Annotated in this window: 56 protein-coding genes and 1 pseudogene (2 of these 57 cut by a window edge); 22 read left to right on the forward strand and 35 right to left on the reverse strand. The window is 64.5% G+C overall.

What is annotated here, in order from left to right:
- The 11 genes from AB0305_RS02455 to AB0305_RS02505 all read right to left on the reverse strand — a co-directional run.
- Nucleotides 1-162 carry the 5' portion of a type II secretion system F family protein gene (locus tag AB0305_RS02455; protein ID WP_366171165.1) on the reverse strand. It extends 828 nt beyond the left edge of the window, so the window shows 162 of its 990 coding nt (coding positions 1-162); the start codon lies at nt 160-162; the stop codon falls past the left edge of the window.
- 8 nt (nt 163-170) lie between these two features.
- Nucleotides 171-1,097 (reverse strand): type II secretion system F family protein, encoded by a 927-nt coding sequence (locus AB0305_RS02460; RefSeq protein ID WP_366171167.1) that lies wholly within the window; start codon nt 1,095-1,097, stop codon nt 171-173.
- Nucleotides 1,090-2,454 (reverse strand): CpaF family protein, encoded by a 1,365-nt coding sequence (locus AB0305_RS02465; RefSeq protein ID WP_366171169.1) that lies wholly within the window; start codon nt 2,452-2,454, stop codon nt 1,090-1,092. The genes AB0305_RS02460 and AB0305_RS02465 overlap by 8 nt, the downstream gene beginning before the upstream one ends.
- Nucleotides 2,451-3,797 carry a CpaE family protein gene (locus AB0305_RS02470; protein ID WP_366171171.1) on the reverse strand — a complete coding sequence of 449 codons (1,347 nt, stop codon included), beginning with the start codon at nt 3,795-3,797 and terminating at the stop codon, nt 2,451-2,453. Before AB0305_RS02470 ends, AB0305_RS02465 begins: the two co-directional genes overlap by 4 nt.
- A 9-nt stretch (nt 3,798-3,806) precedes the next feature.
- Complete coding sequence (locus AB0305_RS02475) at nt 3,807-5,192, reverse strand: type II and III secretion system protein family protein (protein ID WP_366171173.1); 1,386 nt, start codon at nt 5,190-5,192, stop codon at nt 3,807-3,809.
- Nucleotides 5,185-6,120: a Flp pilus assembly protein CpaB gene (gene cpaB, locus AB0305_RS02480; protein ID WP_366171175.1), complete on the reverse strand. Its 936-nt coding sequence runs from the start codon at nt 6,118-6,120 to the stop codon at nt 5,185-5,187. Before cpaB ends, AB0305_RS02475 begins: the two co-directional genes overlap by 8 nt.
- Nucleotides 6,121-6,180: 60 nt before the next feature.
- The gene (locus AB0305_RS02485) at nt 6,181-6,648 is read right to left on the reverse strand and encodes a TadE/TadG family type IV pilus assembly protein (protein WP_366171177.1); all 468 of its coding nucleotides are present in this window, start codon (nt 6,646-6,648) and stop codon (nt 6,181-6,183) included.
- A 131-nt stretch (nt 6,649-6,779) separates the two neighbouring features.
- Nucleotides 6,780-7,298: a prepilin peptidase gene (locus tag AB0305_RS02490; protein WP_366171179.1), complete on the reverse strand. Its 519-nt coding sequence runs from the start codon at nt 7,296-7,298 to the stop codon at nt 6,780-6,782.
- A gap of 4 nt (nt 7,299-7,302) precedes the next feature.
- The gene (locus AB0305_RS02495) at nt 7,303-7,482 is read right to left on the reverse strand and encodes a Flp family type IVb pilin (protein WP_366171181.1); all 180 of its coding nucleotides are present in this window, start codon (nt 7,480-7,482) and stop codon (nt 7,303-7,305) included.
- Nucleotides 7,483-7,541: 59 nt separating this feature from the next.
- Complete coding sequence (locus AB0305_RS02500) at nt 7,542-7,721, reverse strand: Flp family type IVb pilin (RefSeq protein ID WP_366171183.1); 180 nt, start codon at nt 7,719-7,721, stop codon at nt 7,542-7,544.
- A 359-nt stretch (nt 7,722-8,080) separates the two neighbouring features.
- On the reverse strand, nt 8,081-9,172 hold the full coding sequence (locus AB0305_RS02505) for a collagen-like triple helix repeat-containing protein (RefSeq protein WP_366171185.1): 1,092 nt from the start codon (nt 9,170-9,172) through the stop codon (nt 8,081-8,083).
- A 491-nt stretch (nt 9,173-9,663) separates the two neighbouring features.
- On the opposite strand from AB0305_RS02505, the gene AB0305_RS02510 reads away from it, so the two are divergent.
- The 5 genes from AB0305_RS02510 (at nt 9,664) to AB0305_RS02530 (ending at nt 17,407) form a co-directional block, all read left to right on the forward strand.
- Complete coding sequence (locus tag AB0305_RS02510) at nt 9,664-11,004, forward strand: collagen-like triple helix repeat-containing protein (protein WP_366171187.1); 1,341 nt, start codon at nt 9,664-9,666, stop codon at nt 11,002-11,004.
- 182 nt (nt 11,005-11,186) lie between these two features.
- Nucleotides 11,187-12,953: a ShlB/FhaC/HecB family hemolysin secretion/activation protein gene (locus tag AB0305_RS02515; RefSeq protein ID WP_366171189.1), complete on the forward strand. Its 1,767-nt coding sequence runs from the start codon at nt 11,187-11,189 to the stop codon at nt 12,951-12,953.
- 125 nt (nt 12,954-13,078) lie between these two features.
- Nucleotides 13,079-14,338, forward strand: a complete 1,260-nt coding sequence (locus AB0305_RS02520; RefSeq protein WP_366171191.1) for a helix-turn-helix transcriptional regulator — start codon at nt 13,079-13,081, stop codon at nt 14,336-14,338.
- A 272-nt stretch (nt 14,339-14,610) separates the two neighbouring features.
- Nucleotides 14,611-16,698, forward strand: a complete 2,088-nt coding sequence (locus AB0305_RS02525) for an EAL domain-containing protein (protein ID WP_366171193.1) — start codon at nt 14,611-14,613, stop codon at nt 16,696-16,698.
- Nucleotides 16,699-17,098: 400 nt separating this feature from the next.
- Entirely contained in the window at nt 17,099-17,407 is a 309-nt protein-coding gene (locus tag AB0305_RS02530) for an H-NS histone family protein (RefSeq protein WP_366171195.1), read from the forward strand.
- 107 nt (nt 17,408-17,514) lie between these two features.
- Here AB0305_RS02530 and AB0305_RS02535 read toward each other — a convergent pair whose 3' ends face one another.
- The 4 genes from AB0305_RS02535 to AB0305_RS02550 form a co-directional block, all read right to left on the reverse strand.
- Nucleotides 17,515-19,056: a methyl-accepting chemotaxis protein gene (locus AB0305_RS02535; protein ID WP_366171197.1), complete on the reverse strand. Its 1,542-nt coding sequence runs from the start codon at nt 19,054-19,056 to the stop codon at nt 17,515-17,517.
- A 155-nt stretch (nt 19,057-19,211) separates the two neighbouring features.
- Complete coding sequence (locus AB0305_RS02540) at nt 19,212-20,624, reverse strand: PAS domain-containing protein (RefSeq protein WP_366171199.1); 1,413 nt, start codon at nt 20,622-20,624, stop codon at nt 19,212-19,214.
- Nucleotides 20,625-20,667: 43 nt separating this feature from the next.
- A complete protein-coding gene (gene galE / locus AB0305_RS02545; RefSeq protein WP_366171201.1) occupies nt 20,668-21,693 on the reverse strand; it encodes a UDP-glucose 4-epimerase GalE in 1,026 nt (341 codons plus the stop codon).
- Nucleotides 21,694-21,912: 219 nt separating this feature from the next.
- Nucleotides 21,913-22,872, reverse strand: coding sequence for a tyrosine-type recombinase/integrase (locus AB0305_RS02550; RefSeq protein ID WP_366171203.1), 960 nt, complete (start codon nt 22,870-22,872; stop codon nt 21,913-21,915).
- A 115-nt stretch (nt 22,873-22,987) separates the two neighbouring features.
- Here AB0305_RS02550 and AB0305_RS02555 point away from each other — a divergent pair, with 115 nt between their 5' ends.
- The 4 genes from AB0305_RS02555 to otsA all read left to right on the forward strand — a co-directional run bounded on the left by AB0305_RS02555 (nt 22,988) and on the right by otsA (nt 27,726).
- Nucleotides 22,988-23,164 carry a hypothetical protein gene (locus tag AB0305_RS02555; protein WP_366171205.1) on the forward strand — a complete coding sequence of 59 codons (177 nt, stop codon included), beginning with the start codon at nt 22,988-22,990 and terminating at the stop codon, nt 23,162-23,164.
- 135 nt (nt 23,165-23,299) lie between these two features.
- Nucleotides 23,300-25,336 carry an NADPH-dependent 2,4-dienoyl-CoA reductase gene (locus AB0305_RS02560; protein WP_366171207.1) on the forward strand — a complete coding sequence of 679 codons (2,037 nt, stop codon included), beginning with the start codon at nt 23,300-23,302 and terminating at the stop codon, nt 25,334-25,336.
- Between the two features lie 183 nt (nt 25,337-25,519).
- Complete coding sequence (gene otsB, locus AB0305_RS02565) at nt 25,520-26,326, forward strand: trehalose-phosphatase (RefSeq protein ID WP_366171209.1); 807 nt, start codon at nt 25,520-25,522, stop codon at nt 26,324-26,326.
- Nucleotides 26,323-27,726 carry an alpha,alpha-trehalose-phosphate synthase (UDP-forming) gene (gene otsA / locus AB0305_RS02570; RefSeq protein WP_366171211.1) on the forward strand — a complete coding sequence of 468 codons (1,404 nt, stop codon included), beginning with the start codon at nt 26,323-26,325 and terminating at the stop codon, nt 27,724-27,726. Before otsB ends, otsA begins: the two co-directional genes overlap by 4 nt.
- On the opposite strand, the gene AB0305_RS02575 is transcribed toward otsA, so the two are convergent.
- The 3 genes from AB0305_RS02575 to AB0305_RS02585 form a co-directional block, all read right to left on the reverse strand.
- Nucleotides 27,727-28,494: a Mut7-C RNAse domain-containing protein gene (locus AB0305_RS02575; RefSeq protein ID WP_366171213.1), complete on the reverse strand. Its 768-nt coding sequence runs from the start codon at nt 28,492-28,494 to the stop codon at nt 27,727-27,729. It abuts the gene before it with no gap.
- A gap of 70 nt (nt 28,495-28,564) precedes the next feature.
- Nucleotides 28,565-30,850 carry an ATP-binding protein gene (locus AB0305_RS02580; protein WP_366171215.1) on the reverse strand — a complete coding sequence of 762 codons (2,286 nt, stop codon included), beginning with the start codon at nt 30,848-30,850 and terminating at the stop codon, nt 28,565-28,567.
- A 26-nt stretch (nt 30,851-30,876) separates the two neighbouring features.
- A complete protein-coding gene (locus AB0305_RS02585; RefSeq protein WP_366171217.1) occupies nt 30,877-31,620 on the reverse strand; it encodes a response regulator transcription factor in 744 nt (247 codons plus the stop codon).
- 224 nt (nt 31,621-31,844) lie between these two features.
- On the opposite strand from AB0305_RS02585, the gene AB0305_RS02590 reads away from it, so the two are divergent.
- From AB0305_RS02590 to AB0305_RS02630, 9 genes are all read left to right on the forward strand, one after another.
- On the forward strand, nt 31,845-32,696 hold the full coding sequence (locus AB0305_RS02590) for a flagellin (RefSeq protein ID WP_366171219.1): 852 nt from the start codon (nt 31,845-31,847) through the stop codon (nt 32,694-32,696).
- 193 nt (nt 32,697-32,889) lie between these two features.
- On the forward strand, nt 32,890-33,750 hold the full coding sequence (locus AB0305_RS02595) for a flagellin (RefSeq protein WP_366171221.1): 861 nt from the start codon (nt 32,890-32,892) through the stop codon (nt 33,748-33,750).
- A 73-nt stretch (nt 33,751-33,823) separates the two neighbouring features.
- Nucleotides 33,824-34,741, forward strand: a complete 918-nt coding sequence (locus AB0305_RS02600) for a FliM/FliN family flagellar motor C-terminal domain-containing protein (protein WP_366171223.1) — start codon at nt 33,824-33,826, stop codon at nt 34,739-34,741.
- Between the two features lie 6 nt (nt 34,742-34,747).
- Complete coding sequence (gene fliN / locus AB0305_RS02605; RefSeq protein WP_366171225.1) at nt 34,748-35,089, forward strand: flagellar motor switch protein FliN; 342 nt, start codon at nt 34,748-34,750, stop codon at nt 35,087-35,089.
- Nucleotides 35,086-35,856 carry a flagellar type III secretion system pore protein FliP gene (gene fliP / locus AB0305_RS02610; protein WP_366171227.1) on the forward strand — a complete coding sequence of 257 codons (771 nt, stop codon included), beginning with the start codon at nt 35,086-35,088 and terminating at the stop codon, nt 35,854-35,856. The genes fliN and fliP overlap by 4 nt, the downstream gene beginning before the upstream one ends.
- Nucleotides 35,856-36,128, forward strand: a complete 273-nt coding sequence (locus tag AB0305_RS02615) for a flagellar biosynthetic protein FliQ (RefSeq protein ID WP_104654340.1) — start codon at nt 35,856-35,858, stop codon at nt 36,126-36,128. The genes fliP and AB0305_RS02615 overlap by 1 nt, the downstream gene beginning before the upstream one ends.
- A gap of 10 nt (nt 36,129-36,138) precedes the next feature.
- Entirely contained in the window at nt 36,139-36,930 is a 792-nt protein-coding gene (gene fliR, locus AB0305_RS02620; RefSeq protein WP_366171229.1) for a flagellar biosynthetic protein FliR, read from the forward strand.
- 515 nt (nt 36,931-37,445) lie between these two features.
- On the forward strand, nt 37,446-38,588 hold the full coding sequence (locus AB0305_RS02625; RefSeq protein WP_366171231.1) for a flagellar type III secretion system protein FlhB: 1,143 nt from the start codon (nt 37,446-37,448) through the stop codon (nt 38,586-38,588).
- On the forward strand, nt 38,585-40,675 hold the full coding sequence (locus AB0305_RS02630) for a flagellar biosynthesis protein FlhA (protein WP_366171233.1): 2,091 nt from the start codon (nt 38,585-38,587) through the stop codon (nt 40,673-40,675). The genes AB0305_RS02625 and AB0305_RS02630 overlap by 4 nt, the downstream gene beginning before the upstream one ends.
- 383 nt (nt 40,676-41,058) lie before the next feature.
- On the opposite strand, the pseudogene AB0305_RS02635 reads toward AB0305_RS02630, so the two are convergent.
- Together AB0305_RS02635 and AB0305_RS02640 are read right to left on the reverse strand one after the other, a co-directional pair.
- A pseudogene (locus AB0305_RS02635) lies at nt 41,059-41,174 on the reverse strand (IS5/IS1182 family transposase); the annotation flags it as partial.
- Nucleotides 41,168-41,800, reverse strand: coding sequence for a TetR/AcrR family transcriptional regulator (locus AB0305_RS02640; RefSeq protein ID WP_366171235.1), 633 nt, complete (start codon nt 41,798-41,800; stop codon nt 41,168-41,170). The gene AB0305_RS02640 and the pseudogene AB0305_RS02635, both read right to left, overlap by 7 nt.
- A gap of 146 nt (nt 41,801-41,946) precedes the next feature.
- On the opposite strand from AB0305_RS02640, the gene AB0305_RS02645 reads away from it, so the two are divergent.
- The 3 genes from AB0305_RS02645 (at nt 41,947) to AB0305_RS02655 (ending at nt 43,284) form a co-directional block, all read left to right on the forward strand.
- Nucleotides 41,947-42,840 carry an NAD(P)/FAD-dependent oxidoreductase gene (locus AB0305_RS02645; RefSeq protein ID WP_366171237.1) on the forward strand — a complete coding sequence of 298 codons (894 nt, stop codon included), beginning with the start codon at nt 41,947-41,949 and terminating at the stop codon, nt 42,838-42,840.
- 95 nt (nt 42,841-42,935) lie between these two features.
- A complete protein-coding gene (locus AB0305_RS02650; protein ID WP_366171239.1) occupies nt 42,936-43,100 on the forward strand; it encodes a hypothetical protein in 165 nt (54 codons plus the stop codon).
- Nucleotides 43,101-43,140: 40 nt separating this feature from the next.
- Nucleotides 43,141-43,284: a hypothetical protein gene (locus tag AB0305_RS02655; RefSeq protein WP_366171318.1), complete on the forward strand. Its 144-nt coding sequence runs from the start codon at nt 43,141-43,143 to the stop codon at nt 43,282-43,284.
- A 68-nt stretch (nt 43,285-43,352) separates the two neighbouring features.
- On the opposite strand, the gene AB0305_RS02660 is transcribed toward AB0305_RS02655, so the two are convergent.
- From AB0305_RS02660 to flgB, 13 genes are all read right to left on the reverse strand, one after another.
- A complete protein-coding gene (locus AB0305_RS02660; protein WP_366171241.1) occupies nt 43,353-44,588 on the reverse strand; it encodes a dicarboxylate/amino acid:cation symporter in 1,236 nt (411 codons plus the stop codon).
- Nucleotides 44,589-44,708: 120 nt separating this feature from the next.
- Nucleotides 44,709-45,797 carry a hypothetical protein gene (locus tag AB0305_RS02665; protein ID WP_366171243.1) on the reverse strand — a complete coding sequence of 363 codons (1,089 nt, stop codon included), beginning with the start codon at nt 45,795-45,797 and terminating at the stop codon, nt 44,709-44,711.
- A gap of 10 nt (nt 45,798-45,807) precedes the next feature.
- Nucleotides 45,808-46,722, reverse strand: coding sequence for a flagellar hook-associated protein FlgL (flgL, locus tag AB0305_RS02670; protein WP_366171245.1), 915 nt, complete (start codon nt 46,720-46,722; stop codon nt 45,808-45,810).
- A 10-nt stretch (nt 46,723-46,732) separates the two neighbouring features.
- The gene (flgK, locus tag AB0305_RS02675) at nt 46,733-48,073 is read right to left on the reverse strand and encodes a flagellar hook-associated protein FlgK (RefSeq protein WP_366171247.1); all 1,341 of its coding nucleotides are present in this window, start codon (nt 48,071-48,073) and stop codon (nt 46,733-46,735) included.
- A 41-nt stretch (nt 48,074-48,114) separates the two neighbouring features.
- On the reverse strand, nt 48,115-48,474 hold the full coding sequence (locus AB0305_RS02680; RefSeq protein ID WP_366171249.1) for a hypothetical protein: 360 nt from the start codon (nt 48,472-48,474) through the stop codon (nt 48,115-48,117).
- Nucleotides 48,475-48,488: 14 nt separating this feature from the next.
- Nucleotides 48,489-49,616, reverse strand: coding sequence for a flagellar basal body P-ring protein FlgI (locus AB0305_RS02685; protein ID WP_366171251.1), 1,128 nt, complete (start codon nt 49,614-49,616; stop codon nt 48,489-48,491).
- A gap of 31 nt (nt 49,617-49,647) precedes the next feature.
- Complete coding sequence (gene flgH / locus AB0305_RS02690) at nt 49,648-50,316, reverse strand: flagellar basal body L-ring protein FlgH (RefSeq protein WP_366171253.1); 669 nt, start codon at nt 50,314-50,316, stop codon at nt 49,648-49,650.
- Complete coding sequence (gene flgG, locus AB0305_RS02695) at nt 50,316-51,101, reverse strand: flagellar basal-body rod protein FlgG (protein ID WP_366171255.1); 786 nt, start codon at nt 51,099-51,101, stop codon at nt 50,316-50,318. The genes flgH and flgG overlap by 1 nt, the downstream gene beginning before the upstream one ends.
- A gap of 36 nt (nt 51,102-51,137) precedes the next feature.
- Nucleotides 51,138-51,863 (reverse strand): flagellar basal body rod protein FlgF, encoded by a 726-nt coding sequence (locus AB0305_RS02700; protein WP_366171257.1) that lies wholly within the window; start codon nt 51,861-51,863, stop codon nt 51,138-51,140.
- A gap of 4 nt (nt 51,864-51,867) precedes the next feature.
- A complete protein-coding gene (locus AB0305_RS02705; RefSeq protein WP_366171259.1) occupies nt 51,868-53,037 on the reverse strand; it encodes a flagellar hook-basal body complex protein in 1,170 nt (389 codons plus the stop codon).
- Nucleotides 53,034-53,774, reverse strand: a complete 741-nt coding sequence (locus AB0305_RS02710) for a flagellar hook capping FlgD N-terminal domain-containing protein (RefSeq protein ID WP_366171261.1) — start codon at nt 53,772-53,774, stop codon at nt 53,034-53,036. The genes AB0305_RS02705 and AB0305_RS02710 overlap by 4 nt, the downstream gene beginning before the upstream one ends.
- A 5-nt stretch (nt 53,775-53,779) precedes the next feature.
- On the reverse strand, nt 53,780-54,178 hold the full coding sequence (gene flgC / locus AB0305_RS02715) for a flagellar basal body rod protein FlgC (RefSeq protein WP_366171263.1): 399 nt from the start codon (nt 54,176-54,178) through the stop codon (nt 53,780-53,782).
- Entirely contained in the window at nt 54,178-54,546 is a 369-nt protein-coding gene (flgB, locus tag AB0305_RS02720) for a flagellar basal body rod protein FlgB (RefSeq protein ID WP_366171265.1), read from the reverse strand. The genes flgC and flgB overlap by 1 nt, the downstream gene beginning before the upstream one ends.
- A 219-nt stretch (nt 54,547-54,765) precedes the next feature.
- Here flgB and flgA point away from each other — a divergent pair, with 219 nt between their 5' ends.
- The gene (flgA, locus tag AB0305_RS02725) at nt 54,766-55,506 is read left to right on the forward strand and encodes a flagellar basal body P-ring formation chaperone FlgA (protein WP_366171267.1); all 741 of its coding nucleotides are present in this window, start codon (nt 54,766-54,768) and stop codon (nt 55,504-55,506) included.
- 20 nt (nt 55,507-55,526) lie between these two features.
- Here flgA and flgJ read toward each other — a convergent pair whose 3' ends face one another.
- Nucleotides 55,527-56,273: a flagellar assembly peptidoglycan hydrolase FlgJ gene (gene flgJ, locus AB0305_RS02730; protein WP_366171269.1), complete on the reverse strand. Its 747-nt coding sequence runs from the start codon at nt 56,271-56,273 to the stop codon at nt 55,527-55,529.
- Nucleotides 56,260-56,384: the 3' end of a flagellar export chaperone FlgN gene (gene flgN, locus AB0305_RS02735; RefSeq protein ID WP_366171272.1), read on the reverse strand. 313 nt of this gene lie beyond the right edge of the window; only the last 125 of its 438 coding nucleotides appear in the window; the start codon falls outside the window, past its right edge; it ends in the stop codon at nt 56,260-56,262. The genes flgJ and flgN overlap by 14 nt, the downstream gene beginning before the upstream one ends.

Consider the following 56,384-nt stretch of genomic DNA (forward strand, 5'->3'; position numbering starts at 1 on the left):
GGGCACCACGCCGGCTGCGGTGGCGCGCACGTTGGACAACGCCGTATCGAGCTTGCGCACGCTGCGGTGGCGCATCAACACCGCGCGCACCGCCATGCCGCCAAACAGCAGCAAGCCAGCGGTGGCGGCGGTCAGGCTGAGTGTGAGAAAGACGTCGTCCATATGCGCCCCTACACCGACTTCGCCAACTTGGCCAACGCCAGCGCACCGATCACTTCCAGCCCAAACGCGGCCATGATCAGTGTGCGCCCGAACGGGTCATGCCACATCGACAGCACATACGCCGCGTTAGACATGATGATCAGCCCGCCCACCACCAGCGGCAGCAGCCCTAGCACCCAGGCGGACAGGCGCGTCTCAGCCGACAGTGCCATCAGCTCGCGCTGCGCTTGCTGGCGATCGCGCATGAAGGCGGCGGTACGCTCCATCACGATGTCGGCGCGTCCGCCATAGCGCAGCGACAGCCGCAATACCGAGGCCAACATCACCAGCTCGTTCACGCGGTACTGCTGCCCGACGGCCAGCACCGCGGCATCAAGATCCTTGCCGGCGCGCTGCATCTGCGTGGTGGAGGCCAGGCAATTGCGCAGCGGCGGCTCGGTGTTGGCGCTGGCCGCCTGGAATGCCGCCGGCACCGCACTGCCGATGCTCATCAGTCGCACCACGCCGTCCAGAAAACCAGGCAATTGCATCAGCAAGCGCTCGTTGATGCGGCGGGTGCGGTTCCAAAACAGGAAGCCTGCGATGACCGCATACAGCGCCAGCGCCGTCACGGCCGACAGCAACCCCGCCACCGCCCACGCCACCAGCGCCAGCAGCGCGGCGGGCACAAACAACAACGTATAGAAGCGGCGATTGGGCTCGATATCGGCGCGGCGCAGGGCATCGTTCCACACGCGGTGCAGCGTGTCAGGCACGCCCGTCGGCACGGGCTCTGCGTTGGCCTGGTAGCGCGCGTTGATCTGGTCGGTCTGCGCGCGCACGAACGCACGCGATGCCTCACGCTCGCGGCGGCGCACGGCTTCGGCCCAGAGCATCAGCCCACCGCCCAACAGCAGTAATGCAAGGCAACCGAGCCAGAGCGCCTGGTTAGACATGGAACCGGCCTCCGCCGCCGAATCCTCCGCCCAGGCCTCCCCCGCCCATGCCGCCATCCATCCCCGCATTACGCATGCGTGCCAGCTTGGGCGAGTGTGGCTGCAAGCCAAGCGCTGTCCAACGATCCACCTCCTCGCCATCGGGGCCGACATACGGCTCGTAGCGATACAGCTCTTGCGTGGAGATGATGTTGTCCCCCAGCCCGGTAATTTCCGTGACCGACAGGATGCGCCGCTTGCCGTTGGACAACCGCCCGATCTGCACGATGAAATCGATGGCGTTGGTGATCTGCCGGCGCAAGCTCACCTCGCTGCCCTGGAAGCCCGCAAAGCCCGCCAGCATTTCCAGCCGATACAGGCATTCACGCGGGCTGCTGGCGTGGATGGTGCCCATCGATCCATCGTGGCCGGTGCTCATGGCCTGCAGCATTTCCAGCACTTCGCCGCCGCGCACTTCGCCCACGATGATGCGGTCTGGTCGCATGCGCAGGCTGTTGCGCAGCAGGTCGCGGATCGTCACCACGCCGGTGCCCTCAAATCCACCGGGCCGGCTTTCCAGGCGCACCACATGCGGATGATTGAGCGACAGTTCGGCCGTGTCCTCAATGGTGATCACGCGTTCGGTGACGGGAACGTGGTACGCCATCGCATTGAGCAGCGAGGTCTTGCCCGAGCTGGTGCCGCCGCTCACCAGGATGTTGCAGCGCGCGCGCACCGCCGCCTCGATCAACGCGCCGATCTCCTCGTTCATGGTGCCGAGGCTGAGCAGGTCTTCGGGCTTGAGCGGGTCTTTGCGAAACTTGCGGATCGACACCACCGGCCCTTCCAGCGCCAGCGGCGGAATCACCACATTGATGCGCCCGCCATCGGGCAAACGCGCATCCACCATCGGGTTGGATTCATCCAGCCGCCGGCCGATGGGCGCCAGGATGCGGCGCACGATGCGCAGCAGGTGGTTGCCGTCGGAAAAGCGCACCGGAATCCGCTCCAGCACGCCATGCCGCGACACATACACATCCATGTGGCCGTTGACGAGGATGTCTTCCACCGCCGGGTCGCTCAGCAGATCTTCCAGCGGCCCAAAGCCCGCCAGCTCCTTGGTCAAGGCCTCCGCAATCTGCCGCACCTCCGTCTCGTTGACGGGGATGCGGCGCATGCGCGTAAAGCCTTCAACTTCCAGATCGACAAAGCGCTGAATGGCCGTGCGCGACCAGCGTCCGAACTCCGCGCCCAGCTCTTCAATGCGCGTGAGCAGGTGCTCGTGGGCGGCTTCCTTGATGTCATGAAAAGTCTGCGAAACGGCAAACACGCCGTTGCCCGCATCTTTCTGATTGGAGAACTCGATGGGCTGTGTCATGTCGCGTTCCGTTCAGGTGTGCCGCCGCCGACATCCAACTCAGCAGCGTCGGCAGATTTGCGTTTGAGGCGTCCTCCCAGGCGATTACTCAAACGGACGCGGGCCTGGGCCATCCAGTTCGATACGCCTGCTGCGCGCTCGCTCTGCTGGGCGTAGCCCATCGTTTGGGCGATCTGCGCCAGCGCGCGCACGTAGGCGTCGGTGGGGTGGGTTTCCGCCAACACAGCGCCCTGGTTGGACGCCACCACCAGCGACTGGCGGCGGCTGGGTACCGTCAGCACAGACGGGATCTCCAACCGCTCGGCAATCTGCGCCGCGTCCAGCGACAAGCGCGTGTCGAACTTCGAGATCAGCAGGTGCAGATGGTCGCGGTCGATCTCGCGTTTTTTGAGTTCCTGCATCAGCTCCGCCGCCGACACGATGGCGCCCACGCTCTGTTCGGTCACCAGCATCACGTCGTCGGCGGCCTTGACCAACTGCGCGATGAAGTCGATGTTGTTGAAGCCGCCGAGGTCCACAACCTGCAAGTCGAAGAACGTGCGCAGACGGTTGAGCAACCCCAGCGCTTCGGAGAACGAGATGTCGCGCATTTCCGCCAGCGAAATCGGTAGCGGCAGCACGGCCAGCCCATTCGGATGGCGCGACAGTGCGGTCTGCACGAACACCTGGTCGAAACGGCGCAGGTTGCGCACGGCCTCCACAAAGTGGAAGTTCGCTTGCACGTTCATATAGAGCGCGCCGTCGCGCAGCGGCTGGCCCAGGTCGAGCAGCATCACGTCGCTGGCAGAGGTGCGGCGCACCAAGGTGGCCAGGTTGGTGGCCAGCGTGGTGGCGCCCACGCCGGGGCGCGCACCGAGAATCGCCACCACGCGACCACGGCGCGTTGGCTCGGCGGAGGCGCGCTCGGCCAGCAGCCGCCGCACCACGCGCACAGCCTCGGCAGGCGCACCTTCCACATCAACGAAATCCTTCACCCCGGCGCGCAGCGCAGCCAACATGGCGCGGCCATCGGAAGCCGCCCCCACCGCCACCAGCGGCAAGCCGGGAAACAAGCGGGCCAACTCGGCCACCAGTTGCGTGGCCTCGCCAATGGCGTCGGCGCCTTCGCCCAGTTTCTGGTCTCGCTCGGCCACATCAATGTGCACGGGGGACGAGGCAAAGCGCACGAACACCACTTCGGGGTTCACCGCGCCAATCTGCTCGATAAAGGCATCATGGCCCGCGCTCTCGGCCACCAGCACACCCAGCTCGCGGATGGCGCCGGCCAGCCAGCGGTGCGCGGCCACCGCCGGTGCATCGCCCTGCTCACCATGCGCGCCACCGTGCAGGAGGAAGTAGTCCATGCCGGCCCCTTAGCGCGAGAAGCCCGGCATGGTGGCCGGATCCGCAATGCCCAGGGCGAACGGACGCCACACCGGCGCGCCCGCACGGTCGCGGTCCCGCCCCTCGGTCTGGCCCGGCAGCATCTTGTCGATGGGGGCGTTGCGCGCCATCGGCTTGACCAGATGCGGCGTCACGATGATCACCAGTTCGCGCTCTTCCTGGTTGTAGTTCACGCGCTTGAAGAACGTCCCGATGATCGGCACGTCGCCCAGAAACGGCACCTTGTCGAGGTTCGACAACGTGGAGCGGCTCACCAGCCCGCCGATGACGAAGCTCTCGCCGTCGCCCAGCTCCACCATCGTGTCTGCACGGCGCGTGACGATGGCCGGCACAGTGGCACCGTTGAGGGTGATACCCCGGCTGAAGTCAAGGTCACTCGCCTCCGGTGCGACTTTCAGCGCAATGCGGTTTTCCGACAGGATGGTGGGCGACACCGTCAGCCCGATCCCGAACGGCTTGTACTCGATGGTGGTGGTGCCAAGCGCCTGCGGCACGGGAATCGGGATCTCGCCGCCGGCCAGAAAGTTGGCACTCTGCCCCGACAGCGCCACCAGGCTTGGCTCGGCCAGCACGCGCGCCATGCCGTTCGATTCGATCAGGCTCAGATCGGCAAAGATGCCCTTGCTGAACGACGAGATCAGCAGGTTGAACGCCGAGCTGACAGGCATGGTCGACTGCGTCGTCAGGCTGTTGTTGGTCACGCTGAACTGCGTGAGCGATGACGGCGCAAAGCTGCCGAACGTGAAGCCCCCGCGCGTGCGCGTGAAGGAAAAGCCGGCCTGCTTGAGCACGGTCTTGCTGAACTCCACCACGCGCACATCCACCTGCACGGTGCCGGGCACGTTCAGCGTCGTGTTGTCGATGATGTTGCCGTCCTTCGGCTTTTCCGCACCGCTGGCCGCTGCCGCCGCGCGCCGCGCGCGGGCCAGTGCATACACATCCTTTGGTCGACCGGACACGACGGCGGCATCGCCCTGCGCGTTGACATCCGGGTCCCCAGGCTGGGGCGCCGCCGCATCCACCTGCACGTTGTACGTGATAGCCGTACCACCCTGCGTCCACACCATCACGCTGGCCGCGCCGGGCTTTTTGGCGATGATCAGCAAGCTGCTGGCCGCACCTCGGCCCTTGAGCAGCAACGCGTCGGCCACGTCCGGGTTGCCGATGGCGATGCGCTCCAGCGGTTTGCCCAGGCGAATCTCCCGCTGGCTGCCTGTCAGCAGGTGCAACGCCTGTCCACTGGGCGCACTCGGCGCCGTCTCGGCAAACGCCGTCGACACGAATGCCGCGCAGCCAAACGCAAGCGCGCCCATCCAACCGCCCGCCCAACCACGATTTACGGCGGCTTCAGTCATGTTGCTCCTCACGTTTTCCTGCGCGGATGATTTCAACGCCGCCGGCAGACGGGCTGCGCACGGTGCTGCGCGCGGCGGTCGCCACCGGAAGCGGCGGAATTTGCACGGGCTGCACGGATTGGAGTCGGCGCGGCTCGCCCGTGACGCTCGTGATCGACACGCCGGCTTGCGCCACATCCAGCGGGTTGCGGTTGGCCGTGGCCAGCAGGGCGGCGTCCTGCGGCTTGACGGTCGGCTCGGCATCATCGGCCGGGTTGCGCAGCGCCAGCAGCAAGCGGCCCGATTGATGCGCCATCGCCAGCCGGCTCACGGCCTCCACCGGCACCGAGAGCACGGCCGTCTTGGCCGGTTCCACCTTGCGCGTCATGGCGCCGCCTTCCTGCGGTTTTTGCGGGCCCTCGTTCAGGGCCACGGCACCAAACGCCAGCACACGCAGATGCGGCAGCAGCAGTTTGGCCACGCTACCGTCGATCTCCTGCCCATCGCGACGCGTGACGAAGAACACGTCAACGTAGTCGCCAGGCTCCACGCGGTTGCCCACGCCGATGACTTCATCCACCGTGATCGCCACCGCGCGCTGGCCGGGCGTCACCTGCAGCGCCAACCCCGACGACAGTTGCGAGCCAATGAGCGGTACGCCGCCACCCAGCGCGACAATCGGCTCACGGCCAATCACCTGTGCAACGCCAGAGAAAGAATCGGTCGGGTTGATCGGCAGCAACGCTACCTCCACCGCATCGCCGGTGATGGGCTTGCCGGCCTCCAATGGCTTGGTGGTGACGACGACCGGGTACAGCGTCTTGCCGTCTTCCCGCACAGTCACCGGTGCAGGCGGCGGCTTGTGGGCGCTGCGCCAGGCCACTGCACCCAGGATGGCAGCAAGCAGCAGCAGCGCAGCGGCAAAGATCTGGAGGTGTTTGCTGGTCATCGGGGCGGTGTGTCGATGCAGTCGATGGAAGAGATGGGCGGGCGGCAGCGCATCGGCGCACTACGTGCTGGGCACGAGTTGCACCACCGCAGACCCCGTCAGCGCTGACGGCACCGGCAGCAGCGGAATGGAGGGCAAGAGCGGGTTCGTGCCCGTGGTGACCGGCAGGGTGAGCACCACGCTCAGGCATTGCATGCTGGTGATGGTCGGACACGTCACCAGTGGTGCACCGCTCTGGTTGGTGGTGACCTGCGAACTGATGAATGACGGCAGCGCGGCAGTCGCGGCCGTATAGGCGGCGGCAACGCGTTGCGTGTTGGAAGGCTGGTAGCGCAAGGCGGCACGGGCGCCTTCTTCGGCGGCCAGCGTCAGCACCTGCTGCATGGCAAAGATCAGGCCGTAGTACGTGATGCCCAACATCAGCGTGAGCAAGACCGGTAGCACCACCGCAAACTCGATGGAGACAGCGCCCGAGCTACCGCGCCGGCACGCCTGGTGGCGCGCCCGTTCCCGTTGTCCTGTCGGCATGGCCGATCCCCTCTCTTAGCGTACGGCCGCTTGTGCGGCTCTGATTCAACCTGTCTGCATGGGCGGGCGGCGTCTCCAGTGCCGTCTCAACCACCGTTGTCTTGGTGGGCGGTCCAGGCCCCTTCAGGCGCCTAGCGCAGCCATGGCAGGGCCAACAGTCCAATCGCCATATAAGCCGCATAGGGAATACCGCGCTGGCCCGCCTGCGCCGCGTCCCACCGAACCACGGCCGGGCACGCACGCATCAGCAACCACGCCGCCGGGCTTGCCGCATCCATGCGCCGCGCCACCACAATGAGCAGCCCGTGCAGCCCAGCCAGCAGGCTACCGACCACCCACACCGGCAACAGCCCGTGCCAGCCGCACAGCAGGCCCGCGACGGCAAAGAACTTGACGTCGCCCGCCCCCATCCACCGCAGCGCATACAACGGCAGATACACGGCAAACCCGATTGCGCCACCCAGCAGCGCGTCACGCCAATCCGGCGCCAAAGCCCGAACCGGGCCCAGCCCCATCAGCGCAACCGCCAGCACCAGGCCCGCCAGGACGAGCCAGTTCGGCACCCGCCGGGCGCGCAAATCAAACCAGATGGCAAGAACCGCGAAGGTTGCGACCGCCGCCCAGCCTGCGATGTCCGCAAGCTGAATCACGCCTTTACGACGTTTTGGCGGTCAGCAACTGCGTCTGGATGTACGAGAAGATCTTTCCGAGCTGCGTACCGATGTTGCCGACGGTAGCGATGATGCCGGCCGCGATCAGCCCAGCAATCAGTCCGTACTCGATAGCGGTAGCGCCCCGTTCGTCACGAACAAACTTCAGAATGGCTTGTTTCATGATGCTCTCCTGTATGCACTCACCCCCGGAGGGTGTTGTTGGTATAGGTCTTCGCTCGCTCACGACGTTTTGGCCGTGGCAAGTTGGGTATTGACGTAATTGAAGATGGCCTGCAGCTGTGTCCCGATGCTGCCAATGTTGACAATGATCGCCGCCGCGATCAGCCCCGCAATCAGGCCGTATTCAATGGCGGTCGCCCCATCCTCTTCGCGCAAAAAACGCGTGATGATCGTTTTCATGCCCGCTCCCTCACCCAAACTGCTTTGCTTTATGGCGTTACCCGGGGTGTCACGCATGTCACGTAACATCCCGTAACGCTTTTATAGGTGTGCAGCCCGCAACGGGAAATAACTCAAGTGAGGTACTTATGTTGAATTAGAATAACCCCTCTATTCATTTTTATTAGAAACCCTGCCAACCCCCTGAAATCTCATGGAAATCCCTTAATGATTAGCAGATTAGACCCATTATATGGGCGGGTAATCCATGAATGCCGGGGTTAGTCTGAACGCTCCCCACTCTCTGTCCAGGTCGAAAAAAGGATGCGCGAGCGACGGGAACGCGCCCGCGCACCTTCAAGAGCACAGACAGGTACTGCTCAGTGCGCCAGGTTGCCTACGCCGCCCAGCAAGTTCGTTACAGGGGCCAAGGGGTTGCTGCCCGACGTTCCACCCGTTGCGCTGGTCACGCCGCCGAGCGCGCTGGTGACAGGCGCCAGCGGGTTGGAACCGCCCGTCGCCCCACCCAAGCCACCCAGGCCGCCCAGCAGGCCCGTCAGGGGTGCCAACGGATTGCTGCCCCCGCCCGCGCCACCCACGCCGCCCAGCAAACCGCTCAGCGGGTTGCTGCCGCCGGAGCCGCCGGCCGTGCCAACGCCGCCGGCCAGCGCCACGGTGGTCCCCACCGAAGTCACGATGGGGCCCAGGCTGGACACTACCGGCGCGCCCGTCCCGGTAATGGTGGCACCAACGCCCGCCACGCCGTTGCCCACCGCGCCCAGCAGTGTGTTTGCCCCGCCGCCCAGACCGGTGGAATCGCCGGCCATTTGCGTGCCGCTGGTGACCTGCGTGGTGACCGGCACGATGGCCGAGCTGGCCTGTTGCGTGACCTGTTGCACCGCGCCGGAGGACAGCGCGCTACCCAGCAGCGTGCCGCCACCGATCAGCGCTTGGCCAACCTGCTGCACACCACCGCCCACCGGTTGCGTAATCGGGGCCAGCGGTGCGCCGGAACCTTGCCCCAGGCCCTGAACGAGCGAACCGGCGCTCACTGTGGCCCGCCCCACGTCGGTCACGACATTGCCAGTACTGGCGACGGTGGTGCCGATCGGATTCGGGTTCTGTCCCGTCTTGCCCAGGCCGTTTTGCACGCCCAGCCCCAGGTCGCTAATGGCCTGGCCGGTGTTAGAGACCGTGCCACCCAGCCCAGCCTTAGCCTGGTCGGACAGGCCAGGAATATTGGCGTTTTGCAGCGTGGTCCCCAGGCTGCTGACTGCCTGGCCCGTCGCCACCACCGTATTGCCGGTGCCGTTCGCGACCTTGCCGACCGGCGTCACGCCAGTCAGATCGTTCGGGCTCGGGTCTGGCGAGCTGCCGGAGCCGGAGCCCCCCGAAGAACAAGCCACAAGCAACAGTGCGGCAACAGCGCAAGCCAACGGCGCAACGCGGATGGCGTGTCGAGTGTGAGTCATGGTCCGTCCCCTTCTTGGAATGGTTGTGTTCCTGATGTCTGAGCTCGGTACTGCGGACAGCGGGCCCATTTCTGCAATTGCCATGCCAATCACGTTAGAACCCTTACTCAATTTTTAGGAAACCGCATTCTGATGAGGGTTTGCAGGCGCCTCTACGGGATAACCCCGCCCAGGAACGCGTCCGTTAGGACCCGAAAATCCGTGTTCGGGACGTTACGTTGTAACGTGACACGGAACACATTCCGTGCGACATAACCTCGAATACGCAAACGTTTCACTCCGACTTTGGTGGGGCAAGAAAATCCAATCTTTATGAAATCTTCATAATTCAGGGCGAGTTTCCGCATGAAAGTATCAAAACAACATAACCCATTACGCATGGCGAAATAATCTTGCCATGGCACACCGTTTGCAGAGTCCGCTGACCCAAATCGACATTGGGACCATTTTCCAGCTTCGAAAAAGCGGACTTTTAAAACGGGAGAACAACCATGAACAAGAACATCAAATGCTTGGCAGCCACCATGGCAAGCTTGCTGGTGCTGGGCGGTTGCGCCAGCTCGGGCTCGGGCGATCTGGGTAGCTCGCTGGGCGGTTCAAACGGTGGAGGCGGCTCGAACAACAACGCGGGCGGCGGCTCCACACCGAGCCCTTCTCCGTCCCCCTCGCCTTCTCCCTCACCGTCGCCGTCGCCCTCTCCGGCACCTTCACCTGCAGCGCTGACGCCGACCGGCGCTGTATTGAATAGCGCTGGCAATGTGGTCACCACCACCGGTTCGACCATCAGTGGTCTGGGCTCCGCCATCAAGAGCGCCCCGCTGCCGTCGCAACTCAGCGGCGTGCAAAGCGGTCTGGGCGGTGTGGTCGACAACCTCGGCACGACTGTGTCCGCGCTGGGCACCGGCGTGCAGAGCGGTCTGGGCAACATCCCCAACAGTTCCAATCCGGTCGGCACGACGGTATCGAGCCTCGGTAACGTCGTGACGGGCGCAGGCAACACCGTCACCAGTGCGGGCACGCTGGTCAACAACCTCGGGACTGGCCCGCTGGCGCCGCTGTCCCCGGTGACGACGCCTCTGGCCGGTGTGGTCACGCAGGTTGGCCAGGCGGTGGCGAATGGTGGCGGCACGCTCGGCACGGCGCTGTCGACTGGCCCGGTGGAACAACTCACGCAACAACTGAGCACGGCCATCGTTCCGCTCACATCGCAGCTCACCAATGCCACGCAAACCGCAGGTGCCACTACCAGCCTGGGCTCGCCGGGCAATACGCTGCTGGGCACCGTGGGCGGCGCCGTGGCCAATGGCGGCACCACCCTCACCAACACGCACGCGCCGGTGGTCAGCGGCCTGGGCGGCGTTGTCACCGCGGTCGGCAATACCGTTGGCGCGCTGGGCGGCGTGGCATATTCGCCCACGTCATCGCCGAGCAATCCGCTTGCGCCCATCACTGGCCTGTTGGGTGGCTTGGGTGGCGCGACGGGCGGCTCCAACCCGCTGGCGCCCGTCACCAGCGCGCTCGGGGGGCTGGGTGGCGCAACTGGTGGCGCCAGTCCGCTGGCGCCGATTACCAGCGTATTGGGTGGCCTGGGCGGCGCGGCCGGCAGCGGTAACCCCTTGGCACCGATCACCGGTGCGCTCGGCGGTCTTGGCGGCGCCACGGGCGGCAGCAGTCCGATCAGCGCAGTCACCGCGCCGGTCGGCTCTGTCGTCAGCACAGTCGGTTCGAGCGTGACGTCGACTGGCAGCACCACACCGCTGGCTCCGGTGACTGGGGTGGTCGGCGGGGTGCTCGGCACGGTGGGCGGCGTACTCGGCGGCACGCACCACTGATCGACAGACGGCGGACCCGCTTCAAGCCAAGCCGGTCCGCCGCTTGTTTTAAACACGCACGGACGCCGCGCAAAGCGACGTCTGTACTGGGCAAAGCCGCGCGGGACTACGTGCCATCGGTATCAACCATGGCCCGTTGCGCTGCGTGAACGTTGCTTCCATGTGATTTGTTGTAAAGCACCATGTCTCGCGGTTATCGTTTGATGCAGCGCGCGGCGATCGATGCGCGGCTTCGCTTCACGACAAACGAACACCCCATCACGGAGGAGACAGGCGTGCGGACCACCACCCTGCGGTTGGCCCTGGCCACGGGCGTTGCCCTGGCCCACCCGGCGTTGAGCTGGGCGCAAAGCAGCCCTACCCAAGGCAACCCGATCGATACACTGCCCAAGGTCGATACGTCTCGTCCGCCCCAGCAGAAAATTCAGGTGGAAGTTCAGCGGCCGAACCCGGCACTGGAAAATCTGCTCGCCACGCACCTCACGCCCACCAAATTCCAGATCGAAGGCGTGAAGACGCTGCCGTTTCCCGAGATCGCCGCGTACTTTGCGCCGCTCGCGGGGCATGACATCACCGTCGCGCAACTGCTGCAGGCAGCCAACGATGTGACCAAGCTGTATGCGGATCGCGGGTATCCGCTGTCGTTCGCCTTCGTGCCCGCACAGACGTTTGAAGGCGGCGTGGTGCGCGTGACCGTGGTGGAAGGTTATGTTGCGCGTATGCGCGTCGAAGGCACGCCCGGGCCGCTGGAGGGCCGCCTGCGCGAAATCGCGCAGCGCTTGATGGATGAAAAGCCCTTGCGCCGCGAGACCTTCGAGCGTGTGACCGGCGTGCTCGCGCAACAGCCCGGTGTGCAGATCACCGCGACCGTGCAGCCGCCCACCACCACCGATGGCGCGAGCGAACTGGTGCTCAACGTCAAGCGCCAGCCGTACACCATCGGCACGGGCATCGAATACCGCAAGCCTGGCGTGCGCGTCGTCATCACTGGCACGCTCAACAGCGTGACGCCGTTTGGCGAGCAGATCACCGTGTCCACGCTACAGCCGCGCGGGTCTGACCACGAAACGTTCTACTCCGCCACGTGGGCGCAACCGATCGGCACCGACGGGCTGCTGGCCAAGCTCTCCTGGTCGCACTATCGCGGCATGCCCGAAAACCTGCCGCTCGAGCAGCTCGGCTACCAGTCGCGCTATCTGACGGATACGCAGCGGCTGGGCCTGTCGCTCAGCTACCCCGTGCTGCTGTCGAACACGCGCAGCCTCACGCTCACCGGCACGTTCTACGGCAACGACGACAAGCAGCGCTATTCGCCGCAGAACACCGCCATCCCGCAAACCGAGCTTGACGCCAAGGTGCGCGTGGCCGGCGCCGAGGCGCTGTATACCGAAGTGAAACCCGGTGAGACGCGCCGCGCGTCTCTGGGCCTGTATCAAGGCATCAGCGGTCTGGGGGCGAGCAAGTCGCCCAACAACAATGTCGATCTGGGCTTTCTGCGTACACGCATGACCGCCAGCGAAGCGCACGACCTGCCCTTCGGTTTTGGCGTGGTGGTATCGGGTGCCGCGCAATACAGCGGCGCGGTGCTGCCGTCGTCGGAGCAGATCAGCTTTGGTGGGCGCTTCTTCGGCCTCGCCTATCCGGCTGGGGAGGTGGCGGGCGATCGTGGCTGGGGCGTGTCGGTCGAAATCAACCGCGCGTTTACGGTATCGATGGATTATCTGAAGACCGTGCAGCCCTACGTGCTGTATGACACGGCCAAGGTGTATTCGAATGCGGGCACACTGGTGCACGACCAGCTCGGTTCAATTGCACTTGGCGTGCGCTTTTCAGACCGGAAGTACTACACGCTGGACTTGGCCATCGCGCGCCCGGTGGGCGACAAGCCAATCAACAGCAGTTCGCGTGCGCTGCGCTTCAACGCCGCCTACACCTACCAGTTCAACTGAGGCAAGCGCTGAACACGTTAAGCTATTTTGTATATTTTTTATATTTTCAGCGCTGAAAGTCGGCCATACTCCCCTCTCGAGGGGGGGATACAGCACCGCCGGAATTTGGGAGCATCGCAAGCGGAATGTTAAGTTTCTCCAAAGATTTGCCGATTACTACAGAAGTCGCGCAGAACAACAACAATCAATACAGCGACAGCGGCGTCACGCCGCTACACAACGACGGCGAGGGGCCAAGCCCCCAGCCATCGCAATACGCACCGGGGGCCATCATGCTGCAACGTCTATCAGATGACGCAGAGTTCCACCGCCTCGTCGATACCATCTACGAAGCGGTGCTCGAACCTGCGCAGATGCCGATCGCTCTGGCCCTGCTTTCGATCTACGCCGGGGCCGAAAGCGCACATTATTTTGTTTGGGACAAACACACCGAGACGCCACGCCAGGGCGTGTCGTCGGGCTGGTGCGCGCAATGCCCGCAACCGGGCCAGTGCAATGCTTTCTGCCAGGATCCACAAATCCTAGGGGCACAGCCGGCTGACGATGCAGACGACGCCCCCGCCGATGCCATGACGCTGGTCGACACACCCGACCTGCGCGTCACGATGCGCCTGCGCACGCGCGACGGCGCGTCCGAAGTCAGCGCCATCGAGCGCGAACAGCGCCTGCAGCGCGTGCTGCCGCATCTGCAGCGGGCCGCGCGCATGCAACAGCGCAATCAGGAACTGAACGAACTCGCCGCGCTCGGCATGGCGGGGCTGGATACGCTGGACTTTGGCGTCATGGTCATCGAACGCACCATGCGCGTGAAATACGCCAACGCCTGGGCACGCACAATGGCCGCAGACGACGACCGTTTGTCGTTGGATGGCGGCAAATTGCATTCCGGCGACCATACGCACGACAGTGCGCTGCGCACGCTGATTGAAACGGCCGCGGGTTCCCTGGGCGTGCAAGGCGCAGCGGGCTCGTGGATGTATCTGGCACGCGACGGGCGCCCAGTGCCCTTTATCGCCACGCCGCTGGCACCTTCCGACGCCATGCGTTCGGGCTGGGCGTCGCCGCTGGCGTTGGTGCTGGTGGGCAATTCCGAAACCCGCTCGGTGATGGATGCTGGCGTGCTGGCCTCGCTATTCGGGCTCACCAATAAGGAATGCATCGTCGCCGCCCGCCTGGCTGCCGGCGAAACCCTACAGGAAATTGCCGAGCGCGAATTCCTCTCGCTGCATACCGTGCGGGTGCACATCCGCGACATCCTGCGCAAGACCGGCACCCACCGTCAGTCTGAGCTGGTGCGCCTGCTGCACCTGCTGCCCAGCGTCGACCTGGAGCGCGCCGGCGCAGCCACCCCAGCTTCGCGCCGTCGAGGCCGGCTGCACGCCTAAAACGTCGGGCTAGGCGCAATCCCCTGCGCCTGCTACTCACGTATACCCGAGTCACGTTCCGGCATTTGTTGCCGATGCATCTGGATAGGTGCGGAGCCGTCGCGTAGGCATTGATGCAATGCAACTCCGACGGTTTATCCCGACGCATTCTGTGAATAGCGCACAACAAGGTCGCTTTTTCGCTGCCTGAAACACCAGGCAATTGCGCTATCCTCGCCGCAAAACACAGACAGGCGCCGGTCTAATCGGGGGGCCGCGCCGAATGCGCTCGCATGCATAACGATTTCCATATTGCGCTGCTGCTGTTTGCGTGGGTGAGCACAGGCTTGACCACGTTTGCCGCACTAGACGCCGCGACACGTCTGCCGGGGGGCTCGACGATCGCAAAACGCCGCAACTGGCGCATTGCCTGCGCCGCCATCCTTGGGATTGGCTTGTGGTCCGGGCTCTGGCTTGCCCAGGTCGGCCTGCATCGCCAGGTTGGCGTGTCACTGGGGGCGCCCTTGCTGGGTAGCCTCATGACCGCACTAGCGGCTTCGGTCGCCACGTTCGCCGTGGTGTTGCCGGATGCCACATTCGGCACGCCAAGCCAACCCCTGCAACGGCGCGGCATTGCCATTGGCGCGACGGCACTCGGCATTGGCCTGCTGGTGCTGGAGCTTCAACTGGCACGTCCGTGGGCTCACGACGCAACACTTACGCTGCAGCGCACGCTGCTCAGCTATGGCGGCGGCACGCTTGTGCTGGCCGCGGGTGCCTCCCTGGCCATGTCGATGGCGTTCTATGCCCCGCCGGCACAGCGACGCGAGGCAGTTGGCCTGCGCGCACGCGCCGCGGCCGTATTGGCAACCTCCGCCGTCTTCTCGCTGATGATCTGGCCGTCCATCACAACGTGGTCGGCCGACGAACCGACCGCGCACGTCGTCCCGACCATCATGCTGAGCGCAGGTGGCGTACTGCTCGCGCTGGGCTTGCACGCGGTGCTGATCATGCTGGAAACCCGCGTCGATTCCACGCAGGCGCACCTTGCCGCATCGTTGGCGCGCGTGGCGAGCCAGCCGCAGGTTCCGCAGCATCACGACGCGCTCACCGGTCTGCCGAACCGCCTGCAGCTGCGCCAGGCACTCGACAGCGCCATCGTCTCCGCCACGCGACGCGGGCGCCCTTTCGCGCTGTTCTATCTAGACTTGGACAACTTCGCGCAGATCAACGAGCAGCACGGGCACAACGCAGGCGATCGCGTGCTGCAGATCATTGCGGAGCGCCTGCGCCAAACCGTGCGCGGCGAAGACACCGTCGCCCGCCTCGGTGGCGATGAGTTCGGCATCCTGGTCGAAGGCCTGGCGCTGCCGGAGGCGGCCGCGACCATCGGCGACAAGCTGCTGTTCCGGCTGCGTGAATCCGTGGAGATTGACGGCCGCCGCGTGCGCGCCACGGCCAGCATCGGCGTGGTGATCCATCCACACAACGGCGCGACGGCTGACGCGCTGCTCGAACACGCCGACGCCGCCATGTTCGACTGCAAGCAGTCTGCCGGCAACGCCTACCGCTTTTTCGAACCGCGCCTGAACACCACCGCGCACCGCGTGCTGCAGATTCAACGTTCGCTCTCGCACGCGGCGCTCAACGGGCAGCTGTCGGTGTACTACCAGCCGAAGTTCGACGCCCGCACGCGGGCCATGATCGGCGCCGAGGCCCTGCTGCGCTGGAATCATCCGGAGCTTGGCCCGGTGTCGCCGGCTGAGTTCATCCCGCTGGCCGAGCGCACCGGCACCATCGTTGAACTGGGCGACTGGGTGGTGGAGGAAGTCTGCCGCCAAATCATGCATTGGGATGCCGCCGGCATGGCCCCGCAGCGCATCGCCGTGAATCTCTCGCCACGTCAATTTCAGCAGCCCGACCTCGTGCAACGGCTGTCGCAGATCCTGCACCGATATCACGTGTCGGCGCACCGTCTGATGTTCGAGATTACGGAAACCGCCGCCATGCGCGATGCCAGCCAGAGCATTGCCGCAATCCGGCAGATTCAATCGCTCGGTTTTGAAGTCGCCATCGACGATTTCGGCACCGGTTACTCCAGCCTCAGCTATCTGCAGCGCTTCCGCGCCCAGCAGATCAAAATCGATCGGGCATTTGTCAGCGCGCTCGACGACAACCCGCCCGAAGCCGCCGCCATCATCCGCGCCATCTGCGCAATGGCGCATTCATTGGAAATGACGGTCGTGGCAGAAGGCGTGGAAACCGAGGCGCAAATGCAAGCCCTGATCCATCTGCATTGCGATCAGGTGCAAGGCTATCTGCTGGCACGCCCGCTACCCGCCCAAGCATTTCAAGACTGGATGAATTTACAGGCCGCCTGACGGCGTTGGCACAGAAAATGCGCCATTTTGATGCATGGCGTAAAACCTTTCGCCAACCTTTCAACTCAGCGCTTGAAAACATTACCGTGCCACCCGCCTGCATTGCGGGGGCAATGAAGCAATCACATAAGAAAATTGTGTACGAATTGTGCAGGCGCAGCAGTTTGTCTTCATTGTCTCAACAATGCATCAAAGACTGAAAAATCTTCACCTGTTCACGAATCCCTATTCGGCGCAAAGCCAGGTGCCATCAGGGTTTTTGGCTCAACGCGCCGCACATGGAATGCAACTGTAAACATTAGGTCTTAACGGAATTCATAGCTCACATGAAAGTCGTTATAATGCCGTGGGCTACGGGGAGCGTGCCCATGTTTCAATGGCAAAAATTGAGGAATCCATAATGTCGACTTACAAGGAAATTGTTCAGAAGATCTCTGAACTGCAGCGCCAGGCCGATGAACTCCGGGCGAATGAACAGGCGGCCGTGATCGCCGAAATCAAGCAGAAGATCGTGGAATACGGCCTGACCGCCGATGACCTCGGTTTTGGCAGCAAGGCCGGCGTGGTTTCGAAAAAGGCTGGCCGCAAGGTGCCCGTGCGTTATCGCGACAACAACGGCAATACCTGGACGGGCCGCGGCAAGCGCCCGGGCTGGTTGGTCAAGGAGTTGTCGTCAGGCCGCAAGGTGGAAGATTTTCTGGTCGCCTGAGCCGCAGCAAGCAGCACCTCCGAGACTGCACATAGAGGCGTCCGGAAACCACAAAAGAGCAAGGCCGGCATATTTGCCGGCCTTGTGCATTTTGGGCGTACGCGCGGTTATACCTGGAAGCGCCCCACTGCCGTGCGCAGGATTTGCGCCTGCTCTTCCAATGACAGCGCCGCCGCTGCGGCCTGTTCGACCAGCGCCGCATTCTGTTGCGTCACCTCGTCCATCTGATTGACGGCCTGGTTGACCTGTTCGATGCCCGAGCTTTGTTCATCCGACGCAGCCGAAATTTCGCCCATGATGTCCGTCACGCGTTTGACGGCGGTCACCACCTCTTCGATCACGGCGCCGGCTTCCTGCACCAGCGCCGAGCCGTTCTGCACGCGGCCCACCGAATCGCCAATCAGTTCCTTGATCTCCTTGGCCGCCCCCGCCGAGCGCTGTGCAAGGCTGCGCACTTCGCCTGCCACCACGGCAAAGCCGCGGCCCTGCTCGCCTGCACGGGCCGCTTCCACGGCGGCGTTCAGCGCCAGGATATTGGTCTGAAACGCAATGCCCTCGATCACGCCGATGATGTCCGCAATCTTCTTGCTGCTTTCGTTGATGCCCGACATGGTCTCGACCACACGGCCCACCACCTCGCCGCCCTTGACCGCAATGTCCGACGCATTCACCGCCAGCGTGCTGGCCTGACGCGCGTTGTCGGCGTTCTGCTTCACGATGCTGGTCAGCTCTTCCATGCTGGAAGCGGTTTCCTCCAGCGAGCTGGCCTGCTGCTCCGTGCGCTGCGACAAGTCGGCATTGCCGGCCGCGATCTGTTTGGTTGCACTGGCAATGGAATCGGCCGAGGTCTTGATATGGCCGATCGTGCCCGTCAGCTCGCGCTGCATCTGCGCCATGGCGTAGAGCATGCTGTCCTGATCACCTGCACGCGTTTGCACGTGCATGGCGAGATCGCCCTTGGCGATGCGCGCGGCAATATCCGCCGCGTAAGCCGGCTCACCACCCAGCTGACGCTGGACACCGCGCGTGAGCGTGACCACCACCAGCGTCATCAGCAGACCCACCCCGACCAGCAACCCGAGCGCTTGCACCAGCGATGCGTGGAACGCCGCTTCAACGTCGTCGATATACAGGCCGGTGGTCATGGACCAATCCCACGGCTCGTAGTAGGCGACGTAGGTCAGTTTGGGTTCAGCCTTGTCGCTGCCGGGCTTCGGCCAGAGATAACGCACGAACCCGCCGCCGGCCTTGGCCGTGCGCGCAATATCCGCGAACAGGTGCGTGCCGGCAGGGTCGGTGACGGCCGACATGTTCTTGCCGACCATCTCCGGCTTGAAGGGGTGCATGACCGACACGGTATCGCTGTGCGACAGCGAGAAATAGCCGTCGGTGCCGTAGCGCATGTCCTTGAGGCGGGCCATGGCTTGTGCCTTGGCCTCGTCCACCGACATCTTGCCGTCCTGCGCGAGTTGGGCATATTCCTTGATCACGCTGAATGCCGTTGCGCTGACGTTCTGGAGATCGCGCTGTCGCTCCTCCATGCGCACCGTGCGCGCGCTCCACGCGCTCCACAGCGCGATCACCAGCAGACACGCCCAGCTCAGGACGAGCGGCAGCCACAGCTTCTGTCGAAGCGTCAGTCGATTCATTTTCCTTCCCTCCATGCGTTTTGTGTCCGCGTCGTGCGCGGTGCTCCCCGGCGCGATTGCACGCGCTCTCTATGCGCTAACGGGCAGATGGAAAGGAAACTTGAATGCGCCTTGGGCTAACGGCCTCTGGCGCGCGATTGACAGCCTTGGCAGCTTTAACGCAAGGCGTTGGGATTGATGCTGGGCAATGCGGCGTCGACGGTGGCCGCGGGTTCCGTCACTGCAGGCGTTGGTTGTTGCTCGTGCTCCAGCGGCGACCACGATTCCCACAACCCCTGGCGCCGGATTGTCTCGGGCGCAGCCGAAGCCATGGCGACTCCTGCCGAGGCAACGTCCGCCCCAACGGGCTTTTCTGCCTTTTCTGTCTTTTCGGCCACGAACTCGACATGCGAGCCCGCCATGCGCACGGCACGACCGCCGGCATCACGCGATGCCACGCCGTGCGCCACCATCTGACGGTAGCTGCCATCCTTGTGCCGCATACGGAACCGCGCCGTGTAGGCTGGCGCGCTGCCATCCACATGGGCCTGAATACGGTTCAGCACCATCGGCAGATCATCAGGGTGCACCAGGCGCAGATATTCGCTGGTGCTTGGCCCGACCTCTTTGAGCGAGTAACCCAGCATGGCAGCAAAGCGCGTGGAAAACTGCGCGCTGCGCGTCACCAGATCGAACTCCCACAAGCCCACGTCGGCGCCGTCCAGCAACAACTGATGGCGCGCCGACAGCTCAGCCTCACGCTGGCGATAGCTTTGCTCCAGGTCGTTGAGCGCCTGCATGGTTTCCTTGCGCCGGCGGATTTCACGTGTGGTGACGGCAGCAGCAGCATCACCCGCCGCACGATCCCGATAGCCGAGCAGGTAACCAGCCAGCACGGAGGCAACCGCGCCCAACATCACGAGCCCTTGCAGCCAAGCCGGCGCGCTCTGCGTGGAAGCTGGCGCAATGTTGGCCAATGACGCGGCGTACACGGCGCCGACCGTCAGCCCAATGCCGAACAGCACGCTCACAAACAGGCTGACGACCGGGCGACGCGCCGCCACACCCGATGCGCCGGAACGCGCCGCGAAGGCAAACTGCAACGCAGCAGCACAGGCGATGGCCGACAGCGCCATGACGATGCCGAACAGCCCCGCATCCTGCCACGCCACCGAATCAAAGCGCGCCACACCTGCGAGCAACAACACCGTCACCGGCCCACTCACACTGAGCAGCACGCCCAACACCAGCGCACGCGCCGTTCCCGCGCGGCCGCCCAGCACGCACCACAGCGCCGCCACTGCCAAGCTCCAGGCAAACGCGGCCAGCGCCATCACGTATGGGGTCGTGTCGTCTTGCAGCGGCCAATGCCTGATCAGCGGCAGCAACGGCACCGTCCACAACGCGATCGCCGAGAACAGCGCTGTCATGACCAACGGCAAGCGCGTGCGCATCGCCGTCGCACTGAGCAGACCGTCCAGCAGACGCAGCAACAGGTTGCCCGCGCCGCATGCCACGATCAAAGGCAGCAGCGCGCCCATGAGTGTGCTGACCAGATGATCAAGATGATCGACGAGCGCCGCGTTCACTGCAGGAGGTCTCCGGTGTCGGATGCGTCAGAAAACCGATGCATCAGCCGCGCGTCTGAAAACCCTCGGGGTTCATGCTTTGCCAGCGCCAGGAGTCTTCGCACATGCGCTCGATGCCGTACTGTGCGCGCCAGCCCAACAGCGTAGCGGCGAGCGCCGGGTCGGCATAGCAGGCGGCAATATCGCCAGGGCGGCGGTCGACGATCTGATACGGAATCGGGCGGCCGCTCGCGCGTTTGTAGGCCTCCACCACTTCCAGCACCGAGTAGCCGCGGCCTGTGCCGAGGTTCACGGTAAAGCCACGGCCATCGCGGCGCAGTGCATCCAGAGCCGACAAGTGCCCGCGCGCGAGGTCCACCACGTGGATGTAGTCGCGCACGCCGGTGCCGTCTGGCGTGGGCCAGTCGCCGCCGTAGACGGAGAGTTTCTCGCGCTTGCCCACGGCCACCTGCGCCACATACGGCATCAGGTTGTTGGGGATGCCGCGCGGGTCTTCGCCGATCAGCCCGCTGTGGTGCGCGCCCACCGGGTTGAAATAGCGCAGATAGGCGATCTGCCAGGCGGCGTTGGAAATCTCCAGATCGCGCAGCACCTGCTCGCCCATCACCTTGGTCTGGCCGTACGGGTTGGTGGCGGACAGCGGAAACGATTCGGTAATTGGCACCGTATGCGGATTGCCATACACCGTGGCCGACGAACTGAACACCAGCTGGCGCACATTCGCATGCGCCATGGCAGCGCACAGCGTCACCAGCCCGCCCATGTTGTTGTCGTAGTAAGCCAGCGGCTTCTGCACCGACTCGCCCACTGACTTGAGCGCCGCAAAGTGGATGACGGCCGAGATGCGCGTGCTGGCAAACAGATCGTCGAGCAGGCGGCGGTCACGCACGTCGCCCTGCACAAACTTCGGCGTCTTGGCGGTGATCTGTTCAATGCGCGACAGCACCGTCGAGCTGCTGTTGCAGAGGTTGTCCAGCCCAATCACCTGATAGCCCGCATCCAGCAGTTCAACCCAGGTGTGCGAGGCGATATAGCCGGTGGCGCCGGTCAGCAGAATGGTTTCGGTCATTGGGTGCGAGGTATCGAGGAGGAAGAGAGTTCTGTCGTGCCGGTTCGAGCGCGGCATCGGGTTGCACCGCACCAAAGCCTCCGGCGCGATGAAACAGCGCGATCATAGCAAAGCACCGCATGGATTTGCGGGCGATGTGCCGCAAAAACGTGCGGAAAAACGGCGCGATGAAACGGTGTCTGCGCTGGCAGCCCTTGGGTTGCCCGATGGGCGGTCCGATCACTCGCCCGATCGGGGGCCCACCCGGCCGTCCGGGTGCGCAGCGGCCTGCCAGTCAGCATAGGCAGCACGCAACCGCCAGGCCGAGGTCTGGTCACGCAGGCCCAGCGCGTACCCCACTTCAGCGGGGGCTGCGCCGGCATCGAACAACGCGGCCGCATAGCCATTGCGCAGCGTCTGCGGCGAGAGCCGTTCGTTGCGGTGCGTCAATGCCGGGAGCGCCGCAAGCCACGCCTCCACCCTCCGATAGATGGAAGCCGCATGCATGACCCGCCCGCCCGCGTCAGCCACGAACACGCGTTCGCCTTGCACCTCAGCATGCCGACGTACCGCCAGCCAAGCCGCCAGCGCAGGGCGGGCCGCCTCCAGCAACGGCGCCTGATACGTCGGTCCGCGCGCAGGCTCAACCGTGATGGTCTCCAGCGCATCCCCCACCTGGCGGAGCAACAGCGACTGCACCTGCGCCACCTTCAACCCCGCGCCATGACACACCGCCACCAGGGCCCGGTCACGTGCCAGCTTGAAGGCGCTGGCATTGGCCGCCGCCTCATTCCCGCCAGCGCCAACCTCCAACGACGCCTCGATAGCCTCCCGCTCGACAACGGAAAGAAACGTGGTCGGGTCGTTCTCACCTTCCGCCAGTTTTTGCTGCACGACCGAGCTGGCAGGGTTGTGCGTACCCGTGCGCGACTGCTCGATCTGGTGGAAAACACGTTCGATCAGCCGGGCATAGCGGTAGCGGTGCAGCTTGGTCAGGCCCGATTCGTCAAGGAAGGCGGCGATATCGCCCGCGCTCCAATCGGCCAGCGCGCGCTGGCGCGACTCGGCCCAGCGCAGCCATTTGCGCCACATCGCGCGGTACACCGTTGCCGACGACTCGCGGTAACCGCGCGCTGCCAGCCAATGTTCGAAGGCCTGCGCAGGCTGGTCTGCCCAGTCCTGCAGGCTGGGCTGAAACAAGTCGGGGACCGGCGTGGCGGGCGGTGTAAAAGCGGGCGGCATGCAGGAAAAACGGGGCGGGGGATGGTGTTTCGCGTATCCTGCCGAGCGTAACACGCCATTATCCGACCCCATCGTGAAGAAAACCGACCTCGAAAAGCTCAAGGGCCTGAAGATCGCCAACAACCTCAAGCGCGACAGCCAGCGCGCCGGCAAGCCCGGCCAGGGCAGCGGCAAGGCCATCCCCCAGAACAACAAACTGCTGAAGGCGCTGCTCGGCAAGCCCGCCGAAGACGACTCGCAAAAGTCCTGACGTCCTGACGCGCACCCCACACATCTAGGGTCTATTCCCATATGGGAACAGACCCTAGAACCCTGCCCTGTTGTTCCAACGGGCGCTTGGGTGCTACCGTCCGGCGCGTTTGCCACATCACGTGATGCGCCGGATATGCCCTCCCCCTACCCTCACCTGCTTAGCCCCCTCGACCTCGGCTTCACCACGCTCAAGAACCGCGTGCTGATGGGCTCGATGCATACCGGGCTGGAAGACGGCAATCACTTCGGTCGCCTTGCCGCTTACTTTGCCGAGCGTGCGCGTGGCGATGTCGGCCTGATGGTGACCGGCGGCTTTGCGCCCAACATCGCCGGGTGGACCAAGCCGTTTGCCGGCCGCCTGGCTACGCATGGAGCGGCACGTCGCCACCGCGCCGTCACCCACGCCGTGCACGAAGAAGGCGGCAAGATCGCGCTGCAGATTCTGCATACCGGCCGCTACGGGTATCACCCGTTTGCGGTGGCGCCGTCTGCATTGCGCTCACCCATCAGCCCATTCACGCCGCGCGAATTGTCGGCGCGCGGTATCGAGCGGCAGATCCGCGCATTCGTGCGCTGCGCCCAACTGGCCCGCGAAGCCGGCTATGACGGCGTGGAGATCATGGGTTCGGAGGGCTACTTCATCAACCAGTTCCTCGTCACCCACACCAACAAGCGCACCGACGACTGGGGCGGCAGCTACGCCAACCGCATGCGCCTGCCGGTGGAGATCGTCCAGCGCACGCGCGAGGCGGTCGGCAAAGACTTCATCCTCATCTATCGCCTGTCGATGATCGACCTGATCCCGGACGGCAGCTCGTGGGAAGAAGTCGTGCAGCTCGCCAAGGCGGTGGAGCGCGCGGGCGCCACCATCATCAACACCGGTATCGGCTGGCATGAGGCGCGCATCCCGACCATTGCGACGAGCGTGCCGCGTGCAGCTTTTGCGTGGGTGACGAAACAGATGAAGGGCGAGGTCGGCATTCCGCTGGTCACATCCAACCGCATCAACACGCCCGAGGTGGCGGAGGCTGTGCTGGCCGAGGGTTACGCCGACATGGTCTCGATGGCGCGCCCGCTGCTGGCCGACGCGGATTTCGTGCGCAAGGCGGCCGCGAACCAGGCGCAGGACATCAACACCTGCATCGCCTGCAATCAGGCCTGCCTGGACCACGCATTCAAGGCCAAGGTCGCGAGTTGCCTGGTCAACCCGCGTGCGTGCCATGAAACGGAGCTTGTCATTCGCCCCGCCCCTGCGAAGCGGCGCTTTGCGGTGGTGGGCGCAGGCCCGGCAGGCTTGTCAGCGGCCATCACGCTGGCGGAGCGCGGGCATGCGGTCGACTTGTACGACGCCGCGCCGGAACTCGGCGGCCAATTGAATATGGCCAAGACGATTCCGGGCAAAGAAGAGTTTCACGAGATGCTGCGCTACTTCACGCGCCGGGTGGAGGCGACGGGCGTGACGCTGCGGCTGGGCGCGCGCGTGGATGCGCAGCAACTGCTGGCGGACAAGTACGACGAGATCATCGTCGCGACCGGCGTATCGCCGCGCAACCCGAAGATTCCGGGGCAGGAGCATCCGAGCGTGCTGTCGTATATCGACGTGCTGCGCCACCGCAAGCCGGTGGGCAAGCGCGTGGCGATTGTCGGTGCGGGCGGTATCGGCTTTGACGTGGCGGAGTTCCTCGCGCTCGATGGCCACTCGCCCACGCTGGATTTGCAAACCTGGCGGACCGAATGGGGCGTGGGTGACCCGACGCAGGTGCGCGGCGGTGTGGATGGCATCCGCCCGCAACCCGAGGCGCCCGCACGCGACATCACGCTGCTGCAGCGCCGCGCCGGCAAGCTGGGCGCGGGGCTGGGCAAGACCACCGGCTGGATCCACCGCACCAGCCTGAAAAACATGGGCGTGCGCATGGTGGGCGGCGTCAACTACGAGCGCATTGGCGACGAAGGCCTGCTGGTGAGCTATGGCGACAAGCGCGAAGACGCCGAATGGCTGCCGGTCGATTCCATCGTGCTCTGCGCCGGCCAGGAGCCAATGCGCGAGCTGGTCGAGCCGCTGCAGGCGGGCGGCGCGAAGGTACACGTCATTGGCGGCGCAGACGAGGCGCGCGAACTCGATGCCAAGCGCGCCATCGACCAAGGGACGCGTCTGGCCGCATCGCTTTGATATGGCTGTGACGCCCACGGCGCGGGCGGTGTGAAGGAATTGCACCCTGCCCCCGTTTTTACAAGCCCTGCCCCACCCCAGGCTAGCCACGAATGGCGAAATGGCAAGGCGCGGACAAGACGCAGTGGGGCCGGCCCGGTTCTTGCGTGAAACGACGCATCACGCACATCCCCATGAACCGGTTTGACCAAACACGCTGCACCCCAGTCTTCCGCCAGCGCGGCGCCCCTGCCCCCGCTCGATCTCAATCGAACGGCTTTCCTGCTCGACTTTGACGGCACGCTCGTCGACATCGCGCCGCAACCCGACGCCGTCCACGTGTCAGCGCCGCTGCGCGAGATGCTCGCCGGTCTGCATGCCGCCAGCGGCGGCGCGCTGGCCATCATCAGCGGGCGTACGGTGCAGGACCTCGAATCGCAACTCGCGCTGCCCGGGCTGGTCATTGCCGGTGTGCATGGCGCGGAACGGCGCTACGCAGATGGCCGCTTCGTGCGGCTTGACACCAACCCCGATGCGCTGGCCGAACTTGCACGTGAACTGCATACCGAGTTCACGCAGTTGGCCGCGGTTTTTCCCGGCGTGGTGCTCGAGAACAAAGACATCGCCTTCGCGCTGCATTACCGCCATGCCCCCGCTGCCGAAAGCGCCGTGCTCGCGCTGGCGGATCGCCTCGCGCGGCACCATGCCGACCATGTTCGGTTGCAGGCCGGCAAGATGGTCGTCGAACTCAAACCGCGCGGTGCCAGCAAGGGCGACGTGGTGCATACGCTGATGACGGAGCCGCCTTTCACGGGCCGCGCGGTGCTGTTTGCCGGGGATGACCTGACAGACGAGAGCGCCTTCTACGCGGTCAACGCGCTGGGTGGGTGGTCCATCAAAGTGGGCTCGGGGCCGAGCCAGGCACGCTGGCGCGTGCGAGACCCGGCGGCGTTGCGCGCATGGTTGGCCGGGCTCGTTGCAGGCAGTGCCGCCGCGGAGGGTGCCCAATGAGCCGGCTCATCGTTGTCTCCAACCGCGTGGCGCCCGTAACAGAGGGCCAAGGCACGGCCGGCGGCCTGGCGGTGGGCGTGTTCGACGCGCTGCGCGAGACTGGCGGCATCTGGTTCGGCTGGAGCGGCGAGACCGCGCCCACGGTTTCGCACGAGCCGCACATCGTCAGCAAGGGCAACATCACGTACGCCACAGTGGGCCTGAACCGCAAGGATTACGACCACTACTACCGTGGCTTTGCCAACGCCACGCTATGGCCGATCTTTCATTACCGGGTGGACTTATCGCGGTATCAGCGGCAGGAGTATCACGGCTATCGGCGGGTCAATGCGCAGTTCGCCCATCAGCTCAAGGCGCTGGTGCAGCCCGACGACATCCTCTGGGTGCACGACTATCACCTGATCCCGTTTGCGGCGGAGTGCCGTGCGTTGGGTCTCACCAACCGCATCGGGTTCTTCCTGCACATTCCGTTTCCGTCGCCGGAAATCCTGACGACCATTCCGCCGCATGAAGACCTGATGCGCGCGCTGTGCGCGTACGACCTGGTCGGCTTTCAGACCGAAACCGACCGCGTGGCCTTCTACGACTACATCGAGCGCGAGGCGCGGGGCTATATCGAGCAGAAAGAGCAGAACGGCCCTGTGCACGCTTATGGCCACACGCTGCGCGCGGAGGTCTACCCCATCGGCGTGCATCCGGATGAGATCGCGCAGCAGGCCGTGTCGTCGCTAGCGCGACGCAACCCGTTTGCGCGCCACGCTGGCCTGCGCGCCGAGCCCGGCGGCCAGCCCAAGCTGATCATGAGCGTGGACCGGCTCGACTACTCCAAGGGTCTGCCCGAACGCTTCCGCGCTATCGAGCAATTGCTCGACGATTTTCCGGAGCACCGCCGGCACGTGACCTTCATCCAGATCGCGCCGACCTCGCGCCAGGACGTACAGAGCTATCAGCAGATCCGCCAGCGGCTGGAAGCGGAATCGGGCCGCATCAACGGCAAACACTCGGAGCTGGACTGGGCGCCTATCCGCTACATCAACAAGCAATATGAACGACGCGTGCTGATGGCGCTGTTTCGCAGCTCACAGATCGGCTATGTGACGCCGCTGCGCGACGGCATGAACCTCGTCGCCAAAGAGTACGTGGCCGCGCAAGACCCGGAGGACCCCGGCGTGTTAGTACTCTCGCGCTTTGCCGGCGCGGCGCGTGAGCTCGATGCCGCGCTCATCGTCAACCCATACGACACGCGCGGCATGGCCGAGGCGCTGAACCGCGCGTTGACGATGCCGCTGGAAGAGCGCAAGGCGCGCTACGCCCACATGATGGACCGGCTGCGTGTGGCGAATCTCACCGTCTGGCGGGAGCGCTTTCTCGAAGACCTGAGCAACACCCCGGCACGGTAGTCACGCGCCGCCACTACCGCTGCGCAGGATGCCCGCGCTGGTATCGCCGCCTTCGTCGACGTCCACCGCGAGCATGTCGTCCAGCGCCGAGCGCATGCGCGACCAATGCGAGCCCGGCCAATACACGCGTCGGCAGACATCGCAGGTACTGAACAAATGCTGCCGCTCCCGCACGCGGGGTGGCACGCTGGCCGCAGCCTCTTCCACGCTCAACATGCGCAGCGGTGCGTTGCACTCCAGGCAGCGCGAGAATGGCCGCGCCACATCACCCAGCCGAAAGCGCGCCACGATCTCGCGCATCTGCGCTTGCGGCTGCTGTGTGCGGATGAATGCGCCACGGCGGATGCCGCGCCGCTTGAGCAATTCACGGTCGCGCGACAGCACGATCCAATCTTCGGTCAGGGCGAGCGCTTCGATGGCGGCGTCGGCGTAGTTGTTGTCGTACGTGGTGTCGAAACCGGCCATGCGCAGCAGGCGCGCTGTGGCACCCAGGTGGGCGTCGCACAGAAAATGCAGCGGTGTCGCCGGCCATGTCGGTTCCACACCCGACACGGCAACGTTGCCGCTTGCCGGCAACATCGCCTCCAACGCCACGGTTTTGCCGTCCACCAGCACGTGCCCCACTTCCGTGTGCGGCACCCCGAGCGCCTCGATCGCATGCTTGAACGTGACGCCCTCCGCCCAGGCGCGGACAACGGCGTGCCCACGCAAAGCCCGCGGCAGAAGCGGCGTCAGATCGGCATCGAACGTGAGGGAGACGAGCGGCATGCCTGTCACGATACTCCCAGGCAGACCAAACGGCGAATCAGCGGTGAATCAGCGGTGAATCCGCACCGAATCAGGGGTTGACTGTGCGTGGCAGGATCAGCGCAAAGACGGTGCCGCGCCCCGGCACGCTGCGAACCTCGACCGCGCCGCCATGGCGCTCGATCACCGCCTTGACGAACGGCAACCCGAGCCCGACGCCCCCAGTGCCGTCAGGCTTGCGCTCGGCCTGGAAGAACGGCTCGAACAGGCGCCGTACGGTTTCGTCATTCATGCCGATCCCCTCGTCGGTGACGCTCAGCACCAGCGTGCCATCGGCGCCGGCATCGACGCTAAGCGCCACCGTGGTGCCCGATGGCGAATACTTGATCGCGTTGTCCACCACATTGACCACCGCGCGCATGAGCATGTCGGCGTTGCCGCTGACGATGGTGTCTTCCACCCGGAACACGGGCTCGCGCAAGACGATGCCCTTCTGCTCGGCCGCAAGCCAGCTCTGGTCGACCGCTTCTTCGGCCACTTCGCTCAACGCCACGGGCTCGAACTCGGCACGATCGAGCCGTTCAGCGCGGCTCAGCTGCATGAAATCCTTGGCGATGCGCAGCGAATAGGAGGCTTGCTGGCGCAGGTCGTTGAGGAAGGCACGGTCCGAGACGGCGGCCAAATCGTCGCCATGGGCCGCGCCACGACGGTCGATCAACGAGAGGATGGCGGTCAGCGGGCTGCGCAGATCGTGCGCGATGTGGCGCAGCATGCGCTTGTCGTGCGAGACGAGGTCCTTGACCTCCGTGATGTCGATCAGGCAGACCAGATGCGAGGCCTGGGCGAGCCTGTCGGTGCCTTCGCCATCGCGCGACAGTGGCTCGCACATCAGCATGTGGGCGCGGCCACCCCAGTCGATTTCGCGGCTGGTGTCACCGCCTTGTTGCACGCTTTCCGCAACGAGCTGTTCGACCTGCGCAAGTGCCGGGGCATCGTGGTCGCCCTGCGCACCGGTTTCCATCAACGCGGCGGCCTTGGCATTCCAGACGGCAACGCGGCCGTCCATCGCGAGGAACACCGGATACGGCAGCTGGTTGATCATGTCGACATACAGCTTCTGCCAGCCGCGCACCTGCTGCAGCGTCGCCTTGATGCTGCTCAACTCACCAGCGGGTTCCACAGCGGCATCGGCGGCAGGCTCCAGCGGCCGGATCGACGCAGCAATGGCACGCCATTCGGACAGCTCACCGCGCAGCATCGAGAGCATGCGCGCATGCCGCTCCCACGCAAAGAAGCCGTAGATCAGCAAACAGACCACCGGCAGCAACCCGAGCGGCAGCCAGATGTGGAACGCCAGCAAGACCAGCGGCACCGCAAAAATCAGCACGCCCCAGCCGAGCGCGGCTGCGTGCACCGCGCGCCCAGGCACCAGCACGCAGATCAGCACGAGGCCGAACGCCAGGGCCAGATACACCGGCACCTCGACGGCAGACGATGCCGCGCGAGCGATGTTGCCGGAGGCGACGGCATCGGTTGTCAGCGCATCGAGCTGCGCACGCGTCACCTCAAGAGAATTGAGTGACGAGATCTGGAACATCCCCTCGCCGCGCCACGCCGTGTGGCCGACAAAGACCACCTTGCCCGCAAACGCGTCCTTGGGCACACGCTGGTGCAGCACATCAATGTAGGAATATTGCGGCAAGGCCATCGACGTTGGCAGCATCGTCATCACGGCCTGCGTACGCTCATCGCTGATGGACTGCGCGTACGGCTGCATGAAGCGGTCTACGGGCCACCTGGGCTCGATGCCGCCCACGCGCAGCGCATCCAGTGCAACGTGTGTATACCGGGTGCCCGCCGATCGGCGATATGGTACGAACCCCGTCACCACGCCGTAGTGGCCCATCGTGACGATGCGCTGGCTGCGTGCCGCCGCCAGCCCGCTCAATGCCGCCGGCAGCAGCAGGGTTGAACGGCCGGTGGCGTCTTCCGCTGCGCTGGGTGCGACGAGCACGACGCGCGGATACGCCTGCATACCAGCCTGCAGGCTCGAATAGTCCAGCCCCGGCAACAGCGGCAGATCCAGCACGACACTGCGGGCCATGCCAAGCGCACCCAGCAATTGCGCCGAGTACCCCGCCAGGCGCTGCGGGTCGACCTCTGCCACCGTCGCTTCGTCAATGTTGACGACGACCACCTGCCCGGTGGATCGATGCGCAACCACCTGCGCCATCGCATCGAACAACACGCGGTCCAGCGCCCCCGACACCACGCCGCTGCCCGGATGTCCGCTGAACGCCGCCAGCACCAGCATCACGATGACGAACAGACCCCGCCAGGGGCCAAGCGAGATCAGGCGACGAATCAGTGCACGCATTAGGAGCAGGAGAGCGCTACAGCGCGTCAGTCGAGATCGCTATCGGCCGCGTCAGCCAAACGCTCAAGGCGATAGCCGCGTCGGTAGACGCTCGAAATCCTGAGCCCATGCTCGCGCAGGCGAAGCGCATTGCGAACCCGCGTCATGTAGGTTGCCAGCGTTCCAACCTGCGCCTCGTCGACCTCGCCCCAGACATGCTTGAGCAGCGCATCGCGGCTGACCACGCGGCCTGCGTGGCTAAACAGATAGAGGCCGATGGCGAATTCGCGCTCGGGCAGTTCCTGCTGCTTCCCGTCCGGCAGTGTCACCACGCGCGCGGCTTCATCGAGCACATAGCCATCAAACTCGACCTGCCGTTTCTTTTGCGCGTCGGGATAGTACTTGCGCAGTTGCGCCATCACGCGCGCAAGCAGCATGCGTTCGCTGGCGGGCTTCACGAGGAAATCGTCCGCGCCGCTGTCCAGCCCGTGCAGGATGTCCCGCTCGTCGTCATGCTGGGTAAGCAACACGATGGGAATCTCGAAATGGACGCGCGCCCGGACATTGCGCAGGACTTCGATGCCGGTCATGCCGGGGACGTCCCAGTCGAGCACGAGCATGTCGACCTTTTCCTTGTCGATGCGCGCCATGAAGGCGGGGCCGTCGTGCTCCACGATGACGTCATACCCCGCGTTCTGGAGCCAGCGCCGGACGGCTTCTGCTTGCGCAAGGTTGTCTTCCAGGACAGCGATGCGCTTCTTCTCGGAATCGGTGGGCGTGGCCGTCGACATGGGTGCGGGTGCTCGGAGGCGGTTTTTTAAGGGGCGTGCTAATCGTCACATAGTGTCAATGGTAGCAGTCTTGCCCCGTAAATCCAGCGTTTGCGCGCCCGTTGGGATGCCGTTGTTCGATTCGATTTAACGCGGGCCCGTTGCCTGACGTCTTGGTAAGACGTGGCCGTCTGATGAGCAGGCGGCAGCAGATACCCCCCAACCTAGATTGAAGGAGCCGTACCATGCTGAGCCTGCACACCAACGCCGCTGCGATGAACATCCAGAAGGCCATCGGTAACAACCGTGCCAACCTGAACACCACCATGACCCGCCTGGGTACTGGCATGCGCATCAACTCCGCCAAGGACGATGCCGCTGGCCTGCAGATCGCCGTGCGCCTGCAAGCGCAAACGCGCGGCATGGGCGTGGCCATGCAGAACACGCAAAACGCTTCGTCGATGCTGCAAACGGCCGACGGCGCGTTCAACGAAGTCACCAACGTGCTGTACCGCATGAAGGATCTGGCGACCCAAGCCGCTGATGGTTCGTCCAACGCTGAAGACAAGAAGGCCATGCAGGCTGAGTACGATGCCCTGGGCTTGGAACTCGCCAACATCATGAGCAACACGTCGTACGGTGGCGCCAAGCTGCTCGACGAAACCAACGGCAAGCTGAACGCGGAAATCAAGTTCCAGATCGGTGCCTCCGCCAGCGAAACGATGAGCTTCGACGTGTCGGACCAACTCGAAGCAGTTCAGGACGCCCTGGAAGCGGCCTCCAAGACGTTCGGCGGCGACACCGGCGACGACCTCGACTCCGCCAACGACATGATCGGCAAGCTCGAAACCGCACTGGCCGCTGTCGGCACGATGCGCTCGGCCATCGGTGCGGGTGAAAACCGCCTCGGCCACGTCTACAACAACCTGGGCAACATGTCGATGAACACGGCCGACGCTGAAGGCCGCATCATGGACGCCGACATGGCCACCGAATCGGCCAAGATGAGCTCGCAGCAAGTGCTGATGCAAGCCGGCATGGCCATGCTCAAGCAAACCAGCAGCATGAACCAGATGGTGCTGTCGCTGATCCAGTAAGCGCTCTTCCCCTGAGTGTTGGAACACAAACCGGTCCGCCAAAAGCGGGCCGGTTTTTCGTTGGTGCGCGCGAAGAAGAAATCTCACACATCGCCTTAACACCCACGCCCGCCCCGTCGTCTTGGTAAGACGTGGCCGTCTGATGAGCAGGCGGCAGCAGATACCCCCCAACCTAGATTCAAGGAGCCGTACCATGCTGAGCCTGCACACCAACGCCGCTGCGATGAACATCCAGAAGGCCATCGGTAACAACCGTGCCAACCTGAACACCACCATGACCCGCCTGGGTACCGGCATGCGCATCAACTCCGCCAAGGACGATGCCGCTGGCCTGCAGATCGCCGTGCGCCTGCAAGCGCAAACGCGCGGCATGGGCGTGGCCATGCAGAACACGCAAAACGCTTCGTCGATGCTGCAAACGGCCGACGGCGCGTTCAACGAAGTCACCAACGTGCTGTACCGCATGAAGGATCTGGCGACCCAAGCCGCCGACGGTTCGTCCAACGACGAAGACAAGAAGGCCATGCAGGCTGAGTACGACGCACTGGGCAAGGAACTCGCCAACATCATGACCAACACGTCGTATGGTGGTGCCAAGCTGATCGGCGAAACCGGCAGCAAGCTGGCTGCAGCCGTGACGTTCCAGATCGGTGCGTCCGCCAGCGAGACGATGACCTTCAACGTGGCGACCGAACTCGGCAAGGTTCACACCGATCTGAAGGCGGCCGCCAAGACGTTCGACGGCACCACCGCCACCGGCGACGAACTGACGACCGGCGCCAACGCCACGATCACCAAGCTCGAATCGGCGCTGGCTTCCGTCGGCACGATGCGCTCGGCCATCGGTGCGGGCGAAAACCGCCTCGGCCACGTCTACAACAACCTGGGCAACATGTCGATGAACACGGCCGACGCTGAAGGCCGCATCATGGACGCCGACATGGCCACGGAAAGCGCCAAGATGAGCTCGCAGCAAGTGCTGATGCAAGCCGGCATGGCCATGCTCAAGCAAACCAGCTCCATGAACCAGATGGTGCTGTCGCTCATCCAGTAAGCGATTCCGCTCTAGATTGAGATTGACTGGCCGGTCCGCCACAAGCGGGCCGGCTTTTTTATGCGTTCAAGGTTTGTACAACCTTCTCCGTGATGTGGCGCCCGCTGCCGACAATGGCGCCAACTCTTCAAACGGAACCACGAACGTGTCGGCACTTTCCACTCCTTCCCGTAACGCCCGAGCCGCCGCCCCAGTGGTGCTCGATCCGTGCACGCTGGGCCGTCCGTACCACTTGCTCGACGAAGTTCTGCAAGACATCAAGCGCAGAATTGATCACACCTTCCACGAACGCTTCAACCTGCGCCGTGGCACGAACTTCGTCACCTCCCACATCGCCATTGCGGCCATCCGCCCGCGGGACGCCGCCGGTTGGCGCACTTACGCATCGGAGCACGGCCAGATTGCCGTGCGCTGCAATCGCACGCTGCTGCTGGCGCTGCTGGCTTGCCACTACAACACGCCGCTCGATGAAGCCACGCTGGCTGCGCCCGGTCCGGAAACCGGCACGGAACGCCGCTTTGCCGCCCAGTTGGACGCCACGGTGCTCAGCGCCTTCGCCGCAGCGGTGATCGGCGAGCAGACCCAAGCCTTTCCGCCCATGGCCGACGCGCTGCCATCGCCCACGGCTCGCACACTGCGCATCACCATTGAAGACCGCACCCGCCACTTGCGCGGCGAACTGGAATTTGCACTGAACGAAGCGTGGCTTGCGCACCTGTTTGCCCGCCTCGATGCGCAACGTCTGCGCCCGACGTCGTCCACCTCGGACGGCACGCCCGCCAATGTGCGCATCCCCATCACGCTGTCGGTGCGCATGCTGACCAAGGACATGCGACTGGAAGACCTGCTGCGCATGGGCCCCGGCGACGTGCTGCCCGTCCGGCTGCCCGATACCGCCGACGTGCTCGTCGACAACGTACGCCTCTACCGCGCCGCGCTGGCCGAGCAGCAGGGCGCCATGTGGATCACCTCTTTCGAACTTGTGGAGTAACACGACATGACTGCCATCAACGATATCGATCTCTCCGCGCTGGACGACCTGGACCTGGGCGACGAGCCTCAGGCCACCGCCGAAGCTGCCGCCCCGCGTGACCCGATGCGCATGCTGCGCCGCATCCCCGTGCGCCTGACGCTGGAAGTGGGCGAAGCCACCGTGCCGCTGGCCGATCTGCTGTCGTACGAAGCCGGCTCCACGGTAGAACTCAACCGCCTGGCCGGCGAGCCGCTCGTCATCAAAGTCAACGGCACCGCCATCGGCACGGCGGAAGTCGTGGTCTCGGGCGAGCACTACGGCCTGCGCATCATTGAACTGGACGACCTGAGCTCGCTCACGTCATGAAACACCGCGCCCTCCTCGTCCGCCTCGGCACGTGGCTCGTCGTGTTTGCCGGCTTTGCGCTGGCCACGCTGGCCGTGCCCACACTCGCGCATGCCGACACGCTGACGCTCGCCTCCAGCGGCCCGAAGGGTGAAGGCTTCACCGTCAAGACGCAGATCCTCGTGCTGATGACGCTGCTCGGGTTGCTGCCCGCGCTGCTGATGACGATGACGAGCTTTCTGCGCTACGTGGTCGTGCTGTCGCTGCTGAAACAGGCGCTGGGCCTGCAGCAGGGGCTGCCCGCACGCATCGTCACCGGCGTCGCGCTGGTGCTCACGATGCTGACGATGCGCCCGATTGGCGAGGAGATCTGGCAGAAGGCGTTCGTGCCTTATGACCAAGGCAAGGTCAGCATGCAGGTCGCACTGAAGACTGCGGAAGAACCGCTGTCGCGCTTCATGCTCGCCCAAACCAACAAAGCCACGCTCTCGCAGATGGCCAAACTCTCGGGCACCGAACAGATCGCCAAGCCCGAAGACCAACCCTTCCTGGTCAAGCTGTCCGCCTTCGTGCTCAGCGAGCTGAAGACGGCGTTCCAGGTGGGCGCGATGCTGTTCATCCCGTTCCTGATCATCGACATCATCGTCGCCTCCGTGCTCATGGCGATGGGGATGATGATGCTGTCGCCGCTGGTCATCTCGCTGCCGCTCAAGCTGCTGCTGTTCGTGCTGGTGGATGGTTGGTCGCTGACGGTGAATACGCTCATCACCAGTGTGAAGGCCTTCTGATGCTGACCCCCGACCTCGCCGCCAGCCTTGCCATTGACGCGCTGCGCCTCGTGCTCGTCATCATCCTCGTGCTCATTACGCCGGGGCTGATCACGGGGGTGCTGGTCGCCATCTTTCAGGCCGCCACGCAGATCAACGAGCAGACGATGAGCTTTCTGCCGCGTCTGGTCACCACGCTCATCGCGCTCGCGCTGGCCGGCCCGTGGGTGGCCGACCGTGTGATGCACTACACCGTTGAGATCTTTGGCCGCGCCGCACAACTGGCCGGCTGATCGCGCTCGCATGGAAGACGTTCTCACCCAGCTTCTGCCGCTTGCCAACGCGATCGTCTGGCCGTTCTGCCGGATTGCCGCCGCGTTGGCCGCTGCGCCGATTCTGGGTGAAGTGATGGTGCCAGTACGCATTCGCCTGCTGATCGCGCTCATCCTTGCACTCGTCGTGCAGCCCGGCATACCGGCGCCACCGGCCATTGATCCGATCTCGCTGCAAGGCGTGGCTGCCATGGCCGAGCAGGTACTGATCGGCGGGCTGCTCGGCTTCATGTTCCACCTCGTGCTGTCTGCGCTGCAGATCTTCGGTGCCATTGCCTCGTCGCAGATGGGCCTGTCGATGGCGCAGATCAACGACCCGATGAACGGCCAGATGGCCGACGTGCTCACCAGCGTGATGTATGTGGTGTTCATCCTGCTGTTCTTTGCGGTGGATGGGCACCTGATCCTCACGCACGTGCTGGCGCGCAGCTTTACGGTGTGGCCGGTGGGCAGCTTTGCGTTTGACCTGGCGGCGCTCAAGCACCTGGCGTTTGCGGTGGGCTGGATCTTCTCGGCCGCCGTGGCGCTGGCCTTGCCGGTGATGTTTGCCACGCTGGTCGTGCAAGTCGGTCTTGGCCTGCTGAACCGCGCGGCACCGGCGCTGAACCTGTTCGCGCTGGGCTTCTCGGTGACGACGATGTTCGGGCTGTTGCTGCTGACACTGCTGCTGCCCTCCCTGCCCGACCACTACGGCCGCATGGTGGAACACGTGCTGGAGGTGTATGACCAACTGGCCCTGCCGCCCGCACCCGCCAAGATGTGACGAGCCCGGCACGGCTGGTGTGCACACCACGACACCTCCCGCGCGGACCTCAGAGGTCCGACAGCGCACCTCAAAGCCCCGACTTCCTCACTAAAAGTTCCGAATCCGGACCTAGAGAGGTCCGACGTTGGACCTCCAAGATCCGCCGCTGCTGAAAAAAACAGCAACGATGCTGAAAAAAGCAGCACACGCGGACCTCCATAGGTCCGACCGCGGACCTCAAAGGTCCGGCGTTGATGCTTTTTTCAGCATCGCCGGAGGGGGAGAGGTCCGGCATCGGACCAAAAAGTATCGAATCCGGTGTTCGGAACGCCACACACGGGGTTCGGAACCTCAGCGCCGGGGGTGCGCGGACCGTTCAAGGTCTGTTCAACCTTCTCAACACCTCGCAACGACTTGCCGACAATGGCCGCAACTCACCCGAGGAGGCGATTGATCGTGTTCACCGTGCCCTGTGCGTTCGACGTGTCTGCCATGCCTGACGCACTCGCCCTGTTGGCCAAGGAAGCTCATCCATGAGCCAGCAGTCCAACAACGGCGACAAGAACGAAAAGGCCACCCCGCAGAAGCTCCGCAAAGCCAAGCAGGAAGGCCAGGTTGCGCGCTCGCGCGACATCGGCACGGCCGTGGGGATTCTGGTGGCGCTCAAGTTGATCGTCGTGCTCGCACCCGGCTGGCTGGTGGATCTCAAGCGCATCTTTGCACTGTCGTTTGCTGACCTGCATGGCGACGGTGCGCTCGGCAATGCCGGGGGGATGCTGTTTCCGGCCACCCTGCTGCTGATTGGCAAGATGCTGGCGCCGCTGGCTGCAGTGCCTGCGGGCATCATCATCGCGTCGCTGGTGCCGGGCGGTTGGGTGATGAGCCGCAAGAATTTCATGCCGAAGTTCAGCAAGCTGAACCCGATCGCCGGGCTCAAGCGGCTGGTCTCGGCCAAGCATTACGTGCAGTTCGGCACGACGGTGCTCAAGGCCATCACGTTGATGGTGACGCTCTTCGTCGTCTGCCGCGCCAACCTGAATGGTTTCATCCGCCTGCAAGGCGCACCGCTCATCGATGCACTGGCCGGCGGGGCGGATCTGTTCCTCACCTCCGCGCTCACGCTGGCTGCCGTGATTGCCGTGTTTGCGCTGATCGACGTGCCCATCCAATGGATGACGTTCATGCGCGAACAGCGCATGAGCAAGCGCGACATCAAGGACGAGATGAAGCAGTCCGAGGGCAAGCCTGAGGTCAAGAGCCGCATCCGCCAGATCCAGCGCCAGATGGCACGCCAGGGCATGCGCAAAACCGTGCCGACGGCCGACGTGGTGGTCATGAACCCGACCCACTACGCCGTCGCGCTCAAGTACGACGAATCGCGTGCGCAAGCGCCGTATGTGGTGGCCAAGGGCATCGACGAGGTGGCGCTGTTCATCCGCGATCTGGCGAAGGAACACGGCGTGGAAGTGCTGGTGCTGCCGCCCCTTGCCCGCGCCATTTATCACACCAGCCAGGTCAACCAGCAGATTCCGGCCGCGCTGTATCGCGCGGTGGCGCAGGTGCTGTCCTATGTGCTGCAGATCAAGGCATTCCGCAATGGCGGCCGCGGTGTCGCGCCGTCACTGCCCACCGGTTTCGATATTCCCGAACATCTACAAAAGGCTCCATCCCCATGAACTTGATAGCCATGCTCAAGCGCGCGAAGTTTGCCGCGCCGCTCGCCCTGTTCGCCATCCTGGCGATGGTGATCCTGCCATTGCCGCCCATGGCGCTGGACATGATGTTCACGTTCAACATCGTGCTGTCCATCGTCGTGGTGATGGTGGCGGTGACGGTCAAGCGGCCGCTGGATTTCTCGGCCTTCCCGACCATCATCCTGGCCGCCACGCTGATGCGGCTGACGCTGAACGTCGCTTCCACGCGCGTGGTGCTGCTCAACGGCCATACCGGCGGGAGTGCGGCCGGTCAGGTGATCGAGTCGTTCGCCAACGTGGTGATCGGCAGCAACTTCGTGGTCGGCCTGGTGGTGTTCGTCATCCTGATGATCATCAACTTCGTGGTGGTCACCAAGGGCGCGGAGCGGATCTCGGAAGTGTCGGCGCGCTTTACGCTGGATGCGTTGCCCGGCAAGCAGATGGCCATCGATGCGGACCTGAACGCCGGCGTCATCACACAAGAACAAGCCCAGCAGCGCCGCAAGGAGGTCACCACCGAGGCCGACTTCTACGGCGCCATGGACGGTGCATCGAAGTTCGTTCGTGGCGATGCGATTGCCGGCATCCTGGTGCTGATCATCAACCTGATCGGCGGTGTGGTGATCGGCGTGATGATGCACGGCCTGCCCACGGGCGAGGCCTTCCACAAGTACGCGCTGCTGGCCATCGGTGACGGCCTGGTCGCGCAGATTCCGGCGCTGCTGCTGTCGGCCGCCGCTGCCGTGATCGTCACGCGGATCAACGACTCGCGCGACTTTGAAGAACAGGTTGGCCAGCAGTTGCTGGCATCACCCGTGGTGCTGTTCAGTGCCGCCGCGCTGATGGCCGCGCTGGGCCTGATCCCGGGCATGCCGACGCTGGTGTTCCTGTGCTTTGCAGCCGTGTTGGGCTATGTCGGCTGGCGCATGGCGCAACGGCCATCGCCCGCCGAAGCCGCCAGCGCGGAGGAAACCGCCCGCGCCGTGGAAGCCACGCTGGCCGCCCCGCGCGAAGAGGCGCTCGACTGGAGCAGCCTGCCGTACGTCGACGCGCTGTCGGTGTCGCTCGGCTACAAGCTGGTGCAGATGGTGGACCGCGCACAGGGCGCACCGCTCGTGCGCCGCCTGCAAGGCACGCGCCAGAGCCTGTCGGAATCGCTCGGCTTTCTGCTGCCGCCCATTGGCGCGCGCGACGATATGAGCCTGCCGCCCGCCGGCTACGCCATCATGCTCAACGGCACTGCGCTGGCCCAGGCCCAGGTGCAGCCGGGCAAGCTGATGGCCATTCCGTCGCCCACCGTCTACGGCGAGCTGGATGGCACGCCCGGTGTCGACCCGGCCTACGGCATGCCCATCACGTGGATCGAACCCGAACAGAAAGCCCACGCACTGGGGCTCGGCTACCAAGTGGTCGACTGCGCCACCGTCATCGCCACGCATGCCGCCAAGCTCGTGCGCGAAACCCTGCCGGAGCTGTTCAGCTACGACAACGTCACGGCCATCATCGATCGCCTGACAAGCATTGCCCCCGTGCTGGCCGATGCGCTGGGCAAGTGCCTCACGCACAGCCAGTTGCGCAAGGTGTTCCGTACGCTGCTGGCCGAGAACGTGTCGATCAAGGACATCGAAACCGTGGCTTCCACGCTGGTGGAAGCGGCCGAGACCACCAAGGACCCGCTGCTGCTCGTGGCCGAGGTACGTTGCGCGCTGCGCCGTCAGATCGTCTCGGCGTTGGGCAATCCGCAGGCCGCACTGAAGGGCTTCAGCCTGACGGTGGAGCTGGAGAACATCCTGCTGGGCGCACTCAGCCGTGCGGAGCAATCCGGCACGCGCGCGCCGCTGGACAACTTCCCGGTGGAGCCGAACGTGCTCTCGCAACTGCAGACGCACATGCCCGCCGTGGCCGAGCAGATGAAGCAGATGGGCGCCACGCCCGTGCTGATGGTGGTGCCGCGCGTGCGGCCGATGCTGGCGCGCTACGCCAAGCTGTTTGCGCCAGGGCTGGCGGTGCTGTCGTACAACGAGATTCCGGAGAATAAGGAGGTGAGTATCGTGGGGACGTTGGGGTGATCCATATCGCGCCCTGATGAGGCCTTGAGCTTCTGTTCTCAATAAAATGCCCGTTTTCCTTTCGGTCAGCGGGCATTCTCTTTCGTCCTTGCGGACGGCCGCCCTGCGAAAGCCAGGGTCAACGACCCGACGACTTGACGCTCGTAACAATGGAGCTAGACAACGCCTCATCATGCGCCTTCACGGCAGCAAGAATCGACAGAGGGGATACAACCGCTTGCACGGAATCAGGCGCTTAGGGATGGTGTTCAGAACGCGTTTTGCCGCACTGAGCCATCAACATAGAGCCGATGCGGTGCAAGCGGCGCGGCACCTGGCTCGAATGCAGCACGACGTGGCATAAAGAAGGCGCCGATTGCCTGCCCGCGCGGGCAGCTTTGCGCTCATGCAGTGGCCTCGCGCATCAGTCGTTCGCGCGTCATCCACAGATTGCTCAGAGCGAACAGCGTGTGCAACCGCTACTTGTTCTTCATCGACCGCGATAGCGCACCTTTAAATGCCACTGTGCGCGGCGATGAACATGGCGACGGCCGACCGGCAATAGGATTCAATTTCGTTGTCGTCCTCTGCTTTCGCCTCATCGAAGCGTGCAATAAGCAGGAGATCGGATCCTTTGAAAAGCGCGGCGAACAAGCGGGCGGACCGGAGCGCATCGGGTACGTTCAGCATCGCTTTCGCGTGCAACTGACGCAACACGGCCTCGATTTGGGCGATGACATGGGCTGGCCCGGCTTCGTAATGAAGCTTGCTTAACGACTTTTGATTCGTCTTGTCGGCCAAAACCATCGCTTCGACACTGCGCACGTCCGGGCTCAACAGCGTGCGAAGCAGGGATGATCCCACCGCCATGAGCTGATCTTCGGCCGAACCGTCAACGCCTTCAGAAAGGGCCTGCGGTGCAAATTGATCGCAGCGGGCCACCATGGCCGCGCTGAACAGCGCCTCCTTGTTCTCGAAGTGCCGATAGATGCTCAGCTTGGATATCTTCGCCCGCTGCGCGACCTTGTCCATGGTCGTCGCTTGAAAACCCAACTCCACAAAGAGTTCGCAGGCGGCGTCGACGATCGTTTGGCGAAGCGCTTCGTTGGCGGGCCGGCCGCGCCGGCTTTGGTTGTTTTCGCTCACGACAATTACGGTACTTGACAGTATTGAAATTGCTTAATACGATACCACTCAGTATCGCAATGTGCAAGCCAAGGGCAGGTTTCAACCGGTTGTGCAGATCAGGTTTCCCCGGCCCACCCCTCATCCACAACACGGAGCCCATCACCATGAATGACGTCATCATCATCGGCGGCAGCTTTGCCGGCCTCGCCGCTGCCCTGCAGCTCGGCCGTGCCCGCCGCAAGGTCACCGTTCTCGATACCGGCCGGCCGCGCAACCGCTTTGCCGGCCACTCGCATGGCCTGCTGGGCCACGATCACAAGCCGCCGCTGGACATCCTGGCCGAAGCGCGGCAGCAGCTAGCGCGCTATCCAACGATCAGGCTGATCAATGCCCGTGCCGAAAGCGTGTCTGGCGCCATCGACGATTTCTGCGTCGTCACTGACGATCGCGAAAGCCTGAGGGCGCGCCGCGTGATCCTGAGCTATGGCCTCGCTGACCAGATGCCTGATGTGCCGGGCTTTGCCGAAAGCTGGGGCACGTCCATCGTGCCCTGCCCCTATTGCGACGGCTTTGAAGTCGCCGGCCAGCATTGGGGCCTCGTCTGGTCCAGCCCGCAGTCGTACCAGTCTGCCAAGCTGTTCCGCGATTGGACTGACAAGTTGACTGTCTTCGCCGATGGGCATGACATTGCGCCCGATATTCAGGCCGATCTGGCGCGCCGCAACATCCCTCTCGTCGATGGCCGGATCGTGGAGATCGCCCACCAGAAGGGCCATATCAACACCGTCAATCTCGATACCGGTCGCGACGTCGCGGTCGACGTCCTGTTCGCCCATCCGCGCAACAAGCCGTCCGCAAGCCTGCATGAATCACTGGGCCTCGCCACGGTCGATACGCCCACCGGTATCGTCCTCAAGGTTGACGAGCGCCGCCAAACCAGCATGCCCGGCATCTACGCCGCCGGCGACCTCGCCACGCCCTTCTTGTCATCGGTCACCCAGGCATCCTCGCAGGGCGCGATGGCGGGCATCCTCGCCCAGCAGTCGATGGTGGTTTGAGAGCATAGATTCCCTTCTCCCGTTGCGTCGTCGCCTTCGAAAAGGTTGGCGTAGTCGACGCGATGAAGGACGGATCGTCGAGTCAAGGAGATGACATGGCAAAGCAAAGTGCTGATCAGGTGAGTGACTGGAATGGTCAAAGCGGGGAGCGCTGGCTCGCCAATCAGGCCCGGCTCGACGCTCTGGTGTCGGTGTTCGGCCTGGCCACGATAGAAGCCGCCGCGCCCGCGACGGGTGGGCGCGTGCTGGACATCGGCTGAGGCGCGCGCTTGCGCGACAGAAGTGCGCTATCGCGGCCTGATGAAGAACACGCAGCAATTGCATACGCTGCTCGCCCTGGGCAACCTATGGATGACGCGTCGCGCTGCATTCGAGCCAGATGCCGCGCCGCTTGCACCGCATCGGCTCTATGTTGATGGGTCAGTGCGGCAAATCGAGTTCTGAACACCATCCTTAGGACGAAAAAAAGCGCACGTTTTTGCCGTGCGCTTTCTCGTTAGCGGGGACTTTGCTCAAGCGCGGTTGTACTGCTCCATATCCAACGCGCCTTCCGCCCGCGCAACGACCACCGCAGTCACCGTATCGCCCGTCACGTTGGCCGACGTGCAGCACATGTCAATCAGCCGGTCTACCGCAGCGATGACGGCAATCACCTCCAGCGGCAGCCCGACCGATGCCAGCACCAGGCTCATCACCACCAGGCCCGCACCGGGAATGCCGGCGGCGCCGATCGAGGCGAGCGTGGTGGTGACGACCACCATCACCATCTGCCCGGTCGTCAGCTCAACCCCGTAGGCGTTGCTGGCGAAGATGGCCACCGTGCCCAGATAGCTCGCCAGGCCCGCCATGTTGATGGTGGAACCGAGCGGCAGCACGAAGCTCGCGATGCGGCCGTCGACGCCCAGACGCGTCTGGCAGGTTTCCATGTTGAGCGGGAGCGTGGCCGCACTGCTGGCCGACGAGTACGCAAACAACTGCACCGGCAACATCTTGCGCAGGAACGGCAGCGGGTTGAGACCGAAGGCGCCGAGCAACACGCTGCACATGACGATCATCACGACCGCCAGCACCCCATAGTTGACCGCCACCAGCGAACCGAGATGGCCCAATGCGGAGAAACCGTGGTCGGCCGTCACATACGCCATCAGTCCGAACACACCCGCCGGCGCAAGCTTGAGCACCATGCCGATCAGCTTGAACACGACCGCCGACAGGCTTTCGAAGAAGCTGCGCACGGGCTCACCACGCTCGCCCGACAGGTTGATCGCCAGGCCGAAGAAGATGGCGAACACGATGGTCGGCAGCAATGCGCCGTCAGCAAACGACTTGAACGGGTTGGAAGGAATGGCCGACATCAACGCGGCTTTCAGGCTGGTCGGCTCGACCAGCATGGACGCATCGACGGTGAGTGGCAGGTCGAAGCCCTTGCCGATCTCGAACAGCCCGGCAACGCTCATCGCCAGCACGGCCGTGGTGGACATCAGCAGCGCATAGATGGCGATCGACTTCCACGCGATCCGGCGCATCGCGGCCAAGTCAGAGAGCGAGGTGATGCCGCACACCAGCGACACGAACACGACCGGAATCACGCACATCCGGATCAACGACATGAAGATGTCGCCCAGCGGTTGCAGCACCTTGGCGGGCTCGCCGATGAAGTGGCCGGCGGCAATGCCCAACACCAGGGCGAGGAAGATCTGCGTGCCGGGGGTCAACCGCAGGTGAGGGAAGCGAGGGGATTGCGTCATCGGTTGAGGGCTCCTTGTTAAGGCGTGGATCTTCCCCTCAGACTCGCCGATTCGCTGGCGATGCAGAACAATGTTCAACAGATTCTTGATGATTCAGCAGAATCCGCGCTGCCGCTGCTTTTAGAGCTTGAGCAGCGTCTCGACACGGGCACGGCTCAGGCCCGACAGTGTTGCGGTCACGGTCGACAGCACGTTGAAATCCTGCGACCCGCCCAGCGTATCGGCCACCGAGCGCGTGGCGCGGATGGCTTGCGGACCCGCCGCTTCGCCCAACCCACGATGCAGGCGGCCGCTTGCCGCATCCAGGTGGGTGCGCAGTGTCCGATCGGCCTGAGCCAGGCCATCGAGCGCGCGCACGACATCGCGCAGCGTGGCGCGTTGCGCAGTCCGGTCCTGCACTTGCCAGCGGGCCGGCTCAATAGCTTCGGGTGCGGCGTCTGCGTGCGCACGGCTTGGCCTGCCTCCTGGGAATCGCTTGCCGCCACCCTGCATCATCAGTTGGTCGCGTACGGTTGGCCAGCGGGATTCCGCCACCGTGAAATCCACCTGCCCATCCGACGCCAGCGACGCACGCACACCGGTGGCCGCCAATGCGCGGTCGAGCCGCTTGGCGAACGCGGCCGGCTCAAGCGGCGTGCTGTCGAACGTGATCGACGCGGCCTGCTTGCCGAGGCCCATTGGGTGAAACGTCAACGTTTCAGGACCGTTGCTGCGCCATTGCTCGGTGTCGAGCGCGCGAACGCGGAAGGTGCGCGTGGCATCCGCTGACGGATGCACGCCCAGTTGCGCGTCGAGCACGCCGCCGGTCGACGATGCGCGTTGGCTCCACAGTGCGTCGAACCGGGCAATCCGCTGGGCCGCCGCGTCGCTGCCGCGCGTGCCGGTGCCGAGCATGGCGCTCAGCTCTCGCTTGAGGCCGCGCAGTTGCCCTGCCGCCGTGTCGACAAAGGCGAGCGCACGCTGGGTGCCCGTGACATCGGTATTGAGTTGCGCCTGGCGTGCCGTGAAGACGGCGGTTGCGCCTGGCGCGCGCGCCGCACCCACCGTGGGTGCCGGCTGCTGCGTAACGGCCGGCTTTGCAGCGGCGGCTTGCGCAACCTCTGCGGCTGCGCCACGTCGGGCCTGCGCCGCGGCGGCGCTCTGTTCATGCCGGGAGACCGGCTGGCTGCCGGGCAAGCCACCAACCGGTGCTGTGCGTCGCATCTCCATGAGCGCGGCCTCAGATAGCGTCGAACAGCGACATCTTCTTCATGCGGCCGTAAATCTCATACGTACCCTTCATCGCCGTCATGTAGTTGTTGAGCTGGTCGATCGCATCGGCGAAATCGAGCTCGCCCACCAGGCTGGTTGCCTGGCCGTTGGCGATGAGCTGTGCGGCGTGGTTGTCGTTCATCAGGGTCAGCGTGTTTTGCGCGCCGCCCAGGTGAGAGACCTTTGCGCTCAGCACGTTGATGCCGTTGTTCTTGAGCGAGTCGATGCCGGCGGTCAGGAGGTCGCGCACAGCAGGATCATTCGGGTCCACCGCCGGATCTTCCATGGCCTCCACGGCCAACTCCAGCTTGTTGAGCACGTCGGCCAGGTGGTCGACCGTCACGTTGGCGGTTTGCGTCACGCCGTGGCCGATCACCACGTCCTGCTGCTCGCTGTTGCCGGCAAAGGCGTAGCGGCTGCCGGCCGGTGCGGTCGGGTCGTAGGCGATGGGTGCGGTGTCGGTCTGCGTGCCGGAGAACAGGTAGTTGCCGTCGCCATCCTTGGCGTTGGCGGCTTGCTTCAGGTTGTCGAGCAAGGTGCGCAGCGGGCCGGCCATGGCGTTCAGGTCTGCGGCGCTGTGGCTGCCATCGGCGGCGGCCAGCAGCGAGTCGTGCGCTGACATCACGGTGTCGAGCATGCCGTCCAGATGCGCTTCGTTCTTCTGCAGGCGCACCGACAGCGTGTCGATGTTCTTCTGAAAGCGTGTGAGCACCGATGTATCGCGTTCGAGCATCAGAAGGCGCACAGCAGCAATCGGATCATCCGAGGCGCGCTGCACGCGTTGGCCCGAGGCCATCTTGCTCATGAGGTCGGCGGTCTTGCTGTTCGATGCTCGCAGCGTGCTGAGCATGCTCATGCTGAGTTGCTGGTTGGTAACGCGCATGATGGTGTCCTTAGAAGCTCTTGATCGTGGCGTCGAACAGTTCGTTCGCCACCGAGATGACTTTCATGTTGGCCTGGTAGATCTGCAAGAACTCGTTGAGGTTCATGGCCTCTTCGTCGCCGTTGATGCCTGCCGATGACAGCCACGCCTCTTCAGCCTGCTTGCGCATCTCGCCGGCCATGGTGAGCGCCGATTGGTTCTGCTGGCTCTGCGAACCGAGCTTGCCGACGAGCAGCGTGTACGCGTCGCCCAGCGACGTCTCGCCAAAGCCCGGCAGATCGATGCGCTGGTTGCGCAGCTCGATCAGCTTGAGCAGGTTGTCGCTGTTGCCCGGGGTTTTCGGATCTCCGGAAAAGCCGAGCTCTTCCGGCTTCATCTCGTTGAGCGTCAGGCGGCCCGTGGCGGGGTCGAACGTAAACAGCGGCTTGCCCGGCGAGCCGTCCATGCCGTAGCCGTCTTCCAGTTGCTTGTTGAAGCTCTCGGCAATCTCACCGGCCAGCGAGCGGATGGCTTCCATTTGCGGCAGCAGGGTGTCTTGCGCGAACGTGTAGAGACCACCCAGCGTGCCGCCCACCTTGGCGCCGTCGACGGGGTACGTCGTGCCGCCAGACTCGATGTTCAGCGCGAACTCGCCATTGGCCTTCGTTTCCACACTGACCTTGCCGACCTGGCTGCCGGCCACCAGCGGCGTGCCACTGGCCAGATTCACGTCGATGGTGCCGTCCGGCTGGCGCACGGTGCGGATCTCCGCCAGTGCGGCAAGCTGGTCGATGGCGTTGTCGCGCTGGTCGATCAACTCCGACGGAGCACCGCCGTTGGCCTCGGCATCTGCAATGCGGCGGTTGAGGTCGGCAATGGATTCCGACAGGCCATTGATCTGGCCGGCCGTGGCCGAGCTCTGCTGGCGCAGCGTATCGAGCTGGCCGCGCATCATCTGCTGCAGGTTGTTGAAGCTGGTGGCCAGGCCACCGGCGGCCATCAGCACCTGCTGACGCAGCGCGGGCTTGGCCGGGTCGGCGCTGGCTTCATCCAGTGCACCAAAGAAGCGGTCCATCCCTGCCTTGACGCTGCCGTCTTCCAGGCCCATCACTTCTTCCAGCTGACGGAAATACGATTCCGCCGCGCTGTGCTGCCCCACCGGGCTTTGCGACAGCCACTTCTGCTGGATCTTGTAGTTGTCGCCAAAGCGGATCAGCGAACCCACCTCAACGCCGCCGCCCACGCGCGTTGTCAATAGCACGCCCTGACGGGTATAGCCGGGCGTCGCCAGGTTTGCGATGTTGCGCGCCGTCATGTTGAGGTTCGCTTGTGCGGCGAGCACGCCGGACAGGCCGATGCGGGTGATGCTCATGATTGGGTTCCAGTAGGCAAAAATTTAGTGGGACGACCGCATCAGTCTTGCGCGGACGCAGCCGGTGCAGCGGGCGCAGCTTCGGGCGGCAGCATCTGCGCCACCAGCGTGTCGGCAATGCCGAAGGCACGCTGATGCGCAATCGCATCGGCCACCGCGCGGTTGGCGTAGTCGAGCATCGCGTCGCTCGTTCGGTCTGTGCCGCTGTCGTCGCTCTTGAGCTGGTCGGTCGCCTTCTTCATCTCGTTCAGCATCTGCGCAATGAACAGGCCTTCAAACTGCACGGTGGCCTCTTCCACGCGCTTGCGGTAAGCCGGGTCTGCAGGCTTGACCGCTTCGCCGGCGGACGCGCCGCCCGGCGTTTGAAAAAGGTGCATCGGTTCCAATGTCATGGTCGTCATGGTTGTCTTTCCCGTCAGATCACCACCAGTTCACCCGTAAGCGCGCCGGCTTCGGACAGCGCCTGCAGGATGGCCATCAGGTCGTCCGGCGTGGCGCCCGTGCGGTTGATCGTGTCGACAATCGCTTGCAGGCTCGCACCCGACTTCCACTGGAACGCGTTGCCACCAGCCTGGGAGACGCCGATCTCGCTGATCGGTGCGGCCACCGTAGTGCCGTTGGCAAACTCGTTCGGCTGACTGACCATCGTGCCTTCGGCAATCGTGACCTTCAGCGCGCCGTGCGAAACGACCGCCGGTTTCACCGTCACACCCTGACTGATAACGACCGTGCCGGTGCGCGAGTTAAAGACAATGCGCGGCGTCTCGCTACCCTGCTTGACCTGCAGCCCTTTCAATCGCGCGACAAAGGCCACCCGCTGGCTCGGCACCTCGGGGGCGATCACGTCCACCGACGTGGCGTCTTCCGTGCTGGCAACGTCACTGCCAAACCTGGCGTTGATGGCGTCGACGATCTGCGAAGCGGTGGTGAAATCCGGGCGCTTGAGGTTCAGGCGCACGGTAGGCGTGCTGGCAAAGTCGGTGGCGATCTCTTGCTCGATGGTCGCGCCCTTCGGGATACGGCCCGTGGTGGGCGTGTTGATGGTGACACTCGATCCGCTGCGGCCCTGTGCGTTCAGGCCCGGGATGACGAGGTTGCCCTGTGCCAGTGCATAGGTTTCGCCATCGGCCGCGCGCAGCGGCGTCATCAGCAGCGTGCCGCCGCGCAGGCTCTTGGCGTCGCCCAGCGACGAGACGGTGACGTCCACCTTCTGGCCACGGCGGTAGCCGGGCGGAAACGTGGCGCTCACCATCACCGCGGCGGCATTGCGCGAGCGCAGGTTGACGTTCTCAGGCAGCCGTGTGCCGAACTGCTTGAGCATGTTCGCCAGTGACTGCGTGGTGTACTTGGCTTGCGTGCCGTCGCCAGAACCCGCCAGGCCCACGACGATGCCGTAGCCGACGAGCGCGTTCTCGCGCACGCCTTCCACGTCGACCAGGCTGCCGACCGTTTGCGCACGTGCGCCGGGCACGGCACCGAGCAGCGCCGCGACAACGACCACCGCGCACGTGGCGGCAAAGGTGGCGAATCGCTTCAGTTTCATCGTGTCATCCTTGGTGCAATCGGGCCCTGGCTCAGAACGGCATCCAGGGGCTGTTGAAGAATCGGGTCAGCCAGCCAGCCTGGTTGGCATCGGCCAGTGCGCCGCGGCCCGAGTAGGTAATGCGCGCATTCGCCACACGCTGTGACGACACGCGGTTGTTCGAATCGATGTCGGCAGCGCGCACATAACCGGCAAGCCGCACGTTTTCTTCGCCCTGGTTCAGGACGAGGCGCTTTTCGCCGCGCACCTGCAGCAGGCCGTTGGGCATCACGCGCTGGACCACCACCGTGACGGAGCCGCGCAATGTGTTCTGCTGCGAGCTGGAGCCCGAGCCGTTGAAGCCGCTCTTGGCGCCAAGCTCGGCCTCAACCGGCAGCGTCTTGCCGAAGAACGATGGCTTCTTGGCGCTCAGGCTGCTGTCCTTGCCCATCTGCGTGCCGCTCTTCTTGCTGGCCTGCGTGGATTCGTCCAGCTCGACCGTCAGCACGTCGCCCGCGCGGAATGCGCGCACGTCTGACGTAAGCGACCACGCCTGATCCGGCACCATGACGCCGCCCGCCGTACCGCGACGGACTTCAAACGCGGTCTCGGGCATGGTGTTGTCGTCGAAGTCCTGCAACGGACGATCGAGCGGCCCGGTTGCGCAACCGGCCAGCAAGGCCAGTGCACCGCATGCGGCCAGGAAGCGTGCGGCCCTCATCAGCGTGCCGCCTGCGAGAGGTACTGCATCATGTTGTCGGCGGCCGACAGCACCTTGGTGTTCATCTCATAGGTGCGCTGGGCAGCAATCATCTCGACCATTTCTTCCACGGCCAGCACGTTGGAGCCTTCCAGCGCACCCTGCTTGATGGTGCCCAGGCCGTTCTGGCCGGGTTCGCCTTCGGTGGGGGCGCCGCTGGCGGTGGTTTCGCCATACAGGTTGTCGCCCAGGGCCAACAGGCCGGCCGGGTTGACGAACTGCGCGAGCTGGAGCTGGCCCACTTCGGTGGGCGTGGTGCCTGCACCCGTGGTGACGGACACCACACCGTTCTCACCAATCGTGATGCCGGTGGCGTCTTGCGGTACATCAATGCCCGGTGCAATCGGCAGGCCCTGCGCGTTGGTCAGGCGGCCTTGATCGTTCAAGCGCAGCTGGCCGGCGCGGGTGTAACCGACTTCGCCGTTCGCCATTTCTACCTGCAGGAAGCCGTTGCCATTGATGGCCAAGTCCAGCGCCTGACCGGTGTTCTGCATTGCGCCCGTGGTGAACACCTTTTGCGTGCCCGCAATGCGCGTGCCGTTGCCGAGCTGCACGCCCGGGCCGGTGGCGTTGTCCGACACCTGTGCGCCCGGTTGGCGCTCGGCGCGGTAGAACAGGTCTTCGAACACCGCACGGTCGCGCTTGAAGCCGACCGTGTTGACGTTGGCGAGGTTGTTGGCGATCGCCTGCAGCTTCGCGTCCTGGGCCTGGATGCCCGTCTTGCTGATCCACATTGCGTGATTCATGGTTGCCTCTTACTCCTTGTGTGTTGACGCAGCCGCTTAGCCGCGGATGAGCCGGTTGCCGGCGTCGGCCATTTCATCAGCCACCTTGTAGAGCTTCATCTGCATCTCGAATGACCGCGTGAGCGACATCGTGTGCATCATTTCTTCGACGGCCGAGACGTTGCTGCTCTCCAGGTGGCCACCCTTGACGGTGACGCTGCCATCGGCCGCGTATTCGGCGCCGCTGCGCGAGACGATCAGCCCCTGCGCGTTCTTCATCAGATCGGCCGGCTCGGGGTTCACCAGCAGCAGGCGCCCCGCGTCCTGGACGCCCTTCTCGCCAGCCATCACCACGGAGATCGTGCCGTCCGCGCCGATCGTCAGCGAGTCGTGTTCGGGCAGCACAATGGGGCCGCCGTCGCCAAGGACCGTGTGGCCGCCCAACGTGAGGTTGCCTTCGCCGTCGATCGCCATGGCACCGGCACGCGTGTAGGCCACGCCGCTGTCGGTTTCGATGGCCAGGTAGCCTGGGCCGTCGATGGCCACGTCGAGCGTGCGGCCGGTTTCGCTGGTCTTGCCCGGCGTATGGTCGACGTGCGTGGATGTGAGCGCCGCATGATGGCGCGAGTCATAGCCATAGCCGCTGGCGGCCTGGCTGGTGACGCTGGCCATGTCGGCGCGAAAACCGGTGGTTTGCGCGTTGGCGAGGTTGTTGGCTCGCACATTGAGCGCGCGCAGCGAGTGGTCTGCGCCCGTCATTGCTGTGTAGATGAAGGCGTCCATCGCGTTACAGCGCCTGCATCAGCGTGCGCATCATTTCGTTTTCGGTGGACAGCACCTTCGAGTTGGCCTGGTAGTTCTGCTGCGCGCCCATCAGGTTCACCAGCTCGGAGGTCATGTCGACGTTCGATTGCTCCACCGCACCCACGGCCAGCTTGCCGCCCATGCCGGTGCCCGGCGTGCCCAGCAGCGGCTCACCGGTGGCGGCGCTTGCCTGCCACGCAGAACCATCCACCGGCACCAGGCCGTTCTCGTTCTGGAACGTGGCGATCGCCAACTGGCCTGCCGACATCTTCTTGCCGTTGCTGTACTGCACCTCGATGGAGCCGTCTTCGGCCAGCGATACGCCCGTCACGGTTCCGGCCTTGTAGCCGTCCGCGCGGTTCTTGGCGGTGCTCTGTTCGCCACCGAACATCGTCGTGCCGGCGTAGCTGATGGCGATCGACAGCGGCGCGGCGCCAGTCGGCGTGCCCAGGTCCAGATCCACGGTGCCGATCGGCGTCACCATCTTGCCGGTCTCGTCAAAGTTCAGGAATGTGGGCAAACCGACGTCTTCACCATCCATGGCGTAGTAGACCTGCATTTCGTTGCCGGCACCCTTGACGAAGTACTGCGTCACGGTGTGCTCGCGGCCCAGCGAATCAGTCACGGTGGTGGCCGACATGCCGTTGTACGACTGCGGGTCGTCCTTGTTGAACGGCGAGACGGTCGGCTCGTCCCAATCAGCCGACATGTTGCCGGCGTACTCCAGCGAGCCGCTCGCCTGCGCGGGAATCGCGCCCGTGGGCACCGTCAGGCTGCCCAGTGCGCCGTCCAGGCCGTAGCCTTGCACCGCGCGGCCCATGAAGTCGATCACGTTGCCGTTGGCGTCCGTGCCGAACACGCCGGCGCGCGAGTACACCATCGAGCCGTCGGTATCACGTGAGATGAAGAACCCCTTACCCGAGATGGCGGCGTCCATGCCACGGCCGGTGGCCAGGAAGTTGCCGCTGATGTCCATCGCCTGCGAGGTCGACCCGATCTGCACGCCCGACGGCTGCGCGTTGATGTAGCTCGACGAGAAGTTCGCGCGGCCGGCCTTGAAGCCCAGCGTGCCGCTGTTGGCGATGTTGTTGCTGATCTGGTTGAGCTGGCCGTTGATGGCGTTGATGCCGGCAAGTGCGATGTTGAAACTCATGACTGGTACCTCTTCGGAATGGGAAGGATCTGGGGAGGAGTGGATTCAGGAGGCGTTGTGCTTTGCCCGCCGCCGTTCGGGCGACCAAGGAAGCGGGTGATGTCGGCGGTGTCGGCCTCGCCAATGCCGGCGATCGACAGGATCACGCGGCCATCGGCACCCAGGCGCACGCTTTGCAGCTCGCCGATCAACTCGACGTTCGGCTTCTCGCCGGTGTCGGTGGAGACACGCACCTTGTAGTTGCCCGGGGGCAGGTCGTGCGCTTCGGGGTCGATCTCGAAATCGACATCGCCCGCTTGCTTCGCACCCAGCGAAATTTTGTGTTCGGTACCGTCCGGCCCGGTCAGGATGACTTCCACATCCGAGGCGGAAGATTCCAGCGTGAAGCCGCCCTTGACGACGTCGCCGTCCAGATCGACTGCATCGGCACGCACGCGCACCAGCGAGCCGACCTGCGAGCCCAGCGTGACCACCAGCATGCTTTCCTGCATGGCAGCGGTGGCGGCGCTCAGTTGGGCCAGCGTCTGCATGGCTTCCACCTGGCTCATCTGCGAGAACTGCGTCACGAACTGGCTGGCCTCCATGGGCGCCAGCGGATCCTGGTTCTGGATCTGCGCGATCAGCAGCTTGGTGAACATGTCGGACACGCCACCGCCATCGTTGTTGCCGGCACCCGGCTGCAAGATCGGATCGCCGATGCCCGAGCCGTTGCTGTTGACGTTGTTATTGATATTCATCGTGCTCAGCCCTCGCCCATGCGCAGCAGGTCTTGCTGCATGCCCTTGATGCGCGTGAGCACCTCGGCGTTGGTGGAGAAGGCACGCGACGCGGCCATCATGTCGGTCATTTCTTCGACGGCGCTCACGTTGGAGTAGAAGACCATGCCGTCTTCATCGGCCAGCGGGTGGCCCGGCTCGTGGCGCGCGGCGAGTGCGTCGTCGGTGGAGATCACGTCCAGCACCTGCACGCGCGCGCCACCGTTCTGAAACACCGATGCGAACACCGGCTTGCGTGCGCGGTAGGCGGTCTCTTCCGTGCCGGAAGTACCGGCATTGGCGAGATTGCTGGCGATGGTGTTCAGGCGCACGGTTTGCGCAGACATTGCTGAACCGGCGATCTGCGAGATGTCTTTGAAGCTCATCAAACGTTCCCCGTGATGGCGGCCTTCAGGCCCTTGATCTTCATGTTCACGAAGGTGAGGCTGGCCTGGAAATCGGCGGCGTTCTGTGAGAACGCGGCCTGCTCGGCGCCCAGCTCGACGGTGTTGCCGTCTTGCGAGGGGCGGCTCGGCACGCGATATTTGGCTTCGTCCCCGCCGAACTGCAGCGCGGCCTCGAAGGCGTTGTTGGCGAGTGCGTGGTCCAGGCTTGCGCGAAAATCCAGATCGCGCGCCCGATAACCCGGCGTCGATTCATTGGCCAGGTTCGACGCAAGGAGCTTGGTGCGTTCGGCGCGCACTTTCAGTGCTGCCGAATGCACGCCGAGCGCTTGTTCGAGATTCAGTCCCATCGTGGCTGCTTGCCTCCGCAAAGTGCCGCGCGGCGCGTGCCGGGCAGCGATTGATTCATTGACAGTGCGGAGGTTACGGGCCGTCGAACAATGCGGCGAAGATGTTGTACAGAACTTGAATGGGCACCTATGGGAGGCATAGGTGGGACCTATTGGGGGCCGGGGCGCAAATGCCGCCCCTATAATTCGAGCGACCTTTCATTCACACCAAGGCGCGCCATGTCCACATGCGGTTTCCCGAAACGGCTTCTGAAGCACCTCGCGACAGCGGCCGGTTTGTTGATGCTGTCGTTTGCGGCCATGGCCCAGGCGCCTGCCACGGCGGGCGATCCGGCCGCCGCGCAGGTTGAGGAAGCCGCCCAAGCCTGGCTGACGCGCTACGTTGCCGATCACATGTTGAATGAAGCGCAGGCATCGGCCACCGTATCGCCCCCGCGCCGGCCAGCCCCCGCCTGTGGCGAGCCGTACGACATTGCCGTCACCGATACGAAGGTGCTGACGCGCATGCGGTTTTCCGTGCGCTGCCCGGGGGAATCGCGCGCAACGGTCTACGTCGTACGTGCACGCATCGAGTTGCCGGTGCTTGTAGCGGCAGCGGCGCTAACGCCGAACCAATCGCTGAGCGAAACGGACTTCACGCATGACGTGCGCGACTTTGCGCAGACCCCCGATGCGCTGACGGAGGCTGCCGCTGCCATCGGCCGCACGCCACGGCGCGCGGTGAAGGCCGGCCAGGTCATCCAGGCGCGCTTACTCAAAGGTGTCGAGGCAATTCGCCGTGGTCAGGCCGTGCAGATCGTGGCGAACACGGGGCCGGTGGAGGTAACGGTGCCGGGCACCGCCATGCAGAACGGCGCGATCGATGACGTGATCCGCGTGAAGAACACGAGCACCGGCAAGGTCATCACCGCGCGGGTGACAAGCGCCGGCACGGTCGAGCCGATCGGCACCAAGAAGTAGTGACAGCAACGTAGACAGCGTTACCGGACAAGCCCCTTCACCTGCCCCGCCATCTGTACGAGCTTGCTTTCGTAAGCGGGGTCGGTAGCGTAGCCGCCGCGCTTGAGCGCACGGGCAAAGGCGCGGGCGTCGTCGCCCACGTTGTGCACGCCGGCGTAGCGCGGTGAGTCGCGCAACAGCGTGCCGTAGTCGCGAAACGCACTGGCATAGCTCGGATACGCGCGAAAACGTTCGACCATCTTCACGGCTTCGCCATCGACGTACTCGGTGGTGGCCGACGCCGATGATGCGCCCTTCCAGTTGCCCGTGGCCTTGATACCGAACACGTTGTGCGTGGTCTCGCCGCGCGCGTTCGTCAGCGGCTTGCGGCCCCAGCCCGATTCGAGCGCCGCATGGGCGGCAATCAGCTCCGGCGCTGCGCCGATCATCGCGCCGGCACGGCGGGCGTGCGGCATGATCTCGGCCAGAAACGCTTGGCGGTCCGGGTCGATCGAACCAAACACCGTCACCCCCGCGCCGCTCGGCACACGGCGCTCGGCCGCTTCCGCACGGGCTTGCATGGCGTTGACCCACTGTGTGGCCTGCGACGACAGTTGCGGCTCGAACGTCCGCTCGAAGCCATTGCGGATCGCGCCGGTGATGTCTCGGTTGAGTGACTTGTACAACGACCCAAAGCCCGCTGCCGACGCGCTGGCGGGCGCGGCGGGAGCAGGCGGGCGGGCAACCGTGCCCGGTGTCGCGTTGAAGGTAACGTCAGGCCGGAACATAGATATGGCGTTCTCCGTGCATCAGACGCTGCATGGCTTCGTACTGCGCCGCCAGCAAGCCCCCGTTGCGGGTGGTGAGTACTTGGCACCGGGTGGCCAGTGCCTTCAGCT

The organism is Arthrobacter sp. NPDC080086 (assembly GCF_040702285.1).

Excerpts from the sequence above, each read along its gene's own strand:
- AB0305_RS02460 (WP_366171167.1), bottom strand. The coding sequence starts at position 1,097 with ATGTCTAACCAGGCGCTCTGGCTCGGTTGCCTTGCATTACTGCTGTTG.
- AB0305_RS02465 (WP_366171169.1), bottom strand. The coding sequence starts at position 2,454 with ATGACACAGCCCATCGAGTTCTCCAATCAGAAAGATGCGGGCAACGGC.
- AB0305_RS02470 (WP_366171171.1), bottom strand. The coding sequence starts at position 3,797 with ATGGACTACTTCCTCCTGCACGGTGGCGCGCATGGTGAGCAGGGCGAT.
- AB0305_RS02475 (WP_366171173.1), bottom strand. The coding sequence starts at position 5,192 with ATGACTGAAGCCGCCGTAAATCGTGGTTGGGCGGGCGGTTGGATGGGC.
- cpaB (WP_366171175.1), bottom strand. The coding sequence starts at position 6,120 with ATGACCAGCAAACACCTCCAGATCTTTGCCGCTGCGCTGCTGCTGCTT.
- AB0305_RS02485 (WP_366171177.1), bottom strand. The coding sequence starts at position 6,648 with ATGCCGACAGGACAACGGGAACGGGCGCGCCACCAGGCGTGCCGGCGC.
- AB0305_RS02495 (WP_366171181.1), bottom strand. The coding sequence starts at position 7,482 with ATGAAACAAGCCATTCTGAAGTTTGTTCGTGACGAACGGGGCGCTACC.
- AB0305_RS02500 (WP_366171183.1), bottom strand. The coding sequence starts at position 7,721 with ATGAAAACGATCATCACGCGTTTTTTGCGCGAAGAGGATGGGGCGACC.
- AB0305_RS02505 (WP_366171185.1), bottom strand. The coding sequence starts at position 9,172 with ATGACTCACACTCGACACGCCATCCGCGTTGCGCCGTTGGCTTGCGCT.
- AB0305_RS02510 (WP_366171187.1), top strand. The coding sequence starts at position 9,664 with ATGAACAAGAACATCAAATGCTTGGCAGCCACCATGGCAAGCTTGCTG.
- AB0305_RS02515 (WP_366171189.1), top strand. The coding sequence starts at position 11,187 with ATGTCTCGCGGTTATCGTTTGATGCAGCGCGCGGCGATCGATGCGCGG.
- AB0305_RS02520 (WP_366171191.1), top strand. The coding sequence starts at position 13,079 with ATGTTAAGTTTCTCCAAAGATTTGCCGATTACTACAGAAGTCGCGCAG.
- AB0305_RS02525 (WP_366171193.1), top strand. The coding sequence starts at position 14,611 with ATGCATAACGATTTCCATATTGCGCTGCTGCTGTTTGCGTGGGTGAGC.
- AB0305_RS02530 (WP_366171195.1), top strand. The coding sequence starts at position 17,099 with ATGTCGACTTACAAGGAAATTGTTCAGAAGATCTCTGAACTGCAGCGC.
- AB0305_RS02535 (WP_366171197.1), bottom strand. The coding sequence starts at position 19,056 with ATGAATCGACTGACGCTTCGACAGAAGCTGTGGCTGCCGCTCGTCCTG.
- galE (WP_366171201.1), bottom strand. The coding sequence starts at position 21,693 with ATGACCGAAACCATTCTGCTGACCGGCGCCACCGGCTATATCGCCTCG.
- AB0305_RS02560 (WP_366171207.1), top strand. The coding sequence starts at position 23,300 with ATGCCCTCCCCCTACCCTCACCTGCTTAGCCCCCTCGACCTCGGCTTC.
- otsA (WP_366171211.1), top strand. The coding sequence starts at position 26,323 with ATGAGCCGGCTCATCGTTGTCTCCAACCGCGTGGCGCCCGTAACAGAG.
- AB0305_RS02575 (WP_366171213.1), bottom strand. The coding sequence starts at position 28,494 with ATGCCGCTCGTCTCCCTCACGTTCGATGCCGATCTGACGCCGCTTCTG.
- AB0305_RS02580 (WP_366171215.1), bottom strand. The coding sequence starts at position 30,850 with ATGCGTGCACTGATTCGTCGCCTGATCTCGCTTGGCCCCTGGCGGGGT.
- AB0305_RS02585 (WP_366171217.1), bottom strand. The coding sequence starts at position 31,620 with ATGTCGACGGCCACGCCCACCGATTCCGAGAAGAAGCGCATCGCTGTC.
- AB0305_RS02590 (WP_366171219.1), top strand. The coding sequence starts at position 31,845 with ATGCTGAGCCTGCACACCAACGCCGCTGCGATGAACATCCAGAAGGCC.
- AB0305_RS02595 (WP_366171221.1), top strand. The coding sequence starts at position 32,890 with ATGCTGAGCCTGCACACCAACGCCGCTGCGATGAACATCCAGAAGGCC.
- fliN (WP_366171225.1), top strand. The coding sequence starts at position 34,748 with ATGACTGCCATCAACGATATCGATCTCTCCGCGCTGGACGACCTGGAC.
- fliP (WP_366171227.1), top strand. The coding sequence starts at position 35,086 with ATGAAACACCGCGCCCTCCTCGTCCGCCTCGGCACGTGGCTCGTCGTG.
- AB0305_RS02615 (WP_104654340.1), top strand. The coding sequence starts at position 35,856 with ATGCTGACCCCCGACCTCGCCGCCAGCCTTGCCATTGACGCGCTGCGC.
- fliR (WP_366171229.1), top strand. The coding sequence starts at position 36,139 with ATGGAAGACGTTCTCACCCAGCTTCTGCCGCTTGCCAACGCGATCGTC.
- AB0305_RS02625 (WP_366171231.1), top strand. The coding sequence starts at position 37,446 with ATGAGCCAGCAGTCCAACAACGGCGACAAGAACGAAAAGGCCACCCCG.
- AB0305_RS02630 (WP_366171233.1), top strand. The coding sequence starts at position 38,585 with ATGAACTTGATAGCCATGCTCAAGCGCGCGAAGTTTGCCGCGCCGCTC.
- AB0305_RS02645 (WP_366171237.1), top strand. The coding sequence starts at position 41,947 with ATGAATGACGTCATCATCATCGGCGGCAGCTTTGCCGGCCTCGCCGCT.
- AB0305_RS02650 (WP_366171239.1), top strand. The coding sequence starts at position 42,936 with ATGGCAAAGCAAAGTGCTGATCAGGTGAGTGACTGGAATGGTCAAAGC.
- AB0305_RS02655 (WP_366171318.1), top strand. The coding sequence starts at position 43,141 with ATGAAGAACACGCAGCAATTGCATACGCTGCTCGCCCTGGGCAACCTA.
- AB0305_RS02660 (WP_366171241.1), bottom strand. The coding sequence starts at position 44,588 with ATGACGCAATCCCCTCGCTTCCCTCACCTGCGGTTGACCCCCGGCACG.
- AB0305_RS02665 (WP_366171243.1), bottom strand. The coding sequence starts at position 45,797 with ATGGAGATGCGACGCACAGCACCGGTTGGTGGCTTGCCCGGCAGCCAG.
- flgL (WP_366171245.1), bottom strand. The coding sequence starts at position 46,722 with ATGCGCGTTACCAACCAGCAACTCAGCATGAGCATGCTCAGCACGCTG.
- flgK (WP_366171247.1), bottom strand. The coding sequence starts at position 48,073 with ATGAGCATCACCCGCATCGGCCTGTCCGGCGTGCTCGCCGCACAAGCG.
- AB0305_RS02680 (WP_366171249.1), bottom strand. The coding sequence starts at position 48,474 with ATGACGACCATGACATTGGAACCGATGCACCTTTTTCAAACGCCGGGC.
- AB0305_RS02685 (WP_366171251.1), bottom strand. The coding sequence starts at position 49,616 with ATGAAACTGAAGCGATTCGCCACCTTTGCCGCCACGTGCGCGGTGGTC.
- flgH (WP_366171253.1), bottom strand. The coding sequence starts at position 50,316 with ATGAGGGCCGCACGCTTCCTGGCCGCATGCGGTGCACTGGCCTTGCTG.
- flgG (WP_366171255.1), bottom strand. The coding sequence starts at position 51,101 with ATGAATCACGCAATGTGGATCAGCAAGACGGGCATCCAGGCCCAGGAC.
- AB0305_RS02700 (WP_366171257.1), bottom strand. The coding sequence starts at position 51,863 with ATGGACGCCTTCATCTACACAGCAATGACGGGCGCAGACCACTCGCTG.
- AB0305_RS02705 (WP_366171259.1), bottom strand. The coding sequence starts at position 53,037 with ATGAGTTTCAACATCGCACTTGCCGGCATCAACGCCATCAACGGCCAG.
- AB0305_RS02710 (WP_366171261.1), bottom strand. The coding sequence starts at position 53,774 with ATGAATATCAATAACAACGTCAACAGCAACGGCTCGGGCATCGGCGAT.
- flgC (WP_366171263.1), bottom strand. The coding sequence starts at position 54,178 with ATGAGCTTCAAAGACATCTCGCAGATCGCCGGTTCAGCAATGTCTGCG.
- flgB (WP_366171265.1), bottom strand. The coding sequence starts at position 54,546 with ATGGGACTGAATCTCGAACAAGCGCTCGGCGTGCATTCGGCAGCACTG.
- flgA (WP_366171267.1), top strand. The coding sequence starts at position 54,766 with ATGTCCACATGCGGTTTCCCGAAACGGCTTCTGAAGCACCTCGCGACA.
- flgJ (WP_366171269.1), bottom strand. The coding sequence starts at position 56,273 with ATGTTCCGGCCTGACGTTACCTTCAACGCGACACCGGGCACGGTTGCC.